At 61.4% G+C, this 41,123-nt stretch carries 31 protein-coding genes and 1 tRNA gene (1 of these 32 cut by a window edge); 17 read left to right on the top strand and 15 right to left on the bottom strand.

The genetic code is table 11. The annotated features are described in order from the left end of the window. Together AC2FNZ_RS15025 and AC2FNZ_RS15020 are read left to right on the top strand one after the other, a co-directional pair. The coding region (locus AC2FNZ_RS15025; protein WP_496841126.1) for an EF-Tu C-terminal domain-related protein at positions 1 to 453 on the top strand (453 nt) is incomplete at its 5' end. Positions 454 to 630: 177 nt separating this feature from the next. Continuing rightward, positions 631 to 894, top strand: a complete 264-nt coding sequence (locus AC2FNZ_RS15020; protein ID WP_496841125.1) for a hypothetical protein — start codon at positions 631 to 633, stop codon at positions 892 to 894. Here AC2FNZ_RS15020 and AC2FNZ_RS15015 read toward each other — a convergent pair whose 3' ends face one another. After that, positions 895 to 1,599: a lysophospholipid acyltransferase family protein gene (locus AC2FNZ_RS15015; protein ID WP_496841124.1), complete on the bottom strand. Its 705-nt coding sequence runs from the start codon at positions 1,597 to 1,599 to the stop codon at positions 895 to 897. It lies immediately after the preceding gene. Positions 1,600 to 1,743: 144 nt separating this feature from the next. Here AC2FNZ_RS15015 and AC2FNZ_RS15010 point away from each other — a divergent pair. The 8 genes from AC2FNZ_RS15010 (at position 1,744) to lptF (ending at position 14,462) form a co-directional block, all read left to right on the top strand. Further along, positions 1,744 to 1,819 (top strand) — tRNA-Trp (locus AC2FNZ_RS15010). 204 nt (positions 1,820 to 2,023) lie between these two features. Continuing rightward, positions 2,024 to 5,338 (top strand): adenylate/guanylate cyclase domain-containing protein, encoded by a 3,315-nt coding sequence (locus tag AC2FNZ_RS15005; RefSeq protein ID WP_496841123.1) that lies wholly within the window; start codon positions 2,024 to 2,026, stop codon positions 5,336 to 5,338. Positions 5,339 to 5,461: 123 nt separating this feature from the next. Then, positions 5,462 to 7,021, top strand: a complete 1,560-nt coding sequence (locus AC2FNZ_RS15000) for an FAD-binding oxidoreductase (RefSeq protein WP_496841122.1) — start codon at positions 5,462 to 5,464, stop codon at positions 7,019 to 7,021. Between the two features lie 44 nt (positions 7,022 to 7,065). Further along, the gene (locus AC2FNZ_RS14995) at positions 7,066 to 8,766 is read left to right on the top strand and encodes a hypothetical protein (protein WP_496841121.1); all 1,701 of its coding nucleotides are present in this window, start codon (positions 7,066 to 7,068) and stop codon (positions 8,764 to 8,766) included. After that, positions 8,759 to 10,516 carry a ferritin-like domain-containing protein gene (locus AC2FNZ_RS14990; RefSeq protein ID WP_496841120.1) on the top strand — a complete coding sequence of 586 codons (1,758 nt, stop codon included), beginning with the start codon at positions 8,759 to 8,761 and terminating at the stop codon, positions 10,514 to 10,516. Before AC2FNZ_RS14995 ends, AC2FNZ_RS14990 begins: the two co-directional genes overlap by 8 nt. Further along, the gene (locus tag AC2FNZ_RS14985; RefSeq protein WP_496841119.1) at positions 10,513 to 11,820 is read left to right on the top strand and encodes a radical SAM protein; all 1,308 of its coding nucleotides are present in this window, start codon (positions 10,513 to 10,515) and stop codon (positions 11,818 to 11,820) included. Before AC2FNZ_RS14990 ends, AC2FNZ_RS14985 begins: the two co-directional genes overlap by 4 nt. A gap of 11 nt (positions 11,821 to 11,831) precedes the next feature. Then, a complete protein-coding gene (qhpG, locus tag AC2FNZ_RS14980; protein ID WP_496841118.1) occupies positions 11,832 to 13,271 on the top strand; it encodes a flavin-dependent monooxygenase QhpG in 1,440 nt (479 codons plus the stop codon). A 51-nt stretch (positions 13,272 to 13,322) separates the two neighbouring features. Then, on the top strand, positions 13,323 to 14,462 hold the full coding sequence (gene lptF / locus AC2FNZ_RS14975) for an LPS export ABC transporter permease LptF (RefSeq protein WP_093964433.1): 1,140 nt from the start codon (positions 13,323 to 13,325) through the stop codon (positions 14,460 to 14,462). 2 nt (positions 14,463 to 14,464) lie between these two features. Here lptF and AC2FNZ_RS14970 read toward each other — a convergent pair whose 3' ends face one another. Next, positions 14,465 to 15,301 (bottom strand): LysR family transcriptional regulator, encoded by an 837-nt coding sequence (locus AC2FNZ_RS14970; RefSeq protein ID WP_496841130.1) that lies wholly within the window; start codon positions 15,299 to 15,301, stop codon positions 14,465 to 14,467. Positions 15,302 to 15,405: 104 nt separating this feature from the next. On the opposite strand from AC2FNZ_RS14970, the gene AC2FNZ_RS14965 reads away from it, so the two are divergent. Next, positions 15,406 to 15,996 carry an HD domain-containing protein gene (locus tag AC2FNZ_RS14965; protein WP_093964435.1) on the top strand — a complete coding sequence of 197 codons (591 nt, stop codon included), beginning with the start codon at positions 15,406 to 15,408 and terminating at the stop codon, positions 15,994 to 15,996. On the opposite strand, the gene speB (AC2FNZ_RS14960) is transcribed toward AC2FNZ_RS14965, so the two are convergent. The 10 genes from speB (AC2FNZ_RS14960) to AC2FNZ_RS14915 all read right to left on the bottom strand — a co-directional run bounded on the left by speB (AC2FNZ_RS14960) (position 15,993) and on the right by AC2FNZ_RS14915 (position 27,083). Beyond that, complete coding sequence (gene speB / locus AC2FNZ_RS14960; protein WP_093964436.1) at positions 15,993 to 16,835, bottom strand: agmatinase; 843 nt, start codon at positions 16,833 to 16,835, stop codon at positions 15,993 to 15,995. The genes AC2FNZ_RS14965 and speB (AC2FNZ_RS14960) overlap by 4 nt on opposite strands. Continuing rightward, positions 16,832 to 18,001 carry a carboxynorspermidine decarboxylase gene (gene nspC / locus AC2FNZ_RS14955; RefSeq protein WP_093964437.1) on the bottom strand — a complete coding sequence of 390 codons (1,170 nt, stop codon included), beginning with the start codon at positions 17,999 to 18,001 and terminating at the stop codon, positions 16,832 to 16,834. Before nspC ends, speB (AC2FNZ_RS14960) begins: the two co-directional genes overlap by 4 nt. Before the next feature lie 130 nt (positions 18,002 to 18,131). Then, positions 18,132 to 19,343 (bottom strand): saccharopine dehydrogenase family protein, encoded by a 1,212-nt coding sequence (locus AC2FNZ_RS14950; protein WP_093964438.1) that lies wholly within the window; start codon positions 19,341 to 19,343, stop codon positions 18,132 to 18,134. 23 nt (positions 19,344 to 19,366) lie between these two features. Beyond that, entirely contained in the window at positions 19,367 to 21,256 is a 1,890-nt protein-coding gene (gene speA / locus AC2FNZ_RS14945; RefSeq protein WP_496841117.1) for a biosynthetic arginine decarboxylase, read from the bottom strand. A 99-nt stretch (positions 21,257 to 21,355) separates the two neighbouring features. After that, the gene (locus AC2FNZ_RS14940) at positions 21,356 to 22,444 is read right to left on the bottom strand and encodes a DUF1513 domain-containing protein (RefSeq protein ID WP_496841116.1); all 1,089 of its coding nucleotides are present in this window, start codon (positions 22,442 to 22,444) and stop codon (positions 21,356 to 21,358) included. 3 nt (positions 22,445 to 22,447) lie between these two features. Then, the gene (locus tag AC2FNZ_RS14935; protein WP_496841115.1) at positions 22,448 to 23,458 is read right to left on the bottom strand and encodes an imelysin family protein; all 1,011 of its coding nucleotides are present in this window, start codon (positions 23,456 to 23,458) and stop codon (positions 22,448 to 22,450) included. 3 nt (positions 23,459 to 23,461) lie between these two features. Continuing rightward, complete coding sequence (locus AC2FNZ_RS14930) at positions 23,462 to 25,009, bottom strand: di-heme oxidoreductase family protein (protein WP_496841114.1); 1,548 nt, start codon at positions 25,007 to 25,009, stop codon at positions 23,462 to 23,464. Further along, on the bottom strand, positions 24,969 to 25,454 hold the full coding sequence (bfr, locus tag AC2FNZ_RS14925; RefSeq protein ID WP_149776400.1) for a bacterioferritin: 486 nt from the start codon (positions 25,452 to 25,454) through the stop codon (positions 24,969 to 24,971). The genes AC2FNZ_RS14930 and bfr overlap by 41 nt, the downstream gene beginning before the upstream one ends. Then, a complete protein-coding gene (locus tag AC2FNZ_RS14920; RefSeq protein ID WP_170460079.1) occupies positions 25,402 to 25,695 on the bottom strand; it encodes a (2Fe-2S)-binding protein in 294 nt (97 codons plus the stop codon). Before AC2FNZ_RS14920 ends, bfr begins: the two co-directional genes overlap by 53 nt. 116 nt (positions 25,696 to 25,811) lie before the next feature. Next, the gene (locus AC2FNZ_RS14915; protein WP_496841113.1) at positions 25,812 to 27,083 is read right to left on the bottom strand and encodes an imelysin family protein; all 1,272 of its coding nucleotides are present in this window, start codon (positions 27,081 to 27,083) and stop codon (positions 25,812 to 25,814) included. Positions 27,084 to 27,367: 284 nt separating this feature from the next. On the opposite strand from AC2FNZ_RS14915, the gene AC2FNZ_RS14910 reads away from it, so the two are divergent. After that, complete coding sequence (locus tag AC2FNZ_RS14910) at positions 27,368 to 27,886, top strand: ZrgA family zinc uptake protein (RefSeq protein ID WP_496841112.1); 519 nt, start codon at positions 27,368 to 27,370, stop codon at positions 27,884 to 27,886. A gap of 12 nt (positions 27,887 to 27,898) precedes the next feature. Here the strand turns inward: AC2FNZ_RS14910 and speB (AC2FNZ_RS14905) are convergent, their stop codons facing one another. Further along, positions 27,899 to 28,864, bottom strand: a complete 966-nt coding sequence (gene speB / locus AC2FNZ_RS14905; protein ID WP_496841111.1) for an agmatinase — start codon at positions 28,862 to 28,864, stop codon at positions 27,899 to 27,901. Positions 28,865 to 29,216: 352 nt separating this feature from the next. On the opposite strand from speB (AC2FNZ_RS14905), the gene AC2FNZ_RS14900 reads away from it, so the two are divergent. After that, positions 29,217 to 32,885, top strand: coding sequence for a flavoprotein (locus tag AC2FNZ_RS14900; protein WP_496841110.1), 3,669 nt, complete (start codon positions 29,217 to 29,219; stop codon positions 32,883 to 32,885). Here AC2FNZ_RS14900 and AC2FNZ_RS14895 read toward each other — a convergent pair. Continuing rightward, positions 32,866 to 34,074 carry a hypothetical protein gene (locus AC2FNZ_RS14895; protein WP_496841109.1) on the bottom strand — a complete coding sequence of 403 codons (1,209 nt, stop codon included), beginning with the start codon at positions 34,072 to 34,074 and terminating at the stop codon, positions 32,866 to 32,868. The two genes, AC2FNZ_RS14900 and AC2FNZ_RS14895, sit on opposite strands and share 20 nt — an antisense overlap. 5 nt (positions 34,075 to 34,079) lie before the next feature. Beyond that, positions 34,080 to 37,379 carry an adenylate/guanylate cyclase domain-containing protein gene (locus AC2FNZ_RS14890; protein ID WP_496841108.1) on the bottom strand — a complete coding sequence of 1,100 codons (3,300 nt, stop codon included), beginning with the start codon at positions 37,377 to 37,379 and terminating at the stop codon, positions 34,080 to 34,082. A 281-nt stretch (positions 37,380 to 37,660) separates the two neighbouring features. On the opposite strand from AC2FNZ_RS14890, the gene napF reads away from it, so the two are divergent. The 4 genes in view from napF to napG are tightly spaced (at most 27 nt apart) and all read left to right on the top strand, a layout consistent with a single transcriptional unit that may run on beyond the window. After that, entirely contained in the window at positions 37,661 to 38,173 is a 513-nt protein-coding gene (gene napF / locus AC2FNZ_RS14885) for a ferredoxin-type protein NapF (protein ID WP_170339549.1), read from the top strand. After that, a complete protein-coding gene (locus AC2FNZ_RS14880; protein ID WP_093964450.1) occupies positions 38,170 to 38,463 on the top strand; it encodes a chaperone NapD in 294 nt (97 codons plus the stop codon). The genes napF and AC2FNZ_RS14880 overlap by 4 nt, the downstream gene beginning before the upstream one ends. Next, positions 38,460 to 40,952 carry a nitrate reductase catalytic subunit NapA gene (napA, locus tag AC2FNZ_RS14875; protein WP_496841107.1) on the top strand — a complete coding sequence of 831 codons (2,493 nt, stop codon included), beginning with the start codon at positions 38,460 to 38,462 and terminating at the stop codon, positions 40,950 to 40,952. The genes AC2FNZ_RS14880 and napA overlap by 4 nt, the downstream gene beginning before the upstream one ends. A 27-nt stretch (positions 40,953 to 40,979) precedes the next feature. After that, positions 40,980 to 41,123, top strand: the 5' end (the start) of a protein-coding gene (gene napG, locus AC2FNZ_RS14870; protein WP_170454116.1) for a ferredoxin-type protein NapG. Its footprint extends 675 nt past the window's final position; the window shows 144 of its 819 coding nt (coding positions 1–144); its start codon is at positions 40,980 to 40,982; its stop codon lies off the right edge, out of view.

Genomic DNA, 41,123 nt, shown 5'->3' with positions numbered 1-41,123 from the left:
ATCGTCGGCATCCGCGACACGCAGAAGACCACCTGCACCGGTGTCGAGATGTTCCGCAAGCTGCTGGACCGCGGTGAAGCCGGCGACAACATCGGCGCCCTGCTGCGTGGTGTGGATCGTGACGGCGTTGAGCGTGGCCAGGTTCTGTGTAAGCCGGGCTCGGTGACTCCGCACACCAAGTTCGAAGCCGAAGCCTACATCCTGACCAAGGAAGAAGGCGGTCGTCACACTCCGTTCTTCGCGAACTACCGTCCGCAGTTCTACTTCCGTACGACTGACGTGACCGGCACCGTGACCCTGGCCGAAGGCACCGAGATGGTCATGCCCGGCGACAACGTGTCGTTCGGCGTCGAACTGATCGCCCCGATCGCCATGGAAAACGGTCTGCGCTTCGCCATCCGCGAAGGCGGCCGCACCGTCGGCGCAGGCGTCGTGTCCAAAATCATCGAGTAAGGCGCATCAGCGCATACTGATGGAAAGGGCGTCCCTTGGGGCGCCCTTTTTCTTATTGGGAAGCCGATCAGACGGTTCCAAGTCTGCCAGTGTTTTCGATTTGATGGTGCCCCCGACCCTAGGCTTGAGAAATCTTAGCCATCCGCCCATCTGCTCCAGATGCTGAATGTCTACGTGATGAGCAACGCCGACAGCGACCTATGCACGCTCGGCAGAATGCCCGAACAGCAGGAGGACGCGATGTTTGGCTTTGAGTTTCTGAACTACGGGGCGCAAATCCTTCACAACAAGGACCTGGAAGATATGCGCGAGGCCATTCTCAGCGATGATGATCACGAAGTCGACTGCACCGTCAGCGATTTTTGTCGGAAACGCAGAAGGCTTGGGGGCAAGCAAACCGGCGCCTTGCGCCGTGACTTTGGCGGAAAGCAGGCGGGCTGATCAGAGCTTTGGTTCCCAAGGAGTGCGACCGACCATACGATCCGCCTCGGCGGTGATATCATTCATGTGCTTCTCGAGGCTTTGGCGCAGTTGCTCGATCTGCTCGTCCGTGGCCTTGCGGGGTACGGTCTCAGTCCATTCGCGGCACAGAAAGACGCCTTCGTTGCGCCAGGGTCGCGGCAGCAGCAGCCGGTCCCAGGTGCCGGCCTCACGGCCATGGCGGGCCGAATAGGTGATGCCAAAAATGCGTTTGCCCGAGCTGCGCGCCCAGACCAGCGGGACGGTCGAGCACACCCGTTCCGGGCCGCGCGGACCGTCGGCAGCTATGCCGATCGAGATCCCCTGTTTCATCTTGCCCAACACTTCACGCGACAGGGCCACGTGACGCTTGTGGCTGGACATGGCGATGGTGTCCATGCCGAAGAGCTTCTGCACCCGGCCCACCATGCTGCCGGCGCGCGCGGCCGATGTGATCGAGCAGATGCGCCCCTTGTCCAGCGGAAAGAAATAGGGCGACTGGGCCAGCCGCTGGTGCCACAGCACGACGATGACCGGCTCGCCCTGCTCCGCGAGCTTGTCCAACTCATCATAGCCGACCCGCTGCCATTTGGTGTTGCGATGGACCATCCTGATGTAGCTGGCGATGCGGCGCGCGGCCCAGTTCAGGGTTGTCTCGCTGTCGGCAATCTTCTTGCGAAGGCTCAAGGGTAATTTCCTCTCGGTGGGCCGAACCTTGTCTTATAGAACTGCACGACGCACGCAACTTCTTTGTCGATTGCATATGTGTCCGAGAAACTGAAAAAGCCTCTTGAGTCCGTCGCGCCGCTGGCATATCTGATGGCGCACCACAGGGGTATAGCTCAGTTGGTAGAGCGACGGTCTCCAAAACCGTAGGTCGCGGGTTCGAACCCTGCTGCCCCTGCCATTCTCCAAGCAATTCAGCAATGCTGCCTCCACGGTCAACCGTGCTGCGCCGGTTTGGTGCGCCAAACCTCTTGACGTGCGGGTAAAGAACGAAAAGGCTGTTCAGTCAGTTGGATAATGAACGGGCCACGGTTTGCGACGCGCGATCTGCGCGGGTTGGACCGTGCCAAAACAATCCGGCGTTGGACAGGCCGTTGGGGGAGAAATGACGGATATCGCCGCTTTTCTGGAGAAGTTGGGGCTGTCCAAATACGCGCCCGCCTTCGCTGCGGCAGAAGTGGCCTTGTCCGACCTCGTTCATCTGTCCGAGCATGATCTGATCGATCTCGGGCTACCGCTGGGTCCCCGGCGTCGCCTGCTTGCCGCAACCGCGCGTTTTGCCCAGGACACGGCCGGTGACGCCGTACACACCCGCCGACAGGGCAAAATCGTGGCCGAGCGCCGGCAGTTGACGGTCATGTTCGTTGATCTCGTCGGCTCGACGGCAATGTCCGAGCGCCTGGATCCGGAAGATCTGGGCGAGCTGGTGCGGCGATTCAAAGAGACTTGCACAACCGCCGTCTCGAAATTCGGTGGTCACATCGCCTGTTTCATGGGGGATGGTGCGATGATCTATTTCGGCTATCCGCACGCGCAGGAGGATGCGGCCTCGCGCGCGATCGAGGCCGGGTTGCAGATTTTGGACGAACTGCCCGCGATCGACCGAAAGGAAGAGCTGCAGGCGCGGATCGGAATCGCCACGGGACTTGTGGTGGTCGGCACCATCTATGGGGACGGGTTGCGGGAAAACGACGTGGTCATGGGGCGGACGCCGAATCTGGCCGCCCGCCTGCAGGGTCTGGCCGAACCAAATTCGCTGATCATCAGCCCCTCGACGCGCCGCCTGATCGGTGGCGCTTTCCGGCTGAAGGATTCCGGCAGGCATGTTCTGAAGGGGTTTGCGGACGAGATTCAGGCCTGGATCGTGGAGGGTACCGCACGGATCGAACGGCGGTTCGAGATCAATCCCGAAGCGGGTTCCGGCCGACTGATCGGTCGCGGCTCCGAGTTTCGCAAGCTGTGTGACAAGTGGAACGAAGCCAGTCACGGGGCGGGTCAATCCGTTCTGATCTCAGGTGAGGCGGGGATCGGAAAGTCGCGGCTGATCGAAGGGTTGGCGCACGAGTTGCAGGGGCAGGATATTCTGCGTCTGAATTTCCAATGTTCGCCGCTGCACTCAAGCAGTGCCCTGTATCCGATCGTGCAGCAACTGGAACGTTCAGCCGGGTTCGCGCCGGCGGATACGGACGCCCAAAAGCTGGACAAGCTTCTGCCGCTGCTGCGGTATCTGACGTCCGAACAACAGCGCCTTATTGCGGATCTGTTGAGCATCGATGCCGATGATGCATTGGGGCCCTTGGACCTGCCGCCGCAGGTCAAGTTGGAAAAGACGCTGGAAGCCGTAACGCAGCAATTGGTGTCGATGGCCCGAAGCAAACCCGTTCTGTTGCTGTTCGAAGACGCGCATTGGGTGGACCCGACCACGCTTTCGCTGACGGATAGGGTAATCGAGCGGATCCGTGACCTGCCGGTTCTTATCGTGGTCACGGCCCGGCAAGGATTCGACCCCAGTTGGGGGCACCACCATAACACATTGCACATCCCATTGACCCGATTGTCGAATGCCGAGGTGGCGGAAATCGTCACGGATGTTGCGGGGGGCAAGCCTTTGCCGGGACCGGTCTGCGACCTGATTGCCGCCAAGACCGATGGGATCCCGCTCTTTGTACAGGAGGTGACGCGCGGCCTTCTGGAGTCCGGCCAGTTGCGGCTGACCGAGGATGGATATGTCCTGCGCGGTCCGCTGCCGTCGCTGTCGGTACCCAGCACGCTCAAGGATTCGCTGATGGAGCGTCTCGACCGCCTGGGTATGGCAAAGGACGTGGCGCAGACCGGCGCCGTGTTCGGCCGACGCTTTTCGGTGGCTCTGGTCGCGGCGGTCTCCATGCTGCCGGCGGCGTCGATGCAGGCCAGCCTGGAACAATTGGCCATGGCGGGCATCATCCAGCGGCCACCGGACGGGGCCGAGGACGAATACCTGTTTCGCCATGCCCTGATCCGGGACATGGCCTATGACAGCCTTCTGCGATCCGAGCGGCAGGTCCTGCACGACCAGGCTGCGGGTGTATTGCTGGACCAGCAACCCTATCTTGCACAGACCCAGCCCGAAGTTCTGGCCCAGCACTATACGCTGGCAAATCGCCCCGAAGAGGCCGTTACTCATTGGCAAAACGCCGGTCAGAGAGCGATCGAGCGGTCGGCCCTGTCCGAAGCACTGACCCATTTGTCCAAGGCGCTCGGTCTTGTCTCAGACCTGCCGAAAAGCCGCGACCGCGACTTGCGCGAGATTGACCTGCAAGTGCTTCGGGCCGGTGTCTTGCGCTCGACTGACGGGATTGCAGGCGAAGCGACAGGCGAGGCCTATGGCCGGCTGCGCGAGCTGTGCCGTCGGGCCCGCGAGACGGAACGCCTGTTCCCGGTTCTCAATGGGCTTTATGCGTTTCACCTTGTGCGGGCCGAGTACCGCCTGGCCGGTGAGGTGGCGGACCAGATCCTGGACCTGGCTGAAGTCAGCGGCCGGACCGAGCACCGGATGGTAGGGCACCGCGCCATGGGGGCCGTACAACTGCACATCGGCAATCTGACCGATGCCAGAGCGCACCTTGAGCAGGCCTGGACCCTTTACGATTTCAAAACACATGGGAAGCTGGCTTATGTCTATGGCACCGACCATGCGGCCATCACAGCTGGCTTCCTGGGGGTCTGTTACAGCCTGATGGGTGAGCCGGCCCGTGCGCGAAAGGTTCAGGCGCAAGCTTTGGACTGGGCCAATGAATTGCAACACGCGCACAGCGTAGCCCAAGTCTTGACCTATACGTGCATGGTGCATCTGTTGCACCGTGATATCGACGCACTGATCGCGACCGTCGCACCGCTGGAGGAGATTTCTCGCGAGCACAGGTTGGCCTTCATGTCGATCACCGCCCGCATGTGGCTCGGTTGGGCGCGGGCGCACCGGACCCCGGACGCCGAGCACATCGCGGCCCTGCGGCAGGCGTCGGATGACTGGTGGTCTAGTGGCGCCGGAAACTACAAAAGCTTCTTTCTATCGCTGATCGCGGAACTTCTGGTGCGTGCCGGGGGGCTCAAGGCCGCCAAGCAGGCGCTGACGCAGGCCGAACTTTGGCGCAAAGACACCGACGAAGGATGGGCCGATGCCGAGGTTTTCAGGGCCCGCTCTTTGCTTGACGATCATGAGCGGAAAGATCCCGAACCGATGCTCAAACAGGCGGTGTCCGAGGCGCGCAAATGCGGGGCCAGCCTGTTCGAACTGCGCGCAGCCGTGGCGCTGACGCGCCACGTTTCCAAAACCGGGGGCCGGCCGGGGCCATGGCTGTCGGATGCCCTGGAACGTTTCGACCCAAAGGCCGACATCCCGGAATTGCTCGAAGCCCGGGCATTGCTTGAAACGATCTCTTGACCGGTACGGAAGCTTTCTGCCAGCTTGGGACGGGCAGAAATGGGTTGATGGAAAGACCGTAAAACGTGCGCGCAGTGTTTTTTCCCTGCGCGTTCTGCATGTTATGCCAAGGGAGCGCCCATCATGCGCAAGATAAGCAAGACCATTCTGGCCAAGGATCGCGTCGCTTCCAGCCGAACGGACCTGTCGCTGCAGCGCTATCATCCGATTACGCCCGAGCAGATACGGGAGTTTGAAAAAGGCCTGGTTGGATCGGTCGTTTTGCCGACGGACCCGAACTACAACACGGATCGCCAACTTTGGAACCCGGCCTTTCAGGACTACCCGGAAATCATTGTCTATTGCGAAACCATTCAGGACGTGCGGGCCAGTCTGGCCTTCGCGCGGGCCCATGATCTGTGGGTGGTCAGCCGATCGGGCCGGCACAGTACGGCGGGGTACTCGGTCAACAATGCGATGGTGCTGGATACCAGCAGGATGTGTTTCGTGACGGTCGATCCAGATACCCCGATGGCCTATGTCGGCCCCGGTACCCCGTTCAAGGTCCTGAACTCGGTGCTGGATTCCTATCACCTGCATGTGCCGGGTGGCGCGTGTCAGGATGTCTGCGTGGCCGGATTCATGATGGGCGGAGGATACGGGTTCACGTCGCGCCTGTTCGGAATGGCCTGCGACAATGTCCTGGGCGTGACGGTTATGCTGTGGGATGGCAGTATCGTGATCGCGGATGACACGACCAACCCCGATCTTTTCTGGGCGATCCGGGGAGGCACCGGCAACAATTTCGGGGTGCTTCTGGAAATCCGGTTCAAGCTGCACAACCTGTACGAAGTTTGGGGCGTTCATATCAAATGGCCGCTGGACAGGGCTGCCAAGGCTTTGGAGTTTCTGCAGGCCAACTACATGAAGGACGGTCTCTCGGACAAATTTGGAGCCTACATCTTTCTGGCTTATCAAGGAGACCAGAAGGTTCTCTTGGTCTCGGCCCTATATCACGGCCCCGAAGACGAAGGGCGCCGGGTCATCCAGCCGCTGCTGGACGAACCCATCGGCGGCCACATGGAAAACAGCAAGACAGGAACCTACCAGCAGATCAATTCCTGGCTGTATGACGAGAAATACGACATCCCGGTGGTCCCGGATCAAGCCCGCGAAGACAAACAGGGCGGGTATATCGCCCGCCAATTGTCGCAAGATGAATGGCAAAGGGTCGTCGATTATCTGGACAGCACGCCGAACGCCTACGGGGCGGTGGCGATCGAGCCGTATGGCGGGGCGATCAACCGAATGCCGGTTGGCAAACAGGGAAACGCCTTCATTCACCGCGACGTGTCGATGAATTTCTACGTTGACGTGTTCTGGTTGTCCGAGGATGAGAAAGACGCCGTGGTCCCATGGCTGGATGGGTTCATGCAGATGATGTCGGACGAGGGGTTCTTCATCGACCGCTGTTATCAAAATTATCCGCGGCGCACTCAGTTGAACTATCGTTGGCTCTATTGGGGCGACAACTTCAACTCACTTCTGTTCGTGAAGCAGAAATTCGACCCCCAGAACTTCTTTCACTACCAGCAGAGTATTTCTCCGGTTCCGGACGACGCGCCGCCGGACATCATTCGGGACAAGTCGACTCCGTTCTTCTCGGACCCGACGATTACCTATCAAGGCTATTCGTACCCCTGAAAACGGGTTGCGGACCGGCATGGCCAAACTGGAGAGGGCCCGGCATGGATACGATACAGGAAATCTTCTTTCTGCCGCCGATGGCCGTTGCCAGGCTTGGTCCGGGGGAGACCCCGCTGGAAAGCTACGAATGGCAGCAGGATCTGGACGCGCATGGCAACAACAAGACGGTCATACGCTCGAACGTGACTTTACGGGAAAACGAGGATGGGAGTGTCTCGGCCTACCTGCCGGACCCGCGGAAGATCCGATTTCGGGATGAAGGCACCGGCGCCCTGCGCCCGGTCGCGCCGTTCTTTGAGTTGTGGGCGCGCATGTTCGATGCTGAAACTGGCGAGGCCTATGAAACTCCTGTCACTCTGAACCTTCTTGAAGGGCAGGGGCTGTCGCTGAAGAACATCCGCTACACTGTCGCTGTAGGCAATCAGAAAGCCGCCCGCCGCACCGGAGATGCAGCCTGCGGGTTTCGCGCCCGGGTCGAGATCGCGGCCGAGGACTTTTCTCCCAAACCCTTGCTGGCCTTCAGCCCGCACACGTCGGAACAGCAGCCGCTGGTCTATGAACACAACCCGATCCCGCTGGGCTCGGTGCGGGTTGTCCGCCCGGTCCAAGGGACGGACGAGCCGGTGCCCGGCGAGACGGTGGACCGCAGTCTTCTGCGTTTGCGGTTCACTCCGCCCAAGGGCGAGGTATACGGCCCGCCCGATGCCGCCTTCGGTCCAGCAACCCTTGCTGTGCCGGGATACAAGAATGACCCGCCCAAATCGGAATATGGCCGGATTCATGAGATCGTGCCGGCGCAGAACCGCATCCTGAACCCGGACACGCCCTGGTCAAAATGGATCATGATGTCGGGGTTGTCTGACGATCCCGAACCGCATGACAGTTATGATGGTGCCAGGGTCGGCAACGATCAGTCCTGGGGGGTGGTTGACGACACGTGTGATGGAACGATCGAGGCCGCGCTGGCCGTTCGCGGTCAGCGTCTGGTCGCCCGGGCGCGCATCTTCACCGGACCGCCGGATTTTGCACCGGATTGCCGGCCTTTCTACAGCCTCGAAGACGATCTGGCGGATCGCGACATGTCGTTGATCTCGGTCACCGCAGAAAACTACATTGATGCAAAAACCGAAGTGGTCGACATCTTCCGAAAGGCGTTCGAGACCAACAGCCTGATCAATCTGGATGACATCCGGGCACAAGGCCTCAAAGACAACGCCTCTCTTCAGGCTCAGACCAATATCGCACCCACACCGGGCCTGCCGTCCACCGATGCGGCATCGATGACGGAAAAGGACGCGGTGCCTCCCGACAAGATCGACGAGTTGATCCGCCCACAGCCGGTGTCGGTTTTCTCGAACTCGGTCCCGAATGAACAGCTGCCCTATACGGTCGCCACCAAGTTTGTGCACGAGCAGTTGATCGATGAGGAAAACCTTTTGGACTTTCTGCGCCGCAGGCCTGATTTCGTGCGGCGATTGATGCGCCCGCCCTTTGGCATTCTGGCCCAGTTCGAAGAGGATCCGAACCCTGACCAGACACCCGATCCCGCCTTCCGCGACCCGCGGATCGTGCGCGACATGATGCACGACGCCCGCATGCCGCCCTACATGCGGGATTCAAACTATTTTCCGCTCTCGCTTTCACGGCGGCAGTACCATCTGGTGATGTCTTTCATCGATTACCTCGAAGCGCACCCGCCCGCGCCCGGAACCGAACCGGTAGGAGAGCCTCGGGATGTCTGACAAACCAGCGCCGATCCGCATCAAACCCCGCAACCTGACCGCCCGTGCGGCCTACAAGGTGCCCGGCAACCCTGACAACACCCGGCTGGACGGGTCGGTCGGAAACTGTTTCCCGGGGCTGGAAATGGACGTACGCGACCTTGATCGCCGGTTCTTTCCGGGATTGGTTTTCAATGCCGTACGTGTCCCACTGAACCCGGTTCCGGAAGCACCCGAAAACACGCAAGGGTTTCATCTGGTCTATGTCGACTATTTCTATGACCCGATGTTGCCCGATGACAGTTCGGCACCTTGGGTGCAGGACTTGCTGGACGCCTATCGTGGTGACATCGGCGCCGAGCTGTCCAGCGGCCGGTGGTTTCTGGCCTGGGTCGAACAAGGCGGTCGACGTATCTCGTTCCGTGATGACAAGGGCAAACCCTACGACGGCTTGCTGGTCTGGCGGTTCATCCGCAGCCTTGAATGCGGCGACGACCATCCGGTGACCATCGCACTGGAGCGGCGCAATCACGACGGTGTCGTCGACGCACCGCCGGTCGTCCTGCACGGATACCGCCGGCAGTACCGCACCGAAGCCGGCGTGTTCGATACGGCCTACGACCCCGGAGAGCTGACCCAAAGCCTGTGCAATCCCTGGTCGCATGACTTTCGGGATTGCGGCTGCCACTACTGGCCATCCAACCACCCGGATGTGGTCACTGCCGAAGTACCGCATGACACCCGCCTGCCGACTGGTGCGCCTGACGATCCGGTCGTGGCCGAAACCTATCTGGACTGGCTGCGTTCGGACAAATCGCCCTCGGGCAATGTGGCGGCGTTGAATACCGTCGAACAGAACCGCCCGTTCCAGATCGACCACTACGAGGTCAACCAGATGTGGAGCGACCTGCCGATCGTCGTCGAGGGACGCGAGACCGGCGAAGTCTATGAGGCCGACACGGACCTGCCCGGTGTAGAACCGTATGAAAGCGTTGCTGCGATGGTTCAGGACTTGCAGACCCGTCTGGCCCCGATGGAGATGACGCTCAGCCTGCAATACCTCTACGCCTATTTTTCGCTGGCCGATCCCGAAACCGTCGATTCCGATCGCTGGCCAACGCTGAAGGATGATTTGATCTTTGCGCGCCGCGCCCTGCTTGAAGTTGCGATCGGCGAGATGACCCATATGCGCTGGGCAAACCAGTTGCTGTGGTCGTTGCAGGGCAAGGATTACGAACCGGTGCTGACGCCCGCGCTTGCCCTGTCCATCGGACCCAAGCGGATCATCCCACGGTCGTTGCGCCCCTTGACGCCCGAGGCCATCGACGACTTCATCGAGATCGAACGCCCCGACGGGTTCATCGACCGCGCTTATGCCCAGTGCGTGGCGACACTGGAACACAAGGCGTTCACCGATCGGCGCCTGTATGCTTTGGCCGTGCGGATCGACACCGACGGCGACGAGCATTTTCTGCGGTTCCGCCAGATGAAGGACGTGCTGGCCAAATACCAAACGGGCCGTGGCACACCTGCCTATCTGCGTCCGATTCAAGTGGGCTCGGCAACGCAGGCGCAAGAGGCATTGGATCTGTTCCGCCGCATCACCGATGGGTTGGAACAGGCATATCAAAACGAGGCTCAGAACCGATTTGCCGAAGCGCAGGAGTGTATCCAGCAGGTGCGCGACACGATGAAAAGTTTTCGGGTCGCCGGTGAAGCCTTGGCGGAAAAGGGTATCGGTATCCCGTTCTGGCCCGAGGTCGAGACATGACCGACCCATCTGCCGAGGTGCATTTTTTCGAAACGACCTTGGGCGAGCACATGCTGGCCGTAGATGGCTCGCGCGTGTTCGACGTGCCCGACGGAACGGCGGATCACTTCGCCCGTATGACCGCCGAAAGACAGCGAGAGTTTCTGTCGCAGATGGGTCTTGATGGTGTGCCGTTCATTGACGACGCGCCGCCGCGCCGCATGCCGGTCAGGTCGTTGTCTCTGGCGGTCGCACAGAAATGCAACTTGGCATGCACCTATTGCTATGCCTCGCAGGGCAGCTTTGGTGGTCCTGCCCGCAGTATGGAATGGGAGGTTGCGAAGGCCTCGGTCGATCGGCTGATCATGGACGCGGAACCCGGCACCCGGATCAATCTGGCCTTTCTGGGAGGCGAGCCGTTGATCAATCGCGGCCTGATCCGTGACGCAACGGTTTATGCTGCTGAACAAGCGCAACGCAACAAAGTTGATGTGGGCTTTTCGATCACGACGAACGGCACGTTGCTGCGCCCGGAAGACGCTGAGTTTTTCGAAGACCACGCCTTTGCCGTTACCATCAGTCTGGATGGCGTTGGCAAGGCACATGACCGGCTGCGCCCCAACCAGGGTGGGCGCGGCAGTTACGACACCATTCTGCGCAAGGTGCAGCCGTTGCTGGACAAACAGCACCGCATGCAGGTGGGCGCTCGGGTCACCGTGACACCGCGCAACCTCGAGTTGCCTGAGACCCTGAGCCATTTCATAGGCTTGGGTTTCCACTCGGTCGGGTTCTCACCCATGCTGGCTTCGCCAACCGGGCGCGAAGAAATGAGCAGCAAGGACATGGCCGAATTGCTTTCGCAGATGATCCGCTGCGGACGCGTTTTCGAAGACGCAGTGCTGCAGGGCCGCCGCTTCCCCTTCTCGAACATGGCCGCCGCAATGCACGAGATCCACCGTGGCACGCACCGGCCCTACGCTTGCGGAGCCGGTGGCGGATATTTCGGGGTTTCAGCGGATGGCGATCTGTTTGCCTGCCACCGCTTCGTCGAGGATGACGTGGCCGCGATGGGCAACGTCCATGACGGCCCGGATGCGCGGCGAGAAGCCTGGCTGGCCGAGCGCCACGTGCACAACCAATCGCCGTGCAACACCTGTTGGGCACGGTACATGTGCGGTGGCGGTTGCCATCACGAGGTCATTCATCGTGGCCGCCCGGCATGTGACTATATCCGCGGTTGGCTGGATTATTGCCTGCAGGCCTATGTCCGGCTGTCGGCTGCCTGCCCGGATTTCTTCGGCGACGCTGCCCGCCGTTCGGCCTGAGGGCGCAGCGGATGGCGGCCGAGATTGAAGCCGAGATCTGCGTGATCGGCGGTGGCCCGGCTGGAGCAGTGACCGCGATGCGGCTGGCGCAGCTGGGGCGACGGGTCTGTCTGCTGGAACGCGCCATCTTCCCACGCCCACACATCGGCGAGTCACTGCCTGCCTCCATCTGGCCCATTCTGCGGTTTCTGGGTGTGGACGATGCGATGAAAGCTGCGGGATTCCTGCAATCGTCGGGTTCCGTCCTTATGTGGGGCGGGGCGTTTGAAAGGCGGGGTGAAACAGTCGACGATCCGGGCCTTCTGGTGGATCGCGGCCAGTTTGATGCCATCCTGCTGGACGCTGCACGCCAGTCGGGTGTTCGTGTGTTGCAACCAGCACGCGCCTATCGACCACGGCGCACCGGCGCCGGTTGGGAGGTTCCGGTCCTGACGGCGCAGGGAAAAAGCCGGCTGCGCGCTGACCTATTGGTGGATGCGGCGGGCAAGCAAGCGGGACTCGGTCGGAGATTCCGCCCAGCCTCAGCGCCATTGACGGCGCTCTACGCCTATTGGCAAGCCCCTCCGGGTTTTGGCGCGCAGGCCCGCGTGGAGGCTGGTGATGCCCATTGGTACTGGGGCGCAGCACAGCCGGATGGTACGGTCAACGCTTGCGTTTTCATCGACCCGTCGGATTGCACTGGTTTGTCGCCGGCGGCCCGGCGTGATCTGTATCTGAACCTTCTGGCAGGATCGACTCTTCTGGCCGGCTGTCTGGAGCAGGCGCGGATGGGCCCGGTGCGCCGGTGTGATGCCACCGGCCAATGTGAATTGACCCCGCGCGCCAATGATCTGCTACGCGTGGGCGAAGCGAGTTTCTCGGTCGATGCCCTGTCATCGCAAGGGGTGCAACTGGCTATGGCACAGGCCATGCAGGCCGCAGTGGTTGCAAACACGCTTCTGACTCGGCCCAGCGACACCAACATCGCGCTGGGATTCTATTCGGAACGACAGCGCGAACGCGTCGAAACCCACGCCGAACTGGCGGCGGCATTCTATGCACGTCACCACGAGGTCTCCTCTGGGCCGTTCTGGAGTCAGCGCGCGCAGCCGCTGGACTGGCTTCGCCGCCAGCCTGCAGACCTGCAGAATGCGGAGCTGTCCAAGGGCGAGGTGCTTCGCCGGTCGCCGGAGGCGAAGCTGATACAGGGCGGTGTGCAAGGCGACGCATATGTTGTGCGGTCAAAGATTCTGACCCACCCCAATCTGCCGCGCCCGGTCCACTCGCTGGCGGGGGCCGAGCTGGCGCCGTTGATATCCGATCTGCGCGACCCACGCTCTGTGCCCGATATTTTGCAGCGATGGTCGAGCCGCATCGGACCCACCTCGGCGGCACAGGTCCTGCAGTGGCTGTGGCACACCAAAATCCTTGTGCCGGCCGGTGAACTGGGGCGCAATCGCGGTTCCCCTTGACTGGCGAATGGCCTAATGTCCCGCCAGGATAAAACAGCCGAAAGAGGTCACATGTCGCGCTTTGATGGGTATTTCCTGCGGCAGCTATTGGTTCTTTTCGGCTTTTTCACGCTTGTTCTGGTGGGCGTGTTCTGGATCACCCGCTCGGTCAGCCTGTTCGAACACGTCATCAGTGGCGGCCAGTCGGCTATGGTGTTTCTGGAGTTCACGGCGCTGACCCTGCCGACGCTTGTCCGAACGGTCATGCCGATGGCGGTCTTTGCCGCCGCAGTCTATGCCACCAACCGGCTGAGCCGGGAAAGCGAGCTGACCGTGATGCTGGCCACCGGGTCCAGCCCATGGCGGCTGGGCCGGGCGGTGTTGTTGTTTGGCCTGGTGGCGGGGCTAATGATGGCGATCGTCAGCGTCATTCTGCGGCCCGCATCCGTTGAACAGCTGGAATTGCGCCAGGCAGAGGTGGCAGGTGACATTACCGCGCAGTTGCTCAACGAGGGTGAGTTCATGCACCCGGCTCGCGGCGTGACCGTCTATATCGGTCGGATTGATCTGGATGGCACATTGCACGAGGTGTTCGTGTCCGACCGTCGCGATCAGGAAAACCCCGCCACATACTCCAGCACGTCCGCGTATCTGGTGAACAACGGATCCGGCGTTCATCTGGTCATGGTGGATGGGGTTGCACTGCGGCTGAACAAGGAAGGCAAGACGCTGTCGTCGACCCTTTTCGACGATGCATCATACGACATTTCGGAGCTGTCCCGAAACACCGACAATGGACGCCGCAGTCTTGAGGCGATTCCGACGATCGAGTTGTTGGGCGATCTTGACGCTGTCGCTGCGGCGGATGGCTACCCGTTGGGAGAATTGGTGGAAGAGCTGCACCAGCGGTTCTCATGGATCGCGATCTGCATCACCGTGGCGCTGGTGGGGTATTCGACGCTGATGCTGGGCAGTTTTTCCCGGTTCGGCCTTTGGCCACAGATATTCGCAGCATTCACGATTCTTGTCTTGTTGGAAGGTGTGCGTGGGTTCGTGTCTCCGGTGGTGATCAAGGATGCGAAACTTTGGCCGATGCTCTATGGTCCAGCCGTTGTCGGGTTCGCAATATCCACCGTGTTCCTGGCTTTCGCCGGAAGACCGATCATTCGCCGGCGGGTGAGAGCCGCCGCACCCGCGCCATCCCCGGTCTGAGATTAGCCCCGCAACTCCGACAGGCACTGGTGTAATTCATCCAACAGTTTTTGGTGGTCATCCTCTGCGCGCGAGACCAGGTGGACTGGTAGAATTAGCGGTGCCGCTTCGTCGACCTTGCGAAGCGCGCCATTCGCAAGGTGCGGGGCGACGACGCTGTGCGGGAAAAAACCGCGCCCGCCGCGTTGCAGGATATAGCGCAGTGCCATCATGCAATTGCCCAGAAACACGGTTTGCCCAGCAGACAACCGGGCCAGACCGCGTACATGCTCCTGATAGCCTTCACCAAGTTCGAGGTTGATGAAAACAGGATCGCTGCCGGACCTAGCCAGATGGGGCGTCTCGACAAGGATCAAATGCTCAGGCGGCAAGTCCTGGCACGAGATCCCGGACCGCGATGGCCTCTCATGTGTCAACGCCACGTCCAGAACGTGCGAAGCAACGGCCTCGGCCATGTTCAGCGTGTGGTCATAGTTGAGCGTCAACAGAAGTTTGCCAAACCTCTGCTCAAAGCGGACGGCCAGATCGACCAGAAGCGGGTCCCAGATGCTGAGCTGAGCGCCTAGGCGAAGGGCCACACGACCTTGACTTTGGGCCGGCAGGTCCTGCGAGGCGAAGGACCAAAGCGACAGCATCTGTTCGGCATAGGGTTTGAACTGCGCCCCGAAGTCGGTGAGGCTGGTACCGCCGGCACCACGTGAAAACAGGGCTTTGCCCGTGGCCGCCTCAAGCTGGCGGATCCGTGCACTGACAGCCGTCTGTGTCACGTTCATCCGTCGGGCCGCAGCATGGAAACCACCGGCTTCCGCCACACATAAAAACGTTTCGAGCTCACGCATCTGCATGTGAAACTATTTTTTGATCGGCGTGATAAAATCAATTCATTTTTTCTATTGGATGGTCGCGACTAGTCTGGCAGTGATCCGCAGCCAAAGGACCCGCCATGCTGGACAAAAGCCACAAACCCACCTGGACCAGTTTCGAAGAGGCCACCAAGGCCGACTGGGACGCCGTCATGGAATACGAAGAGGCCTATAACGCGGCTTTGCCCGACCGGATTCTGGACGCGATCCGGTCATTGGACGAGGAATGGACACCCTACCCGGTCAACCGGTATCAGCACAGCCTGCAGGCCGCGACGCGGGCCTATGAGGACGGTGCGGATGAGGAACTGGTCGTTGCTGCTCTGATCCATGACACCGGGGACATCCTGTCGCCCTACAACCACGGTGAGCTGTCAGCGGCGATGATGAAGCCCTATGTCAGCGAACGCACCCATTGGATCCTGAAACACCACTGCGTGTTCCAGGGCTATTACTACAACCACCATCTGGGTGGGGACCGCAACGCGCGCGACAAGTACCGCGACAGCCCCTATTGGGAGGACTGCCGCTATTTCTGCCACGAATACGATCAAAAGGCGTTCGACCCGGACTATCCGACCAGGCCGCTGGAGTTCTTCGAGCCCATGCTGCGTCGCGTCCTGAACAAGGGCGAGGGGCATATGGAACTGAACGAAACCGCGGACGCCTAGCAGGAGGCCATCAGGCGATAGACAATCTGTGCCGCGGTGAAATCCCACGCCGCGTTGCCGTCCGGGGCCAGTTCGACCACGTCGAAGCCCACGCAGCGGCGGCCTTTCAAGGCGTGGTCGACAAGATGCAGCGCCTGATAGTATCCCAGACCGCCCGGAACCGGTGTGCCGGTGGCGGGCATCAGCGACGGATCAAGCCCGTCGACGTCAAAGCTGACATAGACCAGTTCGGGAAAATCCTCAGGTAGGTCGACGGCATGGATGTTGCCGGTCACCAGTTCTTCGGCATCCACATGGAAGACACGGTTCCTCAGACGACTTTTGGCTTCTTCGGTCGAGAAGGCGCGTACGCCGAATTGCGCCAGACGGACGCCTTCCTCGGCCAGCAGATGCATGACCGAGGCGTGGCTGTGTTTCTCGCCCTGATATGCGTTGCGCAGGTCGGCATGGGCGTCGATTTGCACGATGCCGAGGGGCTGACCCAATGCGCGGGCCACGCCCATCACCGCGCCATAGCTCAGCGAGTGTTCGCCGCCCAGCGTGACCGGCACCTTGCCGGCGCGGATCGCGGCCTCGGTGCGCTGGGCCAGACGCTCCATGACGTCCGGCATCGGGCCGGTGCAATCCAGCGAAGGTTCGGTGAAGATGCCATCGACACAGGGTTCGGAATGGCCCGTGATGCGTTCGAGTTCGTTGCTGGCTGCGATGATCGCGGCGGGGCCGCCTGCCGTGCCCGAACCGTAGGAGACCGTGCGTTCAAGCGGCACCGGGATGACACGGAACCGGGCGTCTTCGCTGCGTTCGTCCTCGGTCAGTTCGCTGTCGAGGTAAATGCTCATGATAGCCTCTCTTTGAAGTCGTCGTAGCCGAATTGCTTGATGATCTTCAGATCATCGGTTTCGCTGTTCCAAAGGGCGATGGTGGGCAGGGGCACGCCGTTGAACGTGTTGGTCTTGACCATCGAGTAGTGCGCCTGATCGAGGAAGGCAAAGCGCTGCCCGATCCGCAGCGGCTCGGCCCAGGTGTAGTCGCCTATCACGTCGCCCGCCAGGCAGGAGGGGCCGCCCAGGCGATAGGTGTGGCCGGTTTCGGCCTCGTCCAGCAGGGCAGGGCGATAGGGGGCTTCGATCACGTCGGGCATGTGGCAGGTGGCGGAGATGTCGGTGATTGCCAGATCCATGCCATTGTGCGGCAGGTCAAGGATTTCGCCCACCAGAATGCCCGCGTCCAGCGCCACGGCCTCGCCGGGTTCCAGATAGACCTCAACGCCGTATTTTGTGCGGATGCCCTTGATGAACTCCACCAGCCCGTCGCGGTCATAGTCGTTGCGGGTGATATGGTGGCCGCCGCCGAAGTTCAGCCATTTCAGGCCATTCAGAAAGGGGGCGAGTTTCGGTTCAACCGCCGCCCAGGTGCGCGCCAGCGGCTCGAACCCCTGTTCGCAGAGCGTGTGCATGTGCAGGCCATCCATGCCTTCCAGCGCCTTGGCGTCCAACTGGCTGACCGGGGTGCCGAGGCGCGAGCACGGGGCGCAGGGGTCGTATTTCGCAACCTCGCCTTCGGAATGTTCGGGGTTGATGCGCAGCCCCACCTGCCGCCCCGCGGCCTGAGCCTTGGCCAGAAAGCGGTCTTTCTGCGCGGGGCTGTTGAAGATGATGTGATCCGACAGCGCGAGGATTTCGTCGATGTCGGAATCCTTGTAGCCCGCGCAGAAGGTCGCGACCTCGCCGCCATATTCTTCGCGGCCCAGCCGGGCCTCGTAGATGCCGCTGGCGCAGGTGCCGCCGAGATACTGTCGCACCAGAGGGGCCAGGGCGAACATGGAAAAGGCCTTGAGGGCGGACAGGATATGCGCGCCGGACCGCTCGCCGATATCGGCCAGAACCGCCAGGTTTCGCTCCACCGCCTTTTCGTCGACGACGAAACAGGGTGAGGGGACGCGGGTCAGGTCGAAGTGGCGGAAGGCGCCGGCGTCTCCGGCTTGTGTCTGCATCAGTTGGGTCATGTCCGGCGTCTCCGATTGGTGGATAGGCCGGGGGTGCGACTTGTCGCCATTGTCGCTCGGACCAATGGCGACCCCCCGGGATATTTTGGGCCAGATGAAGCAGGGCGGTCGCGAGGACCGCCCCGAGGGTTTAGAACTCGACCGGGCCGTCGAGTTCGTGGACCTGCCAGGGAAGGCCGTGCTTGTTCAGCATGTCCATGAAATCATCCGGGTCCAGCTGTTCCATGTTCCACACGCCCGGCTCGCGCCAGTTGCCTTTCAGTACCTGTGCCGCGCCGATCATGGCGGGGACGCCGGTGGTGTAGCTGACGGCCTGGCTGCCGACCTCACGGTAGCATTCCTCGTGGTCGCAGATGTTGTAGATGTAATAGGTCTTTTCGCCCGAGCCGTCCTTGGCCTGACCGGTGGCGATGTCGCCGATGCAGGCCTTGCCCTTGGTCTCGGCGCCCAGGTCGCCGGGATCGGGCAGCAGGGTTTTCAGGAACTGGATCGGGATGATCTCGACCCCGTTGTGGACCACCGGGTCGATCCGGGTCATGCCGACATTCTGCAGCACCTTGGCATGGGTGATGTAGGCATCGCCGAAGGTCATCCAGAAACGGGCGCGTTCGATCTCGGGGAAGTGGGTCGAGAGAGACTCCAGTTCCTCGTGATACATCAGGTACATGTTCTTCGGGCCGATGCCGGGGAAGTCGAACTCGACCTTGTGGGTCATGGCCGGCGTCACTTTCCACTCGCCGCCTTCCCAGTGGCGGGCGTCGGCCAGCACTTCGCGCAGGTTGATCTCGGGGTTGAAGTTGGTGGCGAATTCCTGATCGTTCTGGCCGCCATTGGCGTCCAGAACGTCGATCTGGCGGATCGAGTCCAGCTTGTGTTTCTTGAGCCATTTGGCGAAGACGGATGTAACCCCCGGATCGAAGCCCGAGCCGAGGATCGCGGTCAGGCCGGCCTGCTTGAACTTGTCCTGATAGGCCCATTGCCAATGGTATTCGAACTTGGCCTCGTCCTCGGGCTCGTAGTTTGCGGTGTCGAGGTAGTGGCACCCGGCCTCGAGGCAGGCATCCATCAGAACCAGGTCCTGATAGGGCAGGGCCAGGTTCACTAGAAGCTCGGCCTCGGTGTCCTTGATCAGCTTGACGGTGTCGGCGACGTTGTAGGCGTCAAGCTCGGCCGTCTTGATGTCGACGCCGGTGCGTTCCTTGACCGATTTGGCGATGGCATCGCATTTCGCCTTGGTGCGGCTGGCCAGCGTGATCTCAGTGAAGATGTCGGAATTCATGGCCATCTTATGCACGGCGGCGTGGCTGACGCCACCTGCGCCAACAACCAGTGTCTTGCCCATGGGAAATTCTCCTTTCGCCGGGGTTATTCGTAATAGGTATAGCCGTTGATGCTGTCGCGGTAAGCGCTCATCAGGGTTTTGCGGTCCTTGGCCTGGAGCGTGCCGGTCGAGATCGCCTCGTCCACCATCTTGCGGAAGGCGGCGATGCAGTCGCTTGGGTCGAACTCGACATAGGACAGGACTTCGCTGATCGTGTCACCCTCTTGTTCGTGCAGCAGGTCGAACCCGCCGTCGGCGCGCAGGTCAATGGTGACCACGTTCGTGTCGCCGAACAAGTTGTGCAGATCGCCCAGTGTTTCCTGATAGGCGCCGACGAAAAATACGCCCATGTAATAGTCGCGATCTTCGGGCAGGGAATGCACGGGCAGGCTGGGCGAGACGCCCTCGGCCAGGATGAACCGGTCGATCTTGCCGTCACTGTCGCAGGTGATGTCGGACAGCACCGCGCGGCGGTCGGGGGGCTGGTTCAGCATCTGCAGCGGCACGATCGGGTGCAGCTGGTCGATCGCCCAGACATCGGGCAGCGACTGGAACAACGAGAAGTTGCAGTGATAGATATCGGCCAACTTTTCCAGCTGGTCGTCCACATCAGTTTCGACCTCGTCCGAGGCCGCCAACGCCTTGATCCGCGCCATCAGCGACAGGTAGATGCGCTCGGCCCGGGCCATCTGGCGCAGGTCCACGTAACCGCGGCGAAACAGGGCGCGCAACTCGTTGCGATAGAAGGTGGCGTCGTTCCAGCATTCCTGCAGGCGGTCGTGGCTGAGATAACCGTTCACCGCCGCCAGATCGGACACCATGTGGTGGTCGTCGGGTTCCACCTCGGGGCCATTGGGCGCGTCATACAGCGTGCTTTCCAGCACGTTGAACACCAGCATCGACGAGGTCGCCACCACCGCGCGCCCGCTCTCGGTCACCAGCGTGGGGTGGTCCACTTCGGCTTCGTCCATGGCATAGGCCACGGTTTCCACCACATTGGCGCAGTATTCCTCGACCGTGTAGTTGATCGAGTTCTCGGTCGCCTTCTTCTCGCCCGTGTAATCGACGCCCATGCCGCCGCCCAGATCCAGGTGCGTCAGCGGCACGCCTTCGCGGGTCAGCTCAGTGTAATAACGGCAGGCCTCACCCACGGCGCGGCGCACGTCGTTCACGTCGGGCACCTGGCTGCCCAGATGCGAATGCTGCAGCTTCAGGCAATGCAGCAGGCCCGCATCGCGCAGCTTGTCGACGACCGCGACCAGCTGATCGGTGTTCATGCCAAAGGTCGACCGATCCCCCGAGCTTTCCTGCCATTTGCCGCTGATCTGGTTGGTCAGTTTCACCCGCACGCCCAGCAGCGGCTCGATGCCCAGCCGTTCGTAGACCTCGATGACCGTGTCGGCCTCTTTCGGGCTCTCCAACACGATGACCGTGTTGAACCCGATCTTTCGGCTGAGAATGGCCAGCTCGATGAACTCTGCGTCCTTGACGCCGTTGCACACGATCAGCGCCTCGGGGGCCAGACGGTGCGCCAGGGCGATCACCAGTTCGGGTTTCGAACCGGCCTCGAGCCCGTAATTGTATTGCTTGCCGAACTCGACGATCCGGTCGACGACCTGCGCCTGCTGGTTCACCTTGATCGGGAACACGCCGCGATAGGACCCCTTGTAGCCGGTGCGCGCAATCGCATCGCGGAAGCTTTCGTTGATATGCGCGATCTCGCGTTCCAGATACGAGCTGATGCGCAGGATCATCGGCGCCTTGATCCCGCGCTGATCAAGGTCGTGCAGAATGCCAGGCAGGCTGATGGCCGCCGCATCGGGTGCCATGGGATTGCGCAGACCGATCTCGCCGTCCTCCGTCACCTCGATGAGGCCCTTGCCCCATTTTTCAACCCCGTAGGTGGAATGCGGTGCGACGGGCGTCTGTTTCAATCAAGTCAGTCCTTGCGTTGCAGGCGTGGAAATTTCGCCCGCCAATACGGCAGCCGTTCGATTCTTCCAAGTGTAATCTGTATCGGAGGTTAGCCCAATTCAGATCGCAGGGCGAATGGGAACCAGATGGTTGTCCCAACGGACCCGAGGATGGGGCGATATCGCCGGGTTTGGCCCGACCAAATGCCCCACATCGCCATGCCCGGTGGTAAAGACAAAGCCGGATGGCCCGCGGCCCAACCCGCACACGTCGCTGAGCGAATGGGCGCGGTCAAAACGGGCTGCCTCGGCATCAAAGACGTGCAGCGCGTTGCCGCGTGGGCAGGTGATGGCGACCTGCCGCCCCTCGGCGGAAAAGGCGACACTGCCTGCATAGCCGGCCAGCGTCGCCTGTATGTCTTCCGGTGCGGACAGCAGGTGGTAACGGCCACCTCGCCGATGCAGCCCCAGCAGCGCCGGGTCGTGGGACAGGTCGCCCTGCCACTGCATCGCAAAGGCCAGCAGGCCATCCGCGCGAACGGCCAGATGCCGGATTGAATTCTTGTGCAGCGCCGCGGGCAGTTCGACCTGCTCCAGAACCGATCCGTCGAGGCTGACATAGGTCAGGTTCGGGCGCATGGTCGGCAGGTTCAGCTTGGTGCGGCCTGTGTTCGGATGGGTTTCGATGCCGCCGTTGGCGATGGCCAGAGATTTGCCGTCGGGCATCAACACCACATCATGGGGGCCGACCCCCGCTGAAGAAAACTCGCCCATCCGGGCATAGCCCTTGGCAGCGTCCCAGACGCCGATGACACCGGTGCCTGCCTCATAGTCGTTTTCGGTGGTGAACAACCGGCGGCCGTCGGGCGAAAACGCGCCGTGGCCGTAGAAGTGACGCCCGTTCGGCGCCTCGAGCCGGGCAAGCTGGTCCCCGGTCGCGCAATCGATCACCAGCGCAAACCGCCCCGGACGGCGCGCAAATGCAACGGCCCGCGCCAGATGGGGATGGGCGGCGGCGGCATGCCCGCGGCCGGGCAGCGGGATCGAGAACCGAACCTCCCCTGAAATGGTCAACCCGACCAGACGGTACGACCCATCGTCGAACAGCGCAGCTGACAGGAAATCGGGCGAACCGACCGCAGTCCAGCCCGGCAGGGGGGCAAGAGTGGCCGCTGCCAAACCGGCCAGAAATCCTCGGCGGTTGGTCATGGGTCAGTCTCCGTCCAGCGAATTGAACCCGGCATTGATGCCGAGGGTCGGGCCCAGCTGTGCGGCGGCCAGGCTGCGGATGTCGTTGATCGATTGCTGCAGGGCCTCGATCCGCAGCCGCCCCTGTGGCTCGGCCACGCCGGCCAGCGCGGGATCATCCAGCGCCTGCGCCCGGGCGATGCTGCGGGCAAAGGCATCGTCCAGCGCGGCCGCAATCTTCGGGTGGTCGGCCGACAGCCGCGCTGCCAGATCACGCAGCGCCACCAGCGACAGTTCCACATGCCGCAGCGACCGCAGCGACCGACGGGCCTCGGCCCGGTTGGGGCGGGGGCGGTCGAAACTGCCCATCGGGCGGCCCAGACGGGTATCGGCCGTAAACTCGAGCCCGGTGACAAGGGCCTTGTAGAGCTCCTGCAGGGCTTCGTCTTCCGATCGGTAAACGCTGCCGGTACCGGGCTGGGTCAAGTTCACTGCATAATCTGCCCAGTCGGCAGCGATCGCGGCGGCATTTTGGTGAATGTCGGACGCAATCGCACGGATCAGGTCGCAGTGATATGCTGCATCTCCCCGCCTGGAAAACTCGGGGTCGTACAACATGAGTTCCAGTGCAAAAAAGCCGCGCCCCGCGATCGATGTTTCGGCAAACGCAACTGCATCGGTGACCGCAGGATCCTGAGCCGAGATCATTCCGGCCAGAGCCTTGGGCGTAAAGCCCTTGGTGTCCGGCCAGAAGGCAAGGGCAAAAGCGCGATCATCGACTTCGGACGGCCCAAATCGCAAATGGCTGGCAGAAATCCATGCATCGAACGCCGAATGGAATGCAGCGCGGAGGTTTTCGGAGTCCGAAGAACAGTCCTGTTGCGCAACCTCGGAGAGTTCTGCCGATCTGTCGGAAAGCTCTTCAAATCTTGAAAGGATGTGGTTCTGCGTAACGTCCTCAGGAACTGTCGCCCGATCTTGAGCGGCAACAGCCAGGGGAACCAGAACGGCGATGATCAGGGGGACAAGGCGCATCGGTCATAGGCTTTCAAGAAATTCGATCAGGGCGTCCCGATCTGGTTTTGGCATGGAAACAACCGCATCGCGCGCGGCCTGGGCCTCGCCCCCGTGCCACAGGACCGCTTCGAGCAGCGAGCGCGCGCGGCCGTCATGCAGGAACTGGGTGTGGCCCGAAACGCGTCGGGTCAGGCCGATGCCCCATAGTGGAGCGGTGCGCCATTCTCGGCCCGTTGCGCGGGCCTCGGGGCGGTTGTCGGCCAGTCCTTCGCCCATGTCGTGCAGCAGCAGGTCACTGTAGGGCCAGATCAGCTGGAAACTGTGCTCGGGCCGGTCGGGCAGGCGGTGGGTGACGAAAGCGGGCGTGTGACAGGACGCGCAGCCAATGGTGTGGAACACCTCTTTCCCGCGCAGAACCTGCGGGTCATTCACATCGCGCCGGGCGGGAACGCCCAGGTTGCGGCTGTAGAAGGCCACCAAATCCATGCCCTGCTGGTCGATCTCGAAGCCGCGTTCGTCGCCGTCACCATGCGAGGCGGCCTGGCAATCGGCCTGCGCCGGGGCGCAATCGCCAAAAGGCGCGGGGTAAAGCGGGCTGGAAATGCCGATATCTCCGGCGAAGGCCGCGGCCGACTGCTCCATGATCGTCGGCATGCCCGCCTTCAGCCCGAACCGGCCCAGCATGGGTTCGCCGAATTCCGTCGACCACACGATGTTGGGCCGCCCCGAGATCCCGTCTCCATCGGCATCGTCGGGGTCGGCCTTGGCCAGGATGTCCTCGGCCGGGATCGCCTCGAGCAGACCCAGACCGATCATCTGCGGCGCCACGCGCGGGCTGAGCATCGCGTCGGGGTGCAACGGCCCATAGCCCAGATCGGCCGCCCTGTAGGTAGGCTTGCGCAGCGACACTGTTTCGCCATCGGACAGCTCCACTGGTATTTCCTCGTAGGTGATGTCCAGCCGGTATTCGGCCTTGTGGCCGGGTAGGGCGAAATCCTGCATCTGGCCGCCATAGCTGGGTTCGGGCAGGGTGGCGAGATACCCCTCGATCCCTTCTGGCGCGTCCGCGGGCGTCCCGGGGATGGAAACGCGCAGGAACATCGAAATGGCGTTGTCCTCCGGCCCGGCAGGGGTGTGGCCACGCCCGTCCTTGATGTGACAGCGCTGACACGACCGCGCGTTGAACAGCGGCCCCAACCCATCCGAGGCCAGGGTCGAGGACGGGGACGACACCCAGACCTTCTTGAACAGCCCGTTGCCGACTTTGAAATCCAGTTCCTGCTCAAAGCTCAGGTTGGCCGAGGGTTGCGAGAATGCATCCGCATCGGTCCGGGCGCGCACCGTTGCGGCGCCTGCCGGCAGGTCCTCATAGCGCTGGGGCTGTGTGAAATCCGACGGCGCTGCGGTGACTGTGGCAATCCGTGCCCGTTCAGCGTCGGTTCGGGGGAGGGGGTTCAAATGACTGTCCCGCAGATCCTGCGACAGGGAAGGGGTGGCCGCAAGGACGGCCACCGCCAGAAAACCAGACCTATTCGGCCTCGTCCATTTTCGATGCATTGAGTTGCGCATAATTTGCTTCGCCGAGTCTTTCGTACAGATCGAGCTGGGTTTCGAGGAAATCGATATGGCCTTCTTCATCGGCCATCAGTTGTTCGAACAGCGCCATCGACACGAAGTCGCCGGCCTGTTGGCAGTATTCGCGCGCTTCCTTGTACAGGGCCCGGGCGTCGATCTCGGCCGCCAGGTCGCATTCCAGGGTTTCCTTGGGCGTCTGGCCGATGCGCAGCGGGTCGAGCTTTTGCAGGTTGGGGTGGCCGCCCAGGAAGATGATCCTCTCGATCAGCTTGTCCGCGTGCTGCATCTCTTCGATGCTTTCCTCGCGGCTTTTCTTGGCCATGTGGCCCAGGCCCCAGTCCTCCTGCAGGCGGTAATGCAGCCAGTACTGGCTGACTGCGGTCAATTCATGCCGCAGGGACTTGTTTAGGTATTCGATGACTTTGGGGTCGCCCTTCATCTGCACTCTCCTGTGTAGCATCCACGCGCAGGGCGCGGAGTTGCATGGGTACTTCGAGGTTATCGGTTGCGCGCATCGTGTCCAGGAATAGCGGCATGCACCCGCCACAATCCGCCGATTTTCCCAAAGCATGGTAAATCTTGCCCGGCGTGATGATGGTTTGCGGATCTGCCGCGCGCATCCAGTCGATTGCCGCGCGGATCTCGTGATCCGTGATGTTGGTGCAGTGGCAGACGATCATGGCGACTCGGCTCTTTTTAATTCCTAGTCAAATAGTAGGGTATTTGCTTCGGGTCCAGACACAGCTTGTCGCAGGGCCGGGCGCAAGCGGTCGCTACGCCCGGCCGCTTTGGTTCATCAGTGGAAAACGGCGTCGGGGTTGTCGAGGCTGTCGGACCCTTCGAATGCGACATTGCCCAGGCCCAGCGCGGACACGATGCGTTCGATCGTCTTGGTCTGATCGATCAGACCTTCGACGCCGCCCATGATCAGCGTTTCGCCACCGACATTCCCGCGCTCGAGCATCTGATCGTATGCAAATCCGGCCTCGGCAGCGGTTTTGATCTGGCCCAGCGCGTACATTGTGTTCGCAAGCTTGGTCTTCATCTCGGTGTCCAGAGCCGGGTCCGAGGCCGCCACCAGATCCGACAGGGACGGACCCGAAACCGGAGTGCCGTCAATCCGAACATACCGACCCAGATAGACGTTCTGAATCCCCAACCCGTCATAGTAGTGGCTGTTGTGTGTGTTGTCCGAGAAACAGTCATGCTCTTCTTCGGGGTCGTTCAGCATCAGTCCAAGACGCATGCGCTCACCGGCCTGTTCGCCATAGGACAGGGATCCCATGCCCGTCAGAATTGTACTGATGCCCGAGTCGGCGTCGTCGGTCAGGGCCGCCCGCGCGGCACCGTCGTCCTGCCATTGCGCGGCCATCCATTCCAGGTCCGAGACCAGCAGGTCGGTCGCAGCCACCAGATACTGGGCCCGGCGATCGCAGTTGCCGCCTGTGCAGGACTCGTCCTGCGCGTAGTCCGTCCACGGACGGTTGCCGGCGCCCTCGCCGTGACCGTTCAGATCCTGGCCCCACAGCAGGAACTCGATGGCGTGATAACCCGTTGCCACATTGGCCTCGATCCCGTCGGCCTCGTGCAGGGTCTCAGACAGCAGTTCGGGCGTGATCTCGCTCGCGTCGACCGGCTGGCCAGACAGCTCAAAGCTGGGTGAGGCAATCACGTTCAGAACCGCAAGCTCGTTTTCGTCCGTCGCGCCGCCATAGGCCGCATCCACATAGTCGATCAGACCCTCGTCCAGAGGCCACGCGTTCACCTTGCCTTCCCATTCGTCGACGATGGGATTGCCGAAGCGATAGACCTCGGTCTGTTGGTACGGAACGCGCGCCGCAATCCAGGCCTGGCGTGCGGCGGTCAGGTTTTCAGCAGAAGGCTGTTCAACCAGTGCGGCAACGGCGGCCTGCAACTTGCGGGCAGCACGCAGACTGTCGTCATATTTTGCTTCGGCAATGTCAGCATAGGTGTCCAGAATGTCGACCTTGGCGGGGGCGTCGCCGGCGGCTGCTGCTGTTGCCATCAGCAAGGCTGCCAGGCTGGTCGTCGAAAATACGCGGGTCATGAAGTTCAGGCCTTCCTGTCGAAATAAATGGGCAAGAGCACCCGGTGCGGGTGCAGAGATGAATATTAACTGAGTGAAATTGTAAGTTATGTCAACCCGAGTCTTTAAGTCGGGAATTAATTGGGAAACACGCCGCTGTTTTGGCCAAATGCGGGTTGGCTGGATGGGTTCTCCGGATCTGTCTAGCCATTTCCGGCGGGGTCAGACGAGGTTGCGCGCCGTTGCCTGGGGATGGCGCGAAGATACAATGATGGTGTGATTCTTGAGTTGGTGGTGGTTGCGTGATGAGATCCCTGGCGTTTGCCCTTTGCGTGTTTCCCGTTGCGTTGGACGCGCAGCAGGAAGAGGCGCCAAAACCCGCAGCACTGGAGATCGCGTTTTTGGCTTCGGGGTACACGCTGTCTCTGTCTGTTCCCGCGTCAGAAATCGTTGACTTTGATCTTCCCGCTTCGAGCGCAGAGGAAAAGGCGAAGGTCGCGGTCGCCATTTCGGACCTGTCACAGCCCATGACCCTGTTCGCGGTCACGGCCGAGGCGGGTTGTGCCACGACCACGGCGAACGTGGCGCTGGTGGGCGGTGAAGCCGGGTCGGCCTTGGGGTCTGACGATCACCGGCCCGAATTTCAGGCCGAATACACGATCAGGTGCAGCAACCTTCAGGCGCTTGGTGAAATGAGATTTGATTACTTCGACCGGTTTTCGCACGCTGAACGCGTGGACGTCCGGGTTCAGTCCCCGGGTGGTAGTCACGCCGTCGCGGTCACACGAGAGACCCCGTTGGTTGATCTCTCCGAGTTGATGTGACCGGGGTTTCTTTCATTCCTTGTGGTGAAAGATGAAGCCGATGAAGTTCAGCAACAGCTGCGCGGCAAGGATCTGCGTGCTTTCGGTCGGGTCATAGGCCGGGGCAACTTCGACAAGGTCGATGCCGGCAACCTGCCCTTTTCGGGCAAGGCCCTGCAGGATTTCCAGAACGTCGTAGTACAAAAAACCGCCGTGGCTTGGTGTTCCGGTGCCCGGTGCTATGGACGGGCAAAACGCGTCAATGTCGATGGTCACGTAGTATCGGACGCCCGAGGGGATGCGGTCCAACACCCCTTCGGTCCCCAGCTTGCGGACCTGCCGTACCGACAAGATGTCGGAGCCGCGCGCGCGTGCATCCTCGTAACCTTCTTTCGCGGTCGACGAGATATTGCGGATGCCCAGTTGGGTCATACCCGAGACATAGTCCTTTTCGATCGCCCGCCGCATCGGGTTTCCATGGCCCGCCGTAACGCCATGACGCTCGTCCACGAAATCCAGATGTGCGTCGATCTGGACCACGTGAATGGGACCGTTTCGGGCGCAGTCCTGATCAAAAGCGTTAATGCAGGGAATGTTGACGGAATGGTCACCACCGATCGTCACGGGCAGAGCGCCGGCCTCGAGGATCTTGCGCACCCCGTATTCGATATTCGCGTGGCTGGCTTCGGTTTTGGTGTGGATGATGTCGGCATCCCCCAGATCGACGATGCGCACCTCTTCGCCCAAATAGGTGGCATCGTCCTCGTGATCATAAGCACCTGCATGACCAAAGCTGAACAGAGTCGATGCCTCGCGCACCGCACGCGGGCCGAACCGGGCTCCGGACCGGTATTGGCAGCCGAAGTCGAACGGGGCGCCCAGGATGGCGACATCGGCATCGATCCGGTCCCAATCCTGCACATATGGCTTCTTGCCGAATGTGGCGATGCCGACGAATGGCAGATTTAGGCGGCCGGATTCATATCCATGTTTTGACATTGGGGGCTCCGTTGCTTTGAACCGGCCGCGGGTCTGGCGGGTTGCTTGCACGTTGGCGTCTATCACCCGATCAATCAAGGCTGCTTTGCCGCAGCGGCGCATCAAGTTGCGAAGCTGGGTAAACCCCACAATCCCAGTGATTTTTCTGCAAATCTGTACTAAGAATGCAGGTATCGCTCGTATTGCCTGTGCAAATTGGGGGGGGTGGAGCCAGCATTGAATGGCGCCACGCGTCGGGCGGTCTGCCGTTTGTCCGGCGGGGGAGACTGCAATGTACAAATGCTGATTTCAGGAAAGTGACCACGAAATACGAAACCATTGCGCCACTGACTTTTTGGGGGAGGAACTGGCCGTGACCACACAAACGATTTCCAATTCAAAACCGATTGAAGCCACATCTGCCGATTGGGAGAAGATATTCGCCGTCCTGCCCGGCGAAAAGGTGCGGCAGAGCGCCGAGCGGCTCAGGCAGCATTTCGATCTGTTCGAAGTTCTTGAGGACACGGTACTACCGCCGCGCGGGATGTATGTGGTTTTGGGCGGCATCGTGAAGCTGCGCCAGAACGACGTTGATCTGGCGACCGCCGATACCGGGGACTATTTCTACGAAGAGCATCTGGAGATCCGCGACATACCGGTCAGCCTGCAGGCTGTGGCCTTGCCCGGCACTCGGCTTGCCTTTCTGGCCAGTAACGAGTGGCTGGATATTCCCGCGGAAATTCGACGCGAATGCTACGCCACGCTGTTCGGCGATCTGGTCAGCGTGCATCTTCAGAATTTCCAGCAGCCGATCAACTGCTGCAGCGTGACCGCGGCCGCGCTGAGCATGTCGGCGCTGGGCTTCAGCTGCGAGGTGAACGACATCTTCCGGGTCTGCGAACTGCCCACCAGCTTTGTCGTCAATGACGGCATCTCGCTGGGTGAACTGTTCGACGTGGCCTGCACCTATATCCATTCGCAGGGTCTGCGCGACCTTGTGCAGGTCCAAGCCTATTTCATGGACGAGGCGACGACCTCGGTGCCGCTGCTGCTGGAGGCGATTGACGAATCCAACCGACTGGGTGGGGACAACGACATTCTGGTGGCGAATTTTCAGGTTGGTGTCGCGCATGGCAAGCCCACCATGCCCGGCGGCCATTTCGCGGTGATCGCCAAGTGCAACCCCAGCACCGGTCTGGTGCACATGATGGATGTGCATCCCGAAAAATACGGCAAGCTGTGGGTCACCACGATCGACCGCCTCTACGCGGCCATGTCCGACCGCGACGGCACCTCGATGCGGGCGCGCGGCCTGCTGAGGTTCTCCGCGCGCGAGGCGGTCAAGACCACGTTGCAGACTTTCCGGCAGGACTGCAACTATGTGGACAGCACCCGGTATCTGGCCCGCGACCCCAAGAAGCGCCGCAACCTGTTCCGGCGGGCCAGCCCAAACATGAACAGCCTGGGCGTCCTGGCGGAAAGCCTGCAGATACTGGGCGATGTCCAGGTCACCGAAGACAAGCTGCTGATCGCGACCCAGACCTCGTACACCGAGGCACTGAGCCGGGTTTCGACCGCCAAGAAGATGAGCGAGATGGCTCAACGGTATCTGGCTGGCACGTCCGAGGTGCATATCGGCAGCACGTTCCGCAGTTACGCGGAACGACCCGGCAAGGACAAAAGGTCGCCGCAAGACTGGTTCCGCGATCAGCTGCGCAGTCTGAACGAACATGAGGGGCGCCACCTGATGATCAACATCGACTTCAACCGCGTGTTGGGGTTCGAAGTGATCCGGCCGCCCGAAAACGTGTTCCGCGAGACGGCGCTGCTGGAAGAGTTCTGGTGCCTGTGCGTGGCCTATGACGAAAAGGCCGACCTTGTCACCGTCGTCGACATGAGCCCGGCCACATCGCAGGTCTGGCAGGCGCCACGCGGGCATATCTTTCGCGGGCTGCGCGACCTGAAAAGCCCGGCCATGCTGGTGATCGAAGAGACCCAGGCCCCGGAAGACCCCAGCGACGTCGCGCGGATCGTCCGGGAAAACCCGCTGGTTCTGTTCTACGAGGATGAGGACCCGTGGTCGAACATGCTGAAGAACATTCTGGCCAATATCGGCGCGACCGGTCTGAAATTGGTCGATGTCGCCGGGCACGGGGCCAACGCCATGAAGATGCGCCGGCAACTGGTGGCCGAAAGCAGCAAGGAAAAGGTGCCTTACCTGTTCTTCCAAGGGAAATGCCTGGGCAAGCGCAGCGACATCGTCGACATGATCCTGGACGGCAGCCTGCAGGAAGACATGAAGAAAGCCGGTCTGCCTGTCTTGCTGCGCCACGAGTCGCCGAGCCTCGACAAGAACATCTTCGGGTATCCCAAGGGCGGGTTGACAGCCCCGCCAAACGGTCGCCGGAACGTTCTGTTGTGCGCCTGCGGCTCGTCGGCTGCGGACAAGGTGCCACAGTTGGTCGCCCGGATCACCGAGGCAGGTCACAATGTGAAACTGATCCCTTCGGTTTCGGCCGAAAAGTTCTTTCGCGATATTGGGACCGACAAGGCCAGCGAGGCCCGCAAGGCAAAAAGGACCGGGAAGAAAACCAAGACGGTCGACGACTACATCACCCACAACGACTACTACCGCGACGATGACGAGTGGAACTTTCGCTATACCGAGTTCGGGATGCCCTTGCGCGCCTCGCATCTTGCGCTGTGCGACTGGGCCGATTGCGTGATCGTCGCGCCGGTCACCTGCAACACGATGGGCAAGATCGCCAACGGCATTGCAGACAACCTGCTAACCTCGGTCTTCGTGGCCTGGCAGTACCGCAACAAGCCGGCGATCCTTTGCCCGGCTTGCAACACCAACATGTGGAACAACGTCACCACCCAGAACAACGTCGAAAAGCTGCGCGATCTGGGGATTGATCTTGTGGGTCCCCGCAAGGGGCGCTTGTCGAACGGGATGATGGGCATCGGCATGATGGCCACGCCCGACCAGATCATGGAGGTGTTGGAAGAAGCCTTCGAAGAGCTGGAAAACCACGAACACAATATCTGCAAATGGGCGCAGGATGCTGCGGCTTCGGATGACTTCGCCCAATGGGAGCCCGTGTTTCAGGCCATAGATGATGGGGTCGCCGGTATCGACATTGTCGATGACCATAATGGCGACACGCTGCTGCACTATGCGGCCGGGGGCGAGGGCGAGCTGACCGAGAACGGGCAAGATCTGGGAAAACCGGACATCGAGGCGGCCAAAGCGCTGATCGCAAGAGGTATCAACGTGAACGCGGTCAATGACCACGGATTTACCAGCCTGCATGTCGCCGTGATGAACAACTCGGCCGAGATGGTCGAAACCCTGCTGGCGGCGGAGAGCATCGATGCGAGCCCTCTGATCCACTTTCTGCAGGATCCGGTGCGGTCTAGGGGCATCAGGGTGTCGGACGAGATCCGCGCGATGCTGGACGAATGGGCCAACACGCACGCCCTGTCAGAACCGGAAGAGGTGGAAGACGAAGACGACCTGATCGATGAGCGCGAAAAGACCTATCTGTATTTCACCTACGGATCGCTCAAGAAAGGATTTCCCAACCACGACGCTCATGCGGACGTTCTGGATGATTTCGTTGGACAGGCGGTCACTCGGCAGCCCATGCCCCTGATCGTTCCGAAAGAGCCGTTTTGCGACAACCCGAACTGTGCCTATCTGCACCGCATGGCCACACTGGTGGATCGCAAGGGTACTGGCCGTCCGATCAAGGGCGAGGTCTACCGGGTCACCTCGGGCGGGTTGAAGGAGTTGGACAAGCTCGAGGGCTTTCACGGACCAGGCGCGGCTGACAATGTCTATGTCCGCAAGCGGATCAATGTTCTGATGGATGGGGTCAAAAAACCGGCCTATGTCTACGTCATCGCCAATCCGGAAAAATACCTTGCCGAACTGGAAAGTGGTGCGTCCGAGTTGGTCGACGAATACTCGATCGACATGGCCACCGGGACGCTCAAGCCCGGGCATGAGGCGGCCGCTAGCCGTCCTGATGCGTGATGGCCTCGGGGGCATCCCTTGACGGAGGTGACTTGAGGCTGAGGTTGTAGGCGGTGATCGCGATCATGCAGCTCAGGACAAATGGCCAGAACGCGGCCTTTGGAATCAGGTTGTCACGATAGTGGATCAAGCGCAGCGACGGCGCGGACTCGGAGACGAACAGATAGGTGTTCACCGAGACCACAAGCAGCATGAAGTACATCAGGAAAAAGAAGGATTCCATGTAGATCACCGGTGACCCGGCAAAACCCTCGCGCAATTGCACATGGGCCAGCAGGATCACGAAGAACAGGACCGAGCAGGTGCCGATCACGCTTGAGGTGCTGAAATCGTGCCGTTCGACCAGGTTTGGCTTCCGCGTCACCGTCATTACGGCGCCGAACAGCAGCATCGTGACCACGATCAATGGGATCATGTGCACCACGAAGGCGTTCGCAAAATTGCGTTTTATGACAAAGTTGTAGTGCAGCTCGGGCAATCTGGTCTGAAACTCGTTCTGGTTGATGCCCAGCGTCGTGTCCAAATCAGACAGCTTGTAGTCAAAATAGGTATTTTCGCGTTCCCAGGTGCCCATGACGATGCGGTTGTCGATCCCGAAAATGTCCTTTGGCCCAGTCGCGGGATAGGCGTCGAAGTCGGGAACCAAGGCGACGTTCACGTCAAACCGGCCCGGCCAGAACCGCACCCAGACGGTTTTGTGGTCGAAAGGATAGCTGGTGTAGTCGAAGGACTGGCGCAGGGTCTGCTCAAAGTACCAGCCGATCACTTCGCCACCGGGTTCTGGCATCCGGTAGGCTTCTTCGATAAGGCCGCTCCCGACATCCACGGACTCGGGCAGAAGGAACCCGGCCTGACCGGGTTCGGGTTTGATCGCGTCATGGATGCCGGTTTGATAGTGTTGCCAGACATAACCCGTGACGTGGATATCGCTTGCATCGACGAAACTGAAGGATTTGAGGAATATTCCCGTCCTGACCCGATAATCCGGCGCGTTCTCCAGCGACTCGAGATAGGTATCGACCGAGGCCTGATCCGGCAATTGGGTCGGGTCCTGCTCGAAATGGTTCAGCGATGCCCAAAGGTAGAACAATACGGCCGTCAGTATCAGCGACACGAGGCCTGACAGGCCCCAGACCATTTTCTCGACCGTCATTCCGCGCCCCGTTTCTTCCTGTTGTTCTATCGTCATGCGGTTCATGCCGTCGGTTGACCGGCCATCCCGGCCACCGGGAAATCCAGATGCCCCATCAACGACCGCACCACGCCCAGATCGTCGAACTGTGATCGAAGTTCTGGAAACTCGGCGTGGTCAGACAGGGCGAGGCCCTGTTGCCCGGTCGCAGCCAGAAGGCGCGTGTGACGGATGGACAGATCGGCCATCGGCAGCGGTTCTGGGGCGGTGAACTCGGACAAGGCGTCGGCAAAGCGGATCGCGCGGTCCCAATCCTGGCGGGCCAGCATCACGGCGCAGGCATCTGCGTAGAAATGCAAGTGGCTATGCCCAACGCAGCCTTCACCCAGTATCCTGACGCCCTGATCCAACAAATCATCCTGGGCATCCGGATCGTCCAAAGCCAAGGCCAATGCCGACAGTGCCTTGGGGCCGACAAAGTTGCGGCCATGTTCCAATGCGATTTCCACGGCGCGCCGCCCCACCTGTTCAGCCTCGTGCCTTTGCCCGGCATAAACCTGCGCCCGGGCCAGATGTTCCAGCGCCTGAGCCTCGAGTCGCTTGGCACCGACGCGCTGGGCGATATCGGCGGATCGGATGAAGGCCTGCAGCGCGCCGTCCATGTCATCCTGAAAGGTGCACGCGACGCCCAAGCAGGTCTGCGCGACACATTCCGGCACGAAGGCAAAGTACTTCTGCGAGATTTCGATGGCTTCCTGCGCATCGGCCCGGCCCTGCGCCACGTCACCGGAGTAACTGCGGGCAACACTGAGATTGTGAAGGTTGGCGGCCAGGTCCCGGACCAATCCTTTGTCCCGCGCTCTTTCGACGGCCTGAGTGTAGAACCCTGCGGCGGTGCGCATTGCCGCATTCATGAAATTTGCATCGCCAAAGCCGCTGAGCGCGCCGACCTCAAGCCGAACGGATTCCAGCTTGCGCGCCAGCGTCAGCGCTTTTTCGTTGCTTTGCAGAGCATCCGAGACCCGTCCCAGCGGGAAATAGATGTTTCCGCGGACATAGCTGATCTGGGCCAGATCCCGTTCCGATCCGATGCGGTCAGCGGCGGCCTCGGCGATGTCGAGGCTGTGCAGCGCATCCTGGTACAAGCTGGCCTGGCGCGCGGCCTGTGCCAGACCGATATGAACGCGGCAGATCTGCGCGTCAGTCTCGGCCAGAGCGGCGGCTTCGTTGAATTCGCTCAGGGCCTCGTCCGACAGGCCCTGAAGGCGATGGGTTTCCGCCCGGGCACACATCAGGTCAAACCGGATACCCGGCGGCGCCGAAAGCTCGAGCGCGCGTTCGATCAGCGGGCTGGCCTCGTCAAACTGGAAGGCCTGGATCAGGTTTTCAGCGGCCTCCAGATAGGCTTCGGCTGCGTTGGAGGCGTCGGCACGGTCCAGGTGTTGGGCGCGCAAGGTGGCGTCCTTGCCTTCGTACCAGCTTGCTGCCTGCCGGTGCAGCCGGGCGCGCTCGGACTTGACCAACGTGGCGTAGGATCCGTCGCGGATCAGAGCATGCGCAAACATCAGATCTGCCCCGGCCTCGCGGATCAGAGCCGATCGGATCAGGTCGGACGTGTCCAGATGGCCTTCACCCAGCAGATAATTCAGAACTTCGGGCGAGAACCGCTGTCCCAGAACCGATGCTGCCTGAATCGCCGTTCTGCTACGACGATCCAACCCGTCCAGACGGGATTGCACGATGCCTTGGATGCTGCCGGGGACAGTGTCGCGGGTCAGGCCGTCGATATTGCGCAGCAGTTGCTCGAGAAACAGGGGATTGCCTCCGGCGCGTTGCACGCAGGTTTCCAACAGCTCGGGGTCGATGGCGGTGAATTCCTCGACCAGTTTCCGCGCCTGTTCGTCACCCATCGGTGACAGCTCCAGCTTGGATACCAGCGCACCGTCCGTTCCCATCTGCCATTCCCGATCGATCGGATCGCCTTCGACCCGACTGGTCATCATCAGAACGCAAGGCAAGTCCCGCGTCGCGGCAGCCATGTAAGAACACATGGTCAGAATGTCCGGTGGCGCCCAATGGATGTCCTCGACCTGGAGCAGAAGGGGGGCCTCGCGGCTGCGGGCCTGCAGCAGTTCGTCGATGACCTGTCGCCGACCCCGCATGCGTGCGGCGTTGTCCATCGCGGCATAGACTTCGGCCAGCCCGGGATCCTGTTCAAGTTCGAGCAAAGCGCTCAGATGGGCTGAACTGGCGGGGTTGATCCACCCCCGGTCGATCGCGTCATGAGCGGCCGCGGTGCTGGCATCGGAGTCGTCGGTCGGGTCGAGGCCCAGAAGGCTGCGGGCGATGGACTGGATGGCCGAATGTCCCTCGCGTGTGCCGAAATCCATCACCACGCCCCCGTGGATCGAATAGGACCGGTTTGCGGCCAGCTCGGCCACCTGTTCCGAAAAGTGGGTCTTGCCGATACCGGGTTCGCCAAGAATGATGTGAACCTCACCCTTTCCGTGGCGCTGGCACCGGTCGAATGTCGCCGAGAACAACGACATCTCGCGTTCCCGCCCGATGAATTTGTGGCGCCGCGTGCGAATGTTCCGGGCCAGACGGTCCAGACGCCAGATTCCGACCTCCTTGTTAAGGCCCTTGATTGCCTTGGTGCCGATCGCCTCGCCCACGAACAGTGGGCCAAGCGCGCGCTGGATGTCGTCCGACACCAGCGTTTGACCCGGCGCAGAAATGTCGGTCAGGCGGGACGCAAGATTCACGCCGTCCCCGGTCACGGTGTATTCGGTATGGGCCTCGCTTCCGGTGGTGCTGGCGATGACCTGCCCCGAGGCGATGCCGATATGGCCCGACAGGGGCGGGTCAAGTGTGGGCAGCGCGGCGTGAATCTCCAGCGCGGCGCGGGCCGCCCGTTCGGTGTCATTGGTGTGCGAGATCGGCGCCCCGAACACCGCCATGACGGCGTCTCCGATATGCTTGTCGATCCGGCCTCCAAATTTCTCGACGGCGCGATCAACCTTGCCGAAGAATGCATTCAGCAGCGCGTGCATGTCTTCGGCGTCGTGTTCGCTGGACAATTTGGTAAAGCCGGTCAGGTCCGCGAACAGAACAGTGACCTGACGTTTTGCCGGTTCCAGTTCGACCTCGGGTTCAAACGCGCCGACGGTTTCCGGGACGTCCAGCTCGGATATCGCGCGCAGCAACCGGCGACGGTCGCCGACGGCAGTCACCCCGATCTCGCGCAAATCCTCGCCCGTAAGTTCAGGAAGAATTGCAAAGTCGATTTTGTTTTCCGCGAACGCTTGGGCGTAATCGGACAACCCAAGGGCGCTCAGCCATTCCCTTAGGTCGCCAGACATTGGTGCCCTCAGAAGTATCCACCCGCAGGCAGCCTAGTACAGACCACCGGGTCGAGTCTGCATTTTTTATAGTAATATTCGATTGTGACTGCGCAATCCGCCGTTTCCGGATTTTCGGATCAGCTTTGTGCCGCGCCTTTCCAGAGTTGGATTTCAGGAAGGATTCGGTTGCTCAATCCATGAGCAAATCTGATCAAGATCAAGTCAGAGTTGACTCGTATCCGCTATCCACGCAGCATGAACGGAGTACCACAAATTTTTCTAGAACAGGTGGGCGGCACATGTCTGCAGTAGCCAGCAGGCGCGCGTTCCTGACAGGACGCCTGCCTCGCGAAGACGACAGCGTGAAGCGGCCGCCAGGAGCGGCGCGCGAAAACTTCCACGATCTCTGCACTCGATGCGGCGACTGTGTCTCGGTTTGCCCCGAGGATGTCCTGGCGATGGACGACGCGGGCTTGCCGGTGTTTCAGCCGCAGCAGGGTGGCTGCACCTTTTGCGGAGGCTGCGCGGATGCCTGCAAGACCGACGCATTGAGCCTGGACCGGTTCGCCGAGTGGCCGTGGCGCGCGAAAGTGTCCGACACCTGCCTTTCGGCAAATGGCGTCAGTTGCCGGGTGTGCCAGGACAGCTGCGATCAAGGGGCCATCCGATTCCGCCTTAAAACCGGAGGCCGCGCCGAAGTGAACCTGGACCTGGCATCATGTGTCGGTTGCGGGGCCTGCTCGGCCGCATGCCCGACCGGTGCCGTTTCCCTCGAGAGATACCAGCCCGCCACAGTGGAGGTGCGTGAATGAATATCTGTGGATGCCTGGTGCATGTCGCGCCGGACCAGACCTCAGCGGCACGGTCGGCGATGACCGCGTTCGACGGGGTCGAAATCCATGCCGAATCCGACGACAGCCGGTTCGTTGTCGTCGTCGAGGACACGCCGACACGGCTAGCGTCCGAGATCATCATGGACCTGCATCAGATCCCCGGGGTCGTTTCACTGACCCTGACTTATCACCATTTCGAAGATCTCGCGGAGACCCGTCCGCGTCCCGAAACTCCCAGCCAAGATTCCAGCCGGAGGCCCTTGTCATGACCATTTCCGAATCTCGCCGTACGTTTCTGAAAGCAACCGCCGCCGCCGCGACAGCGTCCGCGGCCGGTATCCCGCTGGCGACTGGCCAAGCTGCCGCCCAAGTCGCCAATGCCGACATCCGCTGGGACAAGGCACCTTGCCGGTTCTGCGGCACGGGCTGCTCGGTTCTGGTGGGCACCAAGGAAGACCGCGTGGTTGCCACGCAAGGCGACCCGGACGCTCCGGTGAACCGGGGGCTGAACTGCATCAAGGGCTATTTCCTGTCCAAGATCATGTACGGCAAGGACCGTCTGACCACCCCGTTGCTGCGCAAATCTAACGGCGTCTATGACAAGAACGGTGACTTCGAACCTGTCAGCTGGGACGAAGCCTTCGACGTGATGGCCGAGAAGTGGAAAGAGGCGCTGGCCAAGAAAGGCCCGACCAGCGTGGGCATGTTCGGCTCGGGACAGTGGACCGTGTGGGAGGGCTACGCTGCGGCCAAGTTGATGAAGGCCGGGTTCCGCACGAACAACATCGACCCGAACGCGCGGCACTGCATGGCCTCGGCCGTGGTGGGCTTCATGCGTACCTTCGGCATCGACGAGCCGATGGGCTGCTATGACGACCTCGAACATGCCGACACGTTCGTGCTGTGGGGCTCGAACATGGCCGAGATGCACCCGATCCTGTGGTCGCGCCTGACCGACACGCGCCTGACCAAGCCGGGCGCGCAGGTACATGTGCTGTCGACCTTCGAGCACCGCTCGTTCGAGCTGGCCGACAACGGTATCATCTTCAAGCCGCAGACCGATCTGGCGATCCTGAACTACATCGCAAACCACATCATCCAGACCGGCGCGGTGAACGAGGAGTTCGTCAAGAACCACGTCAACATCACCAAGACCGCTACCGACATCGGTTACGGCCTGCGCGAGACCAACCCGCTGCAACAGGCCGCTGCGAACCCGGACTCGGGCAAGCTGGAGCCGATCTCGTTCGAGGAATACGCCGCCTCGGTTGCCGACTACACGCTGGAGTACGTCTCCGAGTTGTCGGGCGTGCCGGCGAACCAGCTTGAGCAACTGGCCAAGGAATATGCCGACCCGAACCGCAAGGTCATGAGTCTGTGGACCATGGGCTTCAATCAGCACACCCGCGGGTCCTGGGTGAACTCGTTGATGTACAACGTGCACCTGCTGGTGGGCAAAATCTCCGAGCCGGGCAACTCGCCGTTCTCGCTGACCGGTCAGCCTTCGGCCTGTGGCACCGCGCGCGAGGTTGGCACTTTTGCACACCGTCTGCCCGCCGACATGGTGGTGACCAATGATGAACACCGCAAGATCACCGAGACCAAGTGGAACATTCCCGCAGGCACCATTCCGCCCAAGCCGGGTTTCCACGCGGTTCTGCAGAACCGCAAGCTGAAGGATGGTGACCTGAACGTCTATTGGGTGCAGTGCAACAACAACATGCAGGCCGCGCCCAATATCAACGAGGAAGGCTATCCCGGCTATCGCAACCCAGAAAACTTCATCGTCGTATCGGATCCGTACCCAACGGTGACTGCCGTTGCGGCCGACCTGATCCTGCCCACCGCCATGTGGGTCGAGAAAGAAGGCGCCTATGGCAACGCCGAACGCCGCACCCAGTTCTGGCGTCAGCAGGTCAAGGCCCCGGGCGAGGCCAAGTCGGACCTGTGGCAGCTGATGGAGTTCTCGAAACGCTTCACCGTCGAGGAGGTTTGGGACGAAGAGCTGCTGGCCAAGATGCCCGAGCATCGCGGCAAGACCCTGTTCGACGTGCTGTTTGCCAACGGCAAGATCGACCAGTATTCGCTGTCGGAAACCGCCGAAGGGTTCCACAACGATGAGTCCGAGCATTTCGGCTTCTACGTCCAGAAGGGCCTGTTCGAGGAATATGCCAACTTTGGCCGCGGCCACGGGCACGATCTGGCGCCCTTCGAAACCTATCATCAGGCTCGCGGGTTGCGCTGGCCGGTCGTGGACGGGAAAGAGACGCTCTATCGCTTCCGCGAGGGCTACGATTCCTATGTGCCTGAGGGTGCCGGCGTCAAATTCTATGGTCACAAAGACGGCAAGGCCAAAATCATCTTTGCGCCCTACGAACCGGCAGCAGAGGAGCCGGACGAAGAGTTCGATCTGTGGCTGTGCACCGGCCGGGTGCTGGAGCACTGGCATTCCGGGTCGATGACCCGCCGCGTACCGGAGCTTCACCGCGCCTTCCCCGCCGCCGTGGTGTTCATGCACCCCGAGGACGCCAAGGAACGCGGTGTGCGCCGCGGGCAGGAGATCGTGCTGTCCACGCGCCGCGGCGAGGTGATCAGCCGGGTCGAGACCCGCGGGCGCAACAAGGTGCCGCGTGGCCTCGTGTTCATGCCGTGGTTCGACGAGGGCCAGCTTACCAACAAGCTGACGCTGGATGCGACCTGCCCGCTGTCCAAAGAGACGGACTTCAAGAAATGCGCCTGCAAGGTCGAGCGGGCGTAAGGACAGGGGGCGCAAAGGTCGCGTGTGATGTCTCTGGTCGGCAAACCTCTTTCGCCGCAACGGCGCCGGTTCCTGCAGGACTCGGCGCGCGCGGCGGGTGGCTGTCTGGTCGCCGGGTCGGTGCTGGCCTATCTGGCCCGCGACGCCCGCGCCCTGCCAGCCGAGGCCTTG

Source organism: Ruegeria sp. SAZA006, assembly GCF_059613465.1.
This window is presented reverse-complemented; position numbering and strand designations above follow the sequence as displayed.

What these genes read in the sequence shown, in the direction of transcription:
- AC2FNZ_RS15020 (WP_496841125.1), top strand. Translation starts at nt 631, where the DNA reads ATGAGCAACGCCGACAGCGACCTATGCACGCTCGGCAGAATGCCCGAA.
- AC2FNZ_RS15005 (WP_496841123.1), top strand. Translation starts at nt 2,024, where the DNA reads ATGACGGATATCGCCGCTTTTCTGGAGAAGTTGGGGCTGTCCAAATAC.
- AC2FNZ_RS15000 (WP_496841122.1), top strand. Translation starts at nt 5,462, where the DNA reads ATGCGCAAGATAAGCAAGACCATTCTGGCCAAGGATCGCGTCGCTTCC.
- AC2FNZ_RS14995 (WP_496841121.1), top strand. Translation starts at nt 7,066, where the DNA reads ATGGATACGATACAGGAAATCTTCTTTCTGCCGCCGATGGCCGTTGCC.
- AC2FNZ_RS14990 (WP_496841120.1), top strand. Translation starts at nt 8,759, where the DNA reads ATGTCTGACAAACCAGCGCCGATCCGCATCAAACCCCGCAACCTGACC.
- AC2FNZ_RS14985 (WP_496841119.1), top strand. Translation starts at nt 10,513, where the DNA reads ATGACCGACCCATCTGCCGAGGTGCATTTTTTCGAAACGACCTTGGGC.
- qhpG (WP_496841118.1), top strand. Translation starts at nt 11,832, where the DNA reads ATGGCGGCCGAGATTGAAGCCGAGATCTGCGTGATCGGCGGTGGCCCG.
- lptF (WP_093964433.1), top strand. Translation starts at nt 13,323, where the DNA reads ATGTCGCGCTTTGATGGGTATTTCCTGCGGCAGCTATTGGTTCTTTTC.
- AC2FNZ_RS14970 (WP_496841130.1), bottom strand. Translation starts at nt 15,301, where the DNA reads ATGCGTGAGCTCGAAACGTTTTTATGTGTGGCGGAAGCCGGTGGTTTC.
- AC2FNZ_RS14965 (WP_093964435.1), top strand. Translation starts at nt 15,406, where the DNA reads ATGCTGGACAAAAGCCACAAACCCACCTGGACCAGTTTCGAAGAGGCC.
- speB (WP_093964436.1), bottom strand. Translation starts at nt 16,835, where the DNA reads ATGAGCATTTACCTCGACAGCGAACTGACCGAGGACGAACGCAGCGAA.
- nspC (WP_093964437.1), bottom strand. Translation starts at nt 18,001, where the DNA reads ATGACCCAACTGATGCAGACACAAGCCGGAGACGCCGGCGCCTTCCGC.
- AC2FNZ_RS14950 (WP_093964438.1), bottom strand. Translation starts at nt 19,343, where the DNA reads ATGGGCAAGACACTGGTTGTTGGCGCAGGTGGCGTCAGCCACGCCGCC.
- AC2FNZ_RS14940 (WP_496841116.1), bottom strand. Translation starts at nt 22,444, where the DNA reads ATGACCAACCGCCGAGGATTTCTGGCCGGTTTGGCAGCGGCCACTCTT.
- AC2FNZ_RS14935 (WP_496841115.1), bottom strand. Translation starts at nt 23,458, where the DNA reads ATGCGCCTTGTCCCCCTGATCATCGCCGTTCTGGTTCCCCTGGCTGTT.
- AC2FNZ_RS14930 (WP_496841114.1), bottom strand. Translation starts at nt 25,009, where the DNA reads ATGCGCAACTCAATGCATCGAAAATGGACGAGGCCGAATAGGTCTGGT.
- bfr (WP_149776400.1), bottom strand. Translation starts at nt 25,454, where the DNA reads ATGAAGGGCGACCCCAAAGTCATCGAATACCTAAACAAGTCCCTGCGG.
- AC2FNZ_RS14920 (WP_170460079.1), bottom strand. Translation starts at nt 25,695, where the DNA reads ATGATCGTCTGCCACTGCACCAACATCACGGATCACGAGATCCGCGCG.
- AC2FNZ_RS14915 (WP_496841113.1), bottom strand. Translation starts at nt 27,083, where the DNA reads ATGACCCGCGTATTTTCGACGACCAGCCTGGCAGCCTTGCTGATGGCA.
- AC2FNZ_RS14910 (WP_496841112.1), top strand. Translation starts at nt 27,368, where the DNA reads ATGAGATCCCTGGCGTTTGCCCTTTGCGTGTTTCCCGTTGCGTTGGAC.
- speB (WP_496841111.1), bottom strand. Translation starts at nt 28,864, where the DNA reads ATGTCAAAACATGGATATGAATCCGGCCGCCTAAATCTGCCATTCGTC.
- AC2FNZ_RS14895 (WP_496841109.1), bottom strand. Translation starts at nt 34,074, where the DNA reads ATGACGATAGAACAACAGGAAGAAACGGGGCGCGGAATGACGGTCGAG.
- AC2FNZ_RS14890 (WP_496841108.1), bottom strand. Translation starts at nt 37,379, where the DNA reads ATGTCTGGCGACCTAAGGGAATGGCTGAGCGCCCTTGGGTTGTCCGAT.
- napF (WP_170339549.1), top strand. Translation starts at nt 37,661, where the DNA reads ATGTCTGCAGTAGCCAGCAGGCGCGCGTTCCTGACAGGACGCCTGCCT.
- AC2FNZ_RS14880 (WP_093964450.1), top strand. Translation starts at nt 38,170, where the DNA reads ATGAATATCTGTGGATGCCTGGTGCATGTCGCGCCGGACCAGACCTCA.
- napA (WP_496841107.1), top strand. Translation starts at nt 38,460, where the DNA reads ATGACCATTTCCGAATCTCGCCGTACGTTTCTGAAAGCAACCGCCGCC.